Source organism: Frankia sp. R82 (assembly GCF_023716925.1).
Taxonomy (GTDB): domain Bacteria; phylum Actinomycetota; class Actinomycetes; order Frankiales; family Frankiaceae; genus Frankia.
Map to the genome: position 1 here is coordinate 1 of NZ_JAMQQG010000282.1, position 54971 is coordinate 54971.

Annotated in this window: 51 protein-coding genes, 1 tRNA gene and 1 pseudogene; 30 read left to right on the forward strand and 23 right to left on the reverse strand. The window is 71.6% G+C overall.

The annotated features are described in order from the left end of the window. Positions 1-1271 (forward strand): hypothetical protein (locus ND747_RS20720; RefSeq protein ID WP_251735565.1); only part of this gene is annotated, 1271 nt, incomplete at its 5' end. A gap of 122 nt (positions 1272-1393) precedes the next feature. Further along, the gene (locus tag ND747_RS20725; RefSeq protein WP_251735644.1) at positions 1394-1975 is read left to right on the forward strand and encodes a hypothetical protein; all 582 of its coding nucleotides are present in this window, start codon (positions 1394-1396) and stop codon (positions 1973-1975) included. Here ND747_RS20725 and ND747_RS20730 read toward each other — a convergent pair. The 10 genes from ND747_RS20730 to ND747_RS20775 all read right to left on the reverse strand — a co-directional run bounded on the left by ND747_RS20730 (position 1953) and on the right by ND747_RS20775 (position 12596). Next, the gene (locus ND747_RS20730) at positions 1953-3119 is read right to left on the reverse strand and encodes an MSMEG_0565 family glycosyltransferase (RefSeq protein WP_251735567.1); all 1167 of its coding nucleotides are present in this window, start codon (positions 3117-3119) and stop codon (positions 1953-1955) included. The two genes, ND747_RS20725 and ND747_RS20730, sit on opposite strands and share 23 nt — an antisense overlap. Then, positions 3116-3970, reverse strand: coding sequence for a carbon-nitrogen hydrolase family protein (locus tag ND747_RS20735; RefSeq protein WP_251735569.1), 855 nt, complete (start codon positions 3968-3970; stop codon positions 3116-3118). Before ND747_RS20735 ends, ND747_RS20730 begins: the two co-directional genes overlap by 4 nt. Continuing rightward, on the reverse strand, positions 3967-5349 hold the full coding sequence (locus tag ND747_RS20740) for an MSMEG_0569 family flavin-dependent oxidoreductase (RefSeq protein ID WP_251735571.1): 1383 nt from the start codon (positions 5347-5349) through the stop codon (positions 3967-3969). Before ND747_RS20740 ends, ND747_RS20735 begins: the two co-directional genes overlap by 4 nt. Then, entirely contained in the window at positions 5346-6239 is an 894-nt protein-coding gene (locus ND747_RS20745) for a carbon-nitrogen hydrolase family protein (RefSeq protein ID WP_251735572.1), read from the reverse strand. The genes ND747_RS20740 and ND747_RS20745 overlap by 4 nt, the downstream gene beginning before the upstream one ends. Continuing rightward, a complete protein-coding gene (locus ND747_RS20750; RefSeq protein WP_251735574.1) occupies positions 6236-7723 on the reverse strand; it encodes an MSMEG_0567/sll0787 family protein in 1488 nt (495 codons plus the stop codon). Before ND747_RS20750 ends, ND747_RS20745 begins: the two co-directional genes overlap by 4 nt. Then, on the reverse strand, positions 7723-8781 hold the full coding sequence (locus ND747_RS20755) for an MSMEG_0568 family radical SAM protein (RefSeq protein WP_251735576.1): 1059 nt from the start codon (positions 8779-8781) through the stop codon (positions 7723-7725). Before ND747_RS20755 ends, ND747_RS20750 begins: the two co-directional genes overlap by 1 nt. Positions 8782-8784: 3 nt before the next feature. Beyond that, positions 8785-9306, reverse strand: a complete 522-nt coding sequence (locus ND747_RS20760; protein ID WP_248824211.1) for an MSMEG_0572/Sll0783 family nitrogen starvation response protein — start codon at positions 9304-9306, stop codon at positions 8785-8787. 107 nt (positions 9307-9413) lie between these two features. Beyond that, positions 9414-10247 carry an amidohydrolase family protein gene (locus ND747_RS20765; protein ID WP_251735578.1) on the reverse strand — a complete coding sequence of 278 codons (834 nt, stop codon included), beginning with the start codon at positions 10245-10247 and terminating at the stop codon, positions 9414-9416. 176 nt (positions 10248-10423) lie between these two features. Then, positions 10424-11239, reverse strand: coding sequence for a DUF2127 domain-containing protein (locus tag ND747_RS20770; protein ID WP_251735579.1), 816 nt, complete (start codon positions 11237-11239; stop codon positions 10424-10426). 43 nt (positions 11240-11282) lie between these two features. Next, positions 11283-12596 (reverse strand): MFS transporter, encoded by a 1314-nt coding sequence (locus ND747_RS20775; protein ID WP_285900866.1) that lies wholly within the window; start codon positions 12594-12596, stop codon positions 11283-11285. On the opposite strand from ND747_RS20775, the gene ND747_RS20780 reads away from it, so the two are divergent. Together ND747_RS20780 and ND747_RS20785 are read left to right on the forward strand one after the other, a co-directional pair. Then, entirely contained in the window at positions 12514-13284 is a 771-nt protein-coding gene (locus ND747_RS20780) for an ABATE domain-containing protein (RefSeq protein ID WP_251735582.1), read from the forward strand. The two genes, ND747_RS20775 and ND747_RS20780, sit on opposite strands and share 83 nt — an antisense overlap. Positions 13285-13380: 96 nt before the next feature. Beyond that, positions 13381-14130: a class I SAM-dependent methyltransferase gene (locus ND747_RS20785; RefSeq protein ID WP_251735584.1), complete on the forward strand. Its 750-nt coding sequence runs from the start codon at positions 13381-13383 to the stop codon at positions 14128-14130. Between the two features lie 8 nt (positions 14131-14138). Here ND747_RS20785 and ND747_RS20790 read toward each other — a convergent pair whose 3' ends face one another. After that, a complete protein-coding gene (locus ND747_RS20790; protein ID WP_251735586.1) occupies positions 14139-14765 on the reverse strand; it encodes a helix-turn-helix domain-containing protein in 627 nt (208 codons plus the stop codon). Positions 14766-15044: 279 nt separating this feature from the next. Between ND747_RS20790 and ND747_RS20795 the strand changes: the two genes are divergently transcribed. Continuing rightward, on the forward strand, positions 15045-15839 hold the full coding sequence (locus ND747_RS20795) for an SDR family NAD(P)-dependent oxidoreductase (RefSeq protein WP_251735587.1): 795 nt from the start codon (positions 15045-15047) through the stop codon (positions 15837-15839). A 77-nt stretch (positions 15840-15916) separates the two neighbouring features. Here the strand turns inward: ND747_RS20795 and ND747_RS20800 are convergent, their stop codons facing one another. The 3 genes from ND747_RS20800 to ND747_RS20810 are packed head-to-tail and all read right to left on the reverse strand — an operon-like array spanning position 15917 to position 17170. Then, entirely contained in the window at positions 15917-16141 is a 225-nt protein-coding gene (locus ND747_RS20800) for a hypothetical protein (protein ID WP_251735589.1), read from the reverse strand. Between the two features lie 59 nt (positions 16142-16200). Then, the gene (locus ND747_RS20805) at positions 16201-16470 is read right to left on the reverse strand and encodes an anti-sigma factor (RefSeq protein WP_251735591.1); all 270 of its coding nucleotides are present in this window, start codon (positions 16468-16470) and stop codon (positions 16201-16203) included. 10 nt (positions 16471-16480) lie between these two features. After that, positions 16481-17170: a sigma-70 family RNA polymerase sigma factor gene (locus ND747_RS20810; RefSeq protein WP_251735592.1), complete on the reverse strand. Its 690-nt coding sequence runs from the start codon at positions 17168-17170 to the stop codon at positions 16481-16483. A gap of 343 nt (positions 17171-17513) precedes the next feature. Between ND747_RS20810 and ND747_RS20815 the strand changes: the two genes are divergently transcribed. Both ND747_RS20815 and ND747_RS20820 read left to right on the forward strand, forming a co-directional pair. Further along, a complete protein-coding gene (locus ND747_RS20815) occupies positions 17514-18350 on the forward strand; it encodes a GNAT family N-acetyltransferase (protein WP_251735594.1) in 837 nt (278 codons plus the stop codon). Next, positions 18347-18961, forward strand: coding sequence for a GNAT family N-acetyltransferase (locus ND747_RS20820; RefSeq protein ID WP_251735596.1), 615 nt, complete (start codon positions 18347-18349; stop codon positions 18959-18961). The genes ND747_RS20815 and ND747_RS20820 overlap by 4 nt, the downstream gene beginning before the upstream one ends. Positions 18962-18969: 8 nt before the next feature. Here ND747_RS20820 and ND747_RS20825 read toward each other — a convergent pair whose 3' ends face one another. Together ND747_RS20825 and ND747_RS20830 are read right to left on the reverse strand one after the other, a co-directional pair. Beyond that, complete coding sequence (locus ND747_RS20825) at positions 18970-19794, reverse strand: VCBS repeat-containing protein (protein WP_251735598.1); 825 nt, start codon at positions 19792-19794, stop codon at positions 18970-18972. Between the two features lie 53 nt (positions 19795-19847). Continuing rightward, positions 19848-20600, reverse strand: a complete 753-nt coding sequence (locus ND747_RS20830) for a GPP34 family phosphoprotein (protein ID WP_251735600.1) — start codon at positions 20598-20600, stop codon at positions 19848-19850. 353 nt (positions 20601-20953) lie between these two features. On the opposite strand from ND747_RS20830, the gene ND747_RS20835 reads away from it, so the two are divergent. Then, complete coding sequence (locus tag ND747_RS20835) at positions 20954-24352, forward strand: ATP-binding protein (protein ID WP_251735601.1); 3399 nt, start codon at positions 20954-20956, stop codon at positions 24350-24352. 13 nt (positions 24353-24365) lie between these two features. Here the strand turns inward: ND747_RS20835 and ND747_RS20840 are convergent, their stop codons facing one another. Continuing rightward, entirely contained in the window at positions 24366-24653 is a 288-nt protein-coding gene (locus tag ND747_RS20840; protein ID WP_251735603.1) for a putative quinol monooxygenase, read from the reverse strand. An 888-nt stretch (positions 24654-25541) separates the two neighbouring features. Beyond that, the gene (locus ND747_RS20845) at positions 25542-26381 is read right to left on the reverse strand and encodes a class I SAM-dependent methyltransferase (RefSeq protein WP_251735604.1); all 840 of its coding nucleotides are present in this window, start codon (positions 26379-26381) and stop codon (positions 25542-25544) included. 314 nt (positions 26382-26695) lie between these two features. Here ND747_RS20845 and ND747_RS20850 point away from each other — a divergent pair, with 314 nt between their 5' ends. Together ND747_RS20850 and ND747_RS30195 are read left to right on the forward strand one after the other, a co-directional pair. Continuing rightward, a complete protein-coding gene (locus ND747_RS20850; RefSeq protein WP_308204667.1) occupies positions 26696-27502 on the forward strand; it encodes an SDR family oxidoreductase in 807 nt (268 codons plus the stop codon). A 276-nt stretch (positions 27503-27778) separates the two neighbouring features. After that, on the forward strand, positions 27779-28189 hold the full coding sequence (locus ND747_RS30195; protein WP_374216285.1) for a hypothetical protein: 411 nt from the start codon (positions 27779-27781) through the stop codon (positions 28187-28189). Positions 28190-28557: 368 nt separating this feature from the next. Here ND747_RS30195 and ND747_RS30200 read toward each other — a convergent pair. Next, a pseudogene (locus ND747_RS30200) lies at positions 28558-29412 on the reverse strand (HupE/UreJ family protein); the annotation flags it as partial. Between the two features lie 226 nt (positions 29413-29638). Beyond that, positions 29639-30832 (reverse strand): DUF3500 domain-containing protein, encoded by a 1194-nt coding sequence (locus ND747_RS20860; RefSeq protein WP_251735607.1) that lies wholly within the window; start codon positions 30830-30832, stop codon positions 29639-29641. A 354-nt stretch (positions 30833-31186) separates the two neighbouring features. Between ND747_RS20860 and ND747_RS20865 the strand changes: the two genes are divergently transcribed. Then, on the forward strand, positions 31187-32032 hold the full coding sequence (locus ND747_RS20865; RefSeq protein WP_251735609.1) for a DUF692 domain-containing protein: 846 nt from the start codon (positions 31187-31189) through the stop codon (positions 32030-32032). A gap of 183 nt (positions 32033-32215) precedes the next feature. Then, positions 32216-32839, forward strand: coding sequence for a hypothetical protein (locus ND747_RS20870; RefSeq protein ID WP_251735610.1), 624 nt, complete (start codon positions 32216-32218; stop codon positions 32837-32839). A 525-nt stretch (positions 32840-33364) separates the two neighbouring features. On the opposite strand, the gene ND747_RS20875 is transcribed toward ND747_RS20870, so the two are convergent. Then, positions 33365-34339: an alpha/beta hydrolase gene (locus ND747_RS20875; RefSeq protein ID WP_251735612.1), complete on the reverse strand. Its 975-nt coding sequence runs from the start codon at positions 34337-34339 to the stop codon at positions 33365-33367. A gap of 717 nt (positions 34340-35056) precedes the next feature. On the opposite strand from ND747_RS20875, the gene ND747_RS20880 reads away from it, so the two are divergent. The 8 genes from ND747_RS20880 (at position 35057) to ND747_RS20915 (ending at position 42908) form a co-directional block, all read left to right on the forward strand. Next, positions 35057-36781, forward strand: coding sequence for an amidohydrolase family protein (locus tag ND747_RS20880; protein WP_251735613.1), 1725 nt, complete (start codon positions 35057-35059; stop codon positions 36779-36781). Between the two features lie 47 nt (positions 36782-36828). After that, positions 36829-37227: a VOC family protein gene (locus tag ND747_RS20885; RefSeq protein WP_251735615.1), complete on the forward strand. Its 399-nt coding sequence runs from the start codon at positions 36829-36831 to the stop codon at positions 37225-37227. A 1259-nt stretch (positions 37228-38486) separates the two neighbouring features. After that, on the forward strand, positions 38487-39011 hold the full coding sequence (locus ND747_RS20890; RefSeq protein WP_251735617.1) for an RNA polymerase sigma factor: 525 nt from the start codon (positions 38487-38489) through the stop codon (positions 39009-39011). Then, the gene (locus tag ND747_RS20895) at positions 39008-40051 is read left to right on the forward strand and encodes a hypothetical protein (RefSeq protein ID WP_251735619.1); all 1044 of its coding nucleotides are present in this window, start codon (positions 39008-39010) and stop codon (positions 40049-40051) included. The genes ND747_RS20890 and ND747_RS20895 overlap by 4 nt, the downstream gene beginning before the upstream one ends. 32 nt (positions 40052-40083) lie before the next feature. Then, positions 40084-40734 carry a hypothetical protein gene (locus ND747_RS20900; RefSeq protein WP_251735620.1) on the forward strand — a complete coding sequence of 217 codons (651 nt, stop codon included), beginning with the start codon at positions 40084-40086 and terminating at the stop codon, positions 40732-40734. Next, the gene (locus ND747_RS20905) at positions 40731-41534 is read left to right on the forward strand and encodes a hypothetical protein (RefSeq protein ID WP_251735622.1); all 804 of its coding nucleotides are present in this window, start codon (positions 40731-40733) and stop codon (positions 41532-41534) included. The genes ND747_RS20900 and ND747_RS20905 overlap by 4 nt, the downstream gene beginning before the upstream one ends. Positions 41535-41595: 61 nt before the next feature. Beyond that, positions 41596-42516, forward strand: a complete 921-nt coding sequence (locus ND747_RS20910) for an ABC transporter ATP-binding protein (RefSeq protein ID WP_251735624.1) — start codon at positions 41596-41598, stop codon at positions 42514-42516. After that, complete coding sequence (locus ND747_RS20915; protein WP_251735626.1) at positions 42516-42908, forward strand: hypothetical protein; 393 nt, start codon at positions 42516-42518, stop codon at positions 42906-42908. The genes ND747_RS20910 and ND747_RS20915 overlap by 1 nt, the downstream gene beginning before the upstream one ends. 325 nt (positions 42909-43233) lie before the next feature. Here the strand turns inward: ND747_RS20915 and ND747_RS20920 are convergent, their stop codons facing one another. Continuing rightward, positions 43234-43773, reverse strand: coding sequence for a putative immunity protein (locus ND747_RS20920; RefSeq protein WP_251735627.1), 540 nt, complete (start codon positions 43771-43773; stop codon positions 43234-43236). A gap of 153 nt (positions 43774-43926) precedes the next feature. Here ND747_RS20920 and ND747_RS20925 point away from each other — a divergent pair, with 153 nt between their 5' ends. From ND747_RS20925 to ND747_RS30205, 3 genes are all read left to right on the forward strand, one after another. Next, positions 43927-44778, forward strand: a complete 852-nt coding sequence (locus ND747_RS20925; RefSeq protein WP_251735629.1) for a class I SAM-dependent methyltransferase — start codon at positions 43927-43929, stop codon at positions 44776-44778. Between the two features lie 108 nt (positions 44779-44886). Continuing rightward, the gene (locus tag ND747_RS20930) at positions 44887-45540 is read left to right on the forward strand and encodes a class I SAM-dependent methyltransferase (RefSeq protein ID WP_251735631.1); all 654 of its coding nucleotides are present in this window, start codon (positions 44887-44889) and stop codon (positions 45538-45540) included. A gap of 57 nt (positions 45541-45597) precedes the next feature. After that, a complete protein-coding gene (locus ND747_RS30205; protein WP_374216286.1) occupies positions 45598-46173 on the forward strand; it encodes a putative immunity protein in 576 nt (191 codons plus the stop codon). 593 nt (positions 46174-46766) lie between these two features. Here ND747_RS30205 and ND747_RS20935 read toward each other — a convergent pair. Beyond that, positions 46767-46838 (reverse strand) — tRNA-Arg (locus tag ND747_RS20935). 75 nt (positions 46839-46913) lie between these two features. On the opposite strand from ND747_RS20935, the gene ND747_RS20940 reads away from it, so the two are divergent. From ND747_RS20940 to ND747_RS20970, 7 genes are all read left to right on the forward strand, one after another. Then, positions 46914-47300: a response regulator gene (locus tag ND747_RS20940; RefSeq protein WP_251735633.1), complete on the forward strand. Its 387-nt coding sequence runs from the start codon at positions 46914-46916 to the stop codon at positions 47298-47300. A 64-nt stretch (positions 47301-47364) separates the two neighbouring features. Beyond that, on the forward strand, positions 47365-49023 hold the full coding sequence (gene argS / locus ND747_RS20945) for an arginine--tRNA ligase (RefSeq protein WP_251735635.1): 1659 nt from the start codon (positions 47365-47367) through the stop codon (positions 49021-49023). An 81-nt stretch (positions 49024-49104) separates the two neighbouring features. Continuing rightward, positions 49105-50550: a diaminopimelate decarboxylase gene (lysA, locus tag ND747_RS20950; protein ID WP_251735637.1), complete on the forward strand. Its 1446-nt coding sequence runs from the start codon at positions 49105-49107 to the stop codon at positions 50548-50550. Then, positions 50547-51830 (forward strand): homoserine dehydrogenase, encoded by a 1284-nt coding sequence (locus ND747_RS20955; RefSeq protein ID WP_251735638.1) that lies wholly within the window; start codon positions 50547-50549, stop codon positions 51828-51830. The genes lysA and ND747_RS20955 overlap by 4 nt, the downstream gene beginning before the upstream one ends. A gap of 68 nt (positions 51831-51898) precedes the next feature. Then, a complete protein-coding gene (gene thrC / locus ND747_RS20960) occupies positions 51899-52987 on the forward strand; it encodes a threonine synthase (RefSeq protein WP_251735647.1) in 1089 nt (362 codons plus the stop codon). Continuing rightward, positions 52984-54027, forward strand: a complete 1044-nt coding sequence (locus ND747_RS20965; RefSeq protein WP_251735640.1) for a homoserine kinase — start codon at positions 52984-52986, stop codon at positions 54025-54027. The genes thrC and ND747_RS20965 overlap by 4 nt, the downstream gene beginning before the upstream one ends. A 487-nt stretch (positions 54028-54514) precedes the next feature. Further along, a partial coding sequence (locus tag ND747_RS20970; protein ID WP_251735642.1) for a Rho termination factor N-terminal domain-containing protein occupies positions 54515-54971 on the forward strand: 457 nt, incomplete at its 3' end.

Below are 54971 nucleotides of genomic sequence, written 5' to 3' on the forward strand. Positions count from 1 at the left end.
GGCCCCGGCCGGCCGGGGCCACGGCGGGATCGGAGGGCGGACTCAAGGGGGGATCGGAAGGCGATGCCCACGGTGACGCCCATGGCGACGCCTCCGGCTGGGACGCCGTCCGCCTGGCACACGAATGGCTGCTCACCGAACCGCCGCAGATCATGGAGCTCACCGCCGGCCGGCATGTGGGCGCGGCGCTGGCGGAGCGGGTCGAAGGACGGGTCGTGCAGTTGCGCCGGCTCGACGACCACGTCGGCGGGCGGGACCTGGTCGGCCTGGTCGAGCGGGAACTGGTCGCCACCGCCACGATGCTGCGCGAGGCGGTGTACGACGCCGCCGTGGGACGCCGGCTGCTGGCCTCGGTCGCTCAGCTCTGCCAGCTCACCGGTTGGATCGCCGCGGATGCGGGCCGAGGGGCCACCGCGCGCCGTGTCCTGTCCGGCGGAATCCGGGTGGCGCATGCCAGCGGTGATGTGGCACTGGCCGCGAACCTGATCTCCACCCAGTCCTACCACCTGGTCAACCAGGGGGACGTCCGCCGCGGGGTGCTGCTCGCCCAGACGGCCTGCGCCGGCGTCGGCCGGGCCACGCCGCCGGCGGCGCAGGCCCTGCTGGCCGACCGGCTGGCCTGGGCCTATGCCCGCGCCGGTGACCGGCCCGCCTGCGAGCGCACGCTGGCCCAGGTCGAGCGGCTCTACGACCACGCCGACCGCGCGCCCCGCCCCGACTGGGCCTACTGGCTGGACGAACGTGAGATCGACGTGATGGCCGGCCGTTGTTGGACGCAGCTGTCGCGCCCCGATCGCGCCGAGGCCCGGCTGCGGGCGGGCCTCGCCGGCTACGATCCGCTGCGCGCCCGGGAGGTCGCCCTTTACGAGACCTGGCTCGCCGAGGTCAACCTGCTGCGCGGCGACGTCGAGCAGGCCTGCGAACGGGCCATCCGCATCGCCCTGCTGGACGCCCGGGTCAACTCGGCGCGCACCTCCGATCGTCTCCGGATGCTCGCCGGCCGCCTCGCCGGCTACCGTTCCGTCCCCGCCGTGCGGGAGTTCACCGACGTCCTCCAGGCCCTGGCCAGCGTCACCCCCGCCGGCCCGGCACCGTCGGCAGCGCCCCCGCCCGGTGCACCACCCGCGGCCGGACCCGTACCGCCCTCCGGCGCCCCACCGCCCCGAGCTTCCCGGCCCCGAGCTCCCCAGCCCCGAGCCGCACCGCCTGCTGGACGCCCGCCCGGGTCCCCGGCCCGGAGGACGGCGGCCGAAAACCGCACCAGCACCTGAACCGAGGTCACCGCCGAACCGTGAGGGAAGGTGCGGCGGTCCCTGCCCGGGACGCCTGCAGATGACACGGTGGTTGACTGTGCGCGCACGGTAGCGTGCAGCGCACCCGGATCGGAGGCATGGTGGGACCGACGGAGGTCAACGGGCTGCCCGCGCACGTTCTGCTGGTGCACGTGGTCGTCATTCTGGTGCCGCTGGCCGCGCTGCTGGTGGTGCTGGCCGCGCTCTGGCCGGCCGCGCGTCGCCGGCTGGGGCTGATCACGCCACTGGTCGCCCTGGTGGCCCTGATCAGCGTGCCGGTCACCACGCACGCGGGGGAGTGGCTCGAGGAGCGGGTGTCCTCCGACGAGCTGGTACGCCGGCACGCCGAGCTCGGTGACGAGCTGCTGCCCTGGGTGATCGGGCTGTTCGTGCTGGCCCTGGCCGGCTGGCTGTGGGCGGCCTACTCCAGCGGCGGCTGGCCGTTCGGTACCCGCTCGGGCCCCCCGTCGACGCGCGTCCCGGCTGGCGCCGGCGCGCAGCCAGCCGGGACCGGTGCGGGATCTGCCGCCACCGGGACCAGGGCGGGGCCTGCGGTGGTGGTCGTGCTCGCCGTGCTCAGCGTCGCCGTCTCGGTGGGATCGGTCGTGCAGATCTACCGGATCGGCGACAGCGGCGCGAAGGCCGTCTGGGACGGCGGTTTCAGCGAGTCCCCCCGCTCCTAGCCGGGCTGGCCAGACGGCGGTAGAGGTCGAGGTGGGCGCGGGCGGCGGCGGCCCAGGTGTAGCGGGTGGCGAGGGTGCGGCCGGCGGCGGTGAGCGCCGGGTCGCGGTGGGCGGCGGCGGCGAGCAGGGCGACGGCCAGGTCGGCGGGGTTGCCGGCGTAGCGGACCGTGGGCCCGAGGACCTCGCGCAGCACCGGCAGGTCACGCGCCACCACCGGCACCCCGGCGGCCAGCGCCTCCAGGGCCGCAAGGCCGAAGCCCTCCTTCGTCGACGCGAAGGCGAACACCTCGGCCGCCGCGACCAGGGACGGCAGTGCATCGTGGTCGACCGGGCCGAGGATCCGCGGGGTGACCCCGAGCCGGGCGGCGGTGGAAAGCACCTCGGCGCGGTAGTCGCGGTAGTCGAACAGGGTCTCCCCGCCGGCGATGACGAGGGCGAGGTCCGGGCGGACGGCGCGCACCCGCGCCATCGCCTCGACCAGGTCGGCGGTGCCCTTGCGCGGCTCGATGCCACCGACGGCGAGCACGTACGGTCCGAGCTCGTCCGTCCAGGCCCGACGGGCCGGCCGATCGTCGGCCGCGGCGAGGAACCGGTCGGCGTCCACCCCGTTGGGGATCACCGTCGGACGGATTCCCCAGCCGTGCGCCACCTCGGCGGCCACCGCCGCGGAGACGCACACATGTGCGGTGGGGCCGACGACCGCGCGTTCGTGACAGGCAGCGAGCTGCGGGGTGGTGAACGTGTCGAGATGGTGGATGGTGCGGATGCACCCGCCGGGAGTGGCGGCGTCGAGGACGGCGTTCGCACTGATGCAGTCCTGCGCGTGCACCACGTCATAGCCACCGGCAGCCCGCGGGCCGGCGCCGGCCGGATGGGCGCGCAGCGCGGCGGCGAGCACGGCGATGGAGCGGACGATCCGCGCGCCGACCGGTTCGTCCGCGACGTCGGGAAACGGGACGGCCCGCACGACCACCCGCGGGTCGAGCGGGCGGAAGAAGCCGCCGTCCCCGCCGCGGGCCAGCGTCCACACGTCGACGGCGGCGCCGAGGTCGACGAGTGCCTCGGCCAGTGCCAGGGTGTGCACGACTCCGCCGCGGGGGCGGGTCGAATACGTCAGCAGCGCGATCCGCGTCGGCTCGTTCACTGTGGCTCGCTCATGCGGCCGGCAGCCGGGGCGTACAGGTCGGGGCGGCGTTCGGCGAGGTGGTGCAGGACGAGACGGGCGCGGTCGATCTCGGCGTCGACGTCCAGTTCGGCGACGGCGAGGCCACCCTTGGCCCAGGTGCGGGCGAGGATGTCGCCGCCGGGGCCGACCACCTTGGCCTGACCGAAGAAGTTCAGGCCGCCCATCGTGCCGGTCTGGTTCGACGACAGCCAGACGATCTGGTTCTCCGCGGCCCGGGCGCAGTCGTACAGGTCGAACAGGCGGGCCTGCCGGTCGGCGGTGAGCCGTTCGGCGCGCCGGGTGAGGCTCGCGGGCCAGGCGGACAGGCAGGCGACAACGCGCGCGCCGTCGAGCGCCAGGGTGCGGGCGGCCTCGGGGAACGTCTTGTCGTAGTCGATGAGCATGCCGATCCGGCCGAGCGGGGTGTCGAAGGCGGCGATGCGCTCGCCGGCGGCGTACACGAGGGCCTCACCCGGCGGCTGGTGCACCTTGCGGTAGTGGCCGAGCACCCCGTCGCCGTGGACGCACACCGCAGAGTTCCATCGGCGGTCACCCGCGAGTTCGGTGAAGCCGACGCAGACCAGCAGGTCACCGGCCATCGCCGCGACCCGCCGTAGCTGTGGGCCGGCGGCGTCCACCGCGGGTGGCAGCGCGTCCGGGTCGGGGGAGCGCAGGTCGGCGAGATAGCCGCCGAGGGCACCGCCGGGCAGGACGACCATCGCCGCATCGGCCCGGCGCGCCGCGTCGATGATCGAACTGATCCGGTCCAGCGATCGGTCGAGGTCCCGGCCGAAGTGGGCGCCCGCGGCGGCGAGACGCAGCACCGTCATCGACACCCCGCCTGTGCCGCCCCCCGGACCGGTTCCACCGGTTGCGCCGACCCGCCGGACCGGTGCCGGGCGCCGATGCGTTCGGCCAGGTGGGCCGCGTCCTGGGCGAGGCCGGCGAACCGGCCCGAACCCCAGGTGTGCAGCCAGGGCAGGCCGAGGAAGTACAGCCCGGGCACGGCGGTGACGCCGCGCAGGTGCTGCGGGTGGCCGGCGCCGTCGAACACGCCGGCGTGCAGCCAGCGGTAGTCCCGGGTGAACCCGGTCGCCCAGATCACGGCGGCGATGTCGTCGACGCCGAGCTGCGGCCCGGTGGACGACGGCGGATGCCACACCGGGACGTACCGGCTCGGGCCGACTGTCACGTCCAGGCCATGGGTGGCGATGTGCGTGTCGATCAGGCCGTTGATGCCGTTGTAGACCTCGTCGGCGGCGTCCAGGTTGGCCGGCAGGTCGGCGGCGAACCGGAACCGCCCAGCGGTGAGGTCGACGAGGCGGCCGTGCAGGATCATGCCGTCGCGGGCGAAGGCGCGCAGGTCGATGTCGCGCCCGCCGTCGCGTCCGGTGACGTAGTGGTTGGTGCGGTCCTGGGAGCGTTGCGCCAGCGGCCGGTCGGTGACGGGTTTGGCGTAGTGGCCGGTGTCGTGCATCCAGGCGATGACGTCCCGGCCGCGGTAGCGGCGGGCGAACCGCGGTGCGTTGCCGACGGCCAGGTGCACCTGGCGGCCGGCCAGGTGCAGGTCCTCGGCGATCTGCGCGCCGGACTGGCCGGTGCCGACGACCAGCACCGGCCCGGCGGGCAGCGCGTCCGGGTTGGTGTAGGTGGACGAGTGCAGCTGGGCGAGCCCGGCCGGGAGCCGTTCGGCCAGCCGGGGGATCGCCGGCACGTGGTAGCCGCCGGTGGCCACGACCACCTGATCGGCCACGATCTCCGACCCGGTGTCGGCATCGGTGGCGGGAGTGGCGGGGGTGGCGGTGCTGGCGGGGGTGGCGGTGTTGGCGGGGGTAGCGGTGTGCAGGATGAAGCCGCCGGCGGGGTCCTCGGCGCCGGGGCCGTCCCCGCGGGGGCGCAGCGAGGTGACGGCGGTGTGTTCGCGCACGGGTGGGGTGAAGCTCGCGCGGTAGCCGTCCAGCCACGCGAGGATCTGCGCGCGGACCATGAAGCCGTCCGGGTCGGGGCCGGCGTAGCCGTAGCCGGGCAGCTGGCACTGCCAGTTCGGGGTGACCAGGCAGAAGCTGTCCCAGCGGGCGTCGCGCCAGGTGTGCAGCGCGGTGTCGCGTTCCAACACGGCGTGCTCGATGTCCGCGGCGACCAGGTGCCAGCTCAGGGCAAGGCCGGCCTGGCCGCCACCGACGATGACGACCGGAAGATGTTCGCTCACGGCTGGATCCGTCCCGCGGCGCCGGCCGGGTAGGTGTCGGGGCGCCGGTCGCGTAGGTGGAACATGCTGGCCCGGGCGGCCGAGAGCATGTCGGTCAGGTCGACGGTGGCGTAGGCGACGCCGGGGGCGGTGCCGGTAGTGGCCAGGATGTCGCCGCCGGCGTCGACGACCTTGGCGCTGGCCACGAAGCGCAGGGAGCCGAACGTGCCCGCCTGGTTGGCCGACACCCACAGCACCTGGTTCTCCAGCGCCCGGGCCCGGTCGAACAGGTCGAAGCGGCGGGTCCATCGGTCCTGGGCGAGGTCGGGAGTGGCGAACGTGCGCGCGGCCGGCCACGCCGACAGGCACGCGACGATCTGCGCGCCGTCGACGGCCAGCGCGCGCGCCGCCTCCGGGAAGGCCTTGTCGTAGCAGATCAGCATGCCCAGGCGCCCCACCGGCGTGTCGAACGCGGCGAAACGGTCGCCGGCCCGGTACGATATGCCCTCGCCGAGCGGTTGGTGCACCTTGCGGTGGACGCCGAGCACCCCGTCGCCGTTGACGGCGACCGCGGTGTTGTACCGGGCCGCTCCATCGGACTCGCACAGGCCGGCGGCGACGACCATGTCCCCGGCCAGCGCGGCGAGCCGGCGCAGCTCCGGCCCGTCGAGATCCAGCGCGGGTGGCAGCGCGGACGACTCGCCCCCGGAGCCGGCCTTGGCGCCAGGACCAGAGGCAGGGCCAGGGCGCTCGGTGTCGAGGGCGGTCAGGTAGCCGCCGAGGGCGGCCTCGGGCAGCACGACCAGGCTCGCGCCGCGGTCCCGCGCGGCGTCGAGCAGGGCTTCGATGCGGGCGAACGCCGCGGACAGGTCACGTCCGAACTCGGCGGCCACCGCCGCAACCGTGATCATGGATTTCCTCCTGCGGGGCGCACCGGACGGACCGGATGCACCGGGCGCACCGGATGGATCGGACGCCCCGGGCCGGCCGGGCCGAGGCCGGTGACGGCGCCGGGCACACCCTCGGTGACGTCACCGTCGGGCCAGCGCAGCGCCACCCCGGAGCCGGCGACCAGGGCGCCGCAGACGGCGCTGATCGCCGGTCCGGCAGCGGCGACGCCACGGCCGGGCTCGTCGGCGGTGAGCATGGCGAAACCGGGAAAGCAGGACAGCCAGTCGGCCAGGCCCACCCCGGCGGGACGCGGCACGGCGGCCACGTCCAGCACCGCGGCGCAGCCGCTGGCCTCGGCGAGCATGCCGAGGGTGCCGACGATGCCGGCCATGCTGACATCCTTCGCCGCGGCGGGGCCGGTGCGGGCGACGACGCTGGTCATCGCGGCCAGCTCCGCGGCCCGTCGGGTGCTGCTGGAGTCCCACTGGCGGCCGGTGTGCCCGCGCCGCCAGCCGCCACCGAGGTCGGCGGTCAGCGTCACGGCCTGGCCGGGTCGCCCACCGCCGGCCGGCACCGGGCGCGACGTCCGCCCCAGCGCCGTCACCGACAGCGCCGCCGGCACACCGAACTGGGTGTGCCCGCCGAGGACGGGCAGCCGGTAGGCGGCGGAGGCGGCCCGCAGCCCGGACAGCACCCGGGCGGCGAAGGAGGCATCCCGGGCGCCGAGCGCGTCGAGCAGCCCGACGGGTTCGGCCCCCATCGCCGCAAGATCGCCGGCGTTGACCAGCACCCCGCACCAGCCGGCCCATTCCGGGTCCCGCTCGACCAGCGACGGCACGATCGCGTCACAGGCGGCCACGAGATCACTGCCCGGCACGGGTGCGCCGTCGTCGCCGACAAACCCGTCCCCACCGGGACGCAGCTCACCGAGCAGCCCGCCCAGCGGCGCCTTCACCGCGGCCGCCTGCCGGGCGAGCCGGTCCACCGGCCAGCGCATCAGCACATGGGACCGGCCGGCGACGACCTGCGCTCGGATGGGCCGCCAGCCGAGCCGGGCGAACATCCGCGCCGGAGCCGGCTGCACGGTCGCCTCGAACCGCAGCACCCCGGCCTGCTCGGCGTGCGCGCAGGCCGCGCGTACCAGGGCCGCGCCCACCCCGGACGCCCGCCGCCGCGCCGACCGGTCCACCGCCAGCCGGCTGCCGCGCCACCAGCCCAGATCGGCGTCGTCGGTGACATCGCCGTTACCGGTGACGCAGTGCAGGCGGACGCCGCCGAGCAGGAAACCGTCGCCGTCATGGGCGAGCAGGACGACCGTGCGCGGGTCGTCGTCGGCGTCGTCATGGTCGTTGCCGGTGAACAGGCCCTGCTCGGTGACGAACACGTCGTGGCGCAGCCGCCGGTAGGCGGCCAGCGCCCGCGGGTCGTCCGCGGTGTCGATCGTCCACGCCCGGCGCCGGGTGTCCGGCGCCGGCACGCCGAGCAGGACGTCTCCCAGCGACATCACGCACCTGCCGAGCGCAGGGCGCTGCACGCCCCGCAGGCCGCACAGCCGGCCCGCTGGTCGGCGCCGGTCATCCCGGCCGCGCGCAGCAGGGCGGCGACCCGGCTGGTCACGTCGGCGACGACGGCCGCGGAGGGGGTGAGCGCCCCGTCCACGTCGACGGCGAGGGTGCCGGCGATCGGCCGCAGCGGCACGACGAACGGGTAGACGCCGAGCTCGACGAGTTCGGCCGCGCCGGCGACCAGCTCGTCCGGGTCCTCGCCGAGACCGATGATCAGATAGGTGGAGACCTGGTTGCGGCCGAACACCCGCACCGCCTCTCGCCAGGCCGCCCGGTACTCGGCCAGCGGCACGGACCCCTTGCCCGGCATCCAGCGCCGGCGCACCTCGTCGTCGAGGGACTCGACGTGGATGCCGATGCTGACCGCGCCGGCCTCGCGCAGCTCACCGAGCACGGCGAGATCCCCCGGCGGCTCGCACTGCACCTGGACCGCGAGCCCCGGCACCGCGGCGAGCACCGCCCGCACGCAACGGGTCAGGTGCCGGGCACCGCGGTCCCGTCCGCTGGACGTTCCGGTGGTCATCACCATGTGTCGGATCCCGTCCAGGCGCACCGCCGCCTCGGCGACCTCGGCGAGCTGTGCCGGGGTCTTCACCGCGGTCGTCGCCCCGGCGCGCAGCGACTCCTCGATCGCGCAGAACCGGCAGCGCTGGTCCTCGGCGTAGCGGATGCAGGTCTGCACGACGGTGGTGGCCAGCACGTCCGCGCCGTGCAGCCGGGCGATCTGGTGGTAGGCGACGCCCTCGGCGGTGCGCAGGTCGTAGAACGCCGGCCGGCGCACCGCCTCGACGTCGAGGCCGAGATCGGCCCCGTCGAGCAGCAGCCGACCCTCGCTCACCCGGTAGCGGCTGGTCGCCACGATCGGCAGCGCGGTGCCGACCCCGTCGAGCAGGACATGGCCGTCGTCGGAGGGCCCGGCGCCACCCGTGCGCCGCACGGGTGCGTCCAGGGCCACCCCGCGGACCGCGAGCTCACTTCTCAGCGCGGTGCTCGTCATCGTTCACACCATGTAGGTGGAGTTGATGATGGCACCCTTGCGCGCGTAGTGGATCACGGCGTCCTGGACGTCGAGCGGGTGCGCGGGAATGACGCCGGCGATGAGGTCCTCCTCGCGGGCGCCGTGCAGTGCGAGGCCGAATCGGCAGCAGTAGACCGTGCCGCCCTCCTTGATGAACGTCTCCAGCGCCAGGTTGATGTTCGTCTCGCCGGGGAAGGCCGCGTCGCCGGTCGTCGGGAAACCACGGTTCGCGACGCAGTTGATCGCGCCGGGTCCGTAGAAGTAGATGGCCGACTCGAAACCCTTGCGCAGCGCACGGGTGGCCTGCAGAACGGCGACGAAACTCACCGACGACTCGTGCGCGATTCCGTGGACGAGCGTGAAGTACGACTCGCCGTTCTCGGCCTGGTAGTCGGGGAAAATCTTGGTGGAGCCGTAGATGTTGCTGCCCTTGGGCAGGGAGGGGTGCGGAATCTCCGCCAGGCTGCGGGCGATGTTCTCGGCAATCGTGTCGTCCAGGGACATCCTTGCTGCTCCTTGCTGGGAGACGGGGCCGCGCACGACGGGATGGCGCGCCGAACAGATGGTGTGGTGCCGGGTACTGCGGTGGGGGGACGGTCGGGGTTCGGAGGTCAGTCGTAGAGGGCGGCGAAGTTCTCGCCGAACACATGCCGGGACAGCTCACCGTCGCCCACCGCGGCCGTCATGCGGGCGTACTCGCCGGTCTGGTCGCCCCACGGTTCGTCGGAGGCGAACAACAGCCGGTCGTGCCCGATGCCGCGGCGGTCTATCTCCGCGGCAAGCCAGCGCGGTGCGAATCCGATCGCCCAGCTCAGGTCCGTGTAGACCCGCTTCCCGGCGGCGATCCAGTCGAAGAACCGGCCACCGGCGAGCTTGATGTGACCACTCATTCCACCCCCGAAATGCACCAGGTGGATCTTCGCCTCGTCGCCGTACCGGTCGACGAGCTGGCCGACCCGGTCGATGTCGCTGGCCGCGCCGGGCGAGGTGTGGACGTGCACGGTCAGGTCGTGCGCGACCGCGGCGGCGAAGATCTGGTCCAGCTGGGCGAGGCAGCCGGCATCGTCGACGCTGCCCCCGAGCAGGAAGGTGGTCTTGAGCGCCCGCACGCCGTGCTCGCCGGCCAGGGCGAGAGCGCGGGCGGTGAGTTCCGCGTCCCGGGGCAGGGGCGAGACGTACAGGCCGGCCCGGATCCGGTCGTCGCGTGCGGCGGCGTCCAGCACCAGGTCGTTGAGGGCGAAGGTGTGGGTGACGTCGGGCACCCCGTAGTTCGGGATCACCAGGGCACGGGCGGTGCCCTCCCGGTCGAGGTCGGCGATGAGCTCGTCGATCGTCGCCCGGGCGCTGATGTCGGGGTGCACGGCCGGACCCCCGTAGAACGGGAACGCCGGAAGCACACCAAGGTGTCGGTGCGCATCGGCGAGGCCGGTGGAGAACATGTCCATCAGTACACGGTTGCGGTATGTCGGATCGATGAACGTCGGAACATGTTCGCGTTTCGCGCGGATCGGCCCTCCTGGGCTGGGACGGGACGGTCTCGGCCGACTTCCGGTTGCCGGGCTCCCTGTCCACCAGGGGAGATCCCACGCCGTCCGCCGGATGGCGCACTGTATCGTCCCGGCTAGTGCCGTACGTGTACATCCGGCGGAAATGCATCCTGACCATCGGCCGAAACATGCCTGACCTGCGCCGCGTCCTCGACCTCGAGCAGGGACTCGGCGTGTCGTCCCGCCTCGAACGCCGCCGCCCCGCCGCGCACCCCGAACAGCCGCTTGCTGGCGATCAGATAGGCGACCGCGGCGACGTTGACGACCAGCGCCCCGATCCGCAGCACCGTGATGCGCTCGGTCAGTTCGTAGATCTCCAGCGGTAGGAATGCCGACGTGGCGACGACCGCGAAGTACTCGCCCCAGCGCTTGAGCAGCCACAACCCGACCGCCTCGACGATCTGCACCGCCGCATAACCGAACAGCAGGCACGCCACGAGCAGCAGCGTCTTTGGCTGCGTGTGGATGAGATGGCGCAGATGTTCGATGGTCGGCGAATGGTCGAGGTCGAGATGCAGCACATCCGCCAAGGGCCGGGCGGCGGGCACCGCCCGGTCGAACAGTTGCTGGACCTGCCCCTCCGAACGGCGAAACCGCAGGATGGCGTACCCGATCAGCACCATGAGCAGCGCCCGGACGAACCGTTCCGCCGCGAGCAGCCGCAGGACGGTGGCGTCGCGCAGTGCCCGTCCGCGCAGCAGCAGGGGCGCGTCCTGGGCTGGGCCGGCGAGCTTCGGCGGGCCCGGTACGAAGTCCCCGCACCGTAGGCACCGCCAGCTCTGGCCGGCCGGCGTCACCGCCGTCAGCCGCGCGGCGAGCTCCGGCTCGTCCGGCCGGTAGGTGACGTGTCCCTTGCGGGCACACGCCCGCAGCTCCCAGTCCACCCGCATCCCCTTCAACCCGGCCGTCAGCGTCGGCCGTCAGCTCCGGTCGTCAACCCCGATCGGCGACGCCGACGGTCACCGAGTCTGGCAGCTTCGCCGACCCGTCGAGCGGCGCCTGGCGCTCACCCGACACCTCGGGGCGATGCGGCGGCGGCGGTTCGGCGATGGCCGAGCGTCCGGCCGTGACGGCGTGCACGCCGGCGGCCAGCAGGGCGAGGGCAGCCGACCCGGCGATCAGCAGGCAGACACCGGTCCAGCCCAGCAGGTCGTACACCGTGACGCCGAGCCACGAGCCGATGCTGGCGCCAAAGAAGACACAGCTCATATAGGCGGTGTTGAGCCGCGACCGCATCGCCGGTGCGAGCGCGAACACTCGGGACTGGTTGGCCACCTGCCCGGACTGGACGGCGACGTCGAGCAGGAGCATCCCGGCCGTCAGCCCGACCAGCCCGAGCGCACCGCCAAGGCAACCGGTCAGCAGCAGGGCGGCCGCGGCGAGACTTCCGCCCATCGCGGCGACGCTGACGACATCCGGTCCGCGCCGGTCGACCAGCCGCCCGGCCCGCGGAGTGACCACCATGCTCGCCGCCCCGACCAGCGCGATCACCCCGACGGCCACCGCCCTGACGCCATAGGCGGAGCTGGTGACATACAGGGTGAGGCTGGTCCACGCGGCACTGAACCCGGCCAGTGCGAGGCCCTGGAACAGGCAGGACCGGCGCAGGGCCGGCTCGGCGCGCAGCAGCAGGGGAGCGGCGGCGACCAGGGCCGGGTAACGCTGCCGGGAGGCCGGCTGGGCCGTCGGCAGGACGCCGGTCAGCACGACGGCCAGCACCAGCATCAGCGCTGCCGCCACCAGGTACGGCGCCCGCCACCCCAGCCACGTCCCGAGCGCCCCGCCGAACGTCCGGGCCAGCAGGATCCCGCCGATCAGGCCGGAGAGCAGCGTCCCGGTGACCGCACCCCGACGCGCCTCGGGCACGAGCCCGACCGACGTCGCGATGATGATCTGCGGGACGACTGTCGTCACCCCGACCACCGCACTGGCCGCAACCAGCACCGGCAGGCTCGGTGCGGTGCCCGCCACCAGCAGCCCCGCCGAAACGATGCCCAGCAGCGTGCAGACGAGCCGGCGGGTGGCGATCCGGTCGCCGAGCGGTACCAGCAGGAAGATCCCGGCGGCGTAGCCGGCCTGGTTTGCGGTCACCACCCGGGTCGCCTGGGCGTCCGAGACGTGCAGACCGTCAGCGATGAGCGGGCTGATCGCCTGCGGAAAGTAGATGTTCGCCACCCCCACACCGCAGGACAGCGCCAATAGGAAGATCGTTCTGGGCGACGGTGTGCTGTCCGGCCTGCCCGCCATGCGGCCTCCCTGGATCGAGAACCAGTCATACTGGTTCTCAAGGTACCAGTTAGACTGGTTCGCCGAGGCGTATCGTCGGGACATGGCCTCCGCCTCCGTCGGGCACGCCTTTCGGTCCGGGTCGGGCCGCCTGTGCCTCGACTTCATCCGCACGCTGCGCCACCGCGGCACCTCCACCCAGGTCGAGGAGCTGCCCGACGCCGCCGCCGTGGCGGCCTGGCTCGACCGGTTCGGCCCATGGTCGGCGCTTCCCGGCCCCCGGCCGGTGCTGGACGGGCGGGCGGCCCAGGCCCGCGAGCTGCGCGAGGCCATCCACCAGCTGATCGTGGTCGGCCGCGGTTCGGGCGGTTCCGCGCAACCCCCGGCCATCCCTGGCCGCCCCCCGTCCGCGCGGGAGATCGTCAACGCGGTGGCGGCCTGGCCGGTGCCGGCGCCCCGGCTGGACGACACCCTGGGCCTTTCCTGGCATGCGGACGACCCGGTGGCCGCGACCCTCGCCCTGATCGCCCGGGACGCCCTCGACCTGGTCGCCTCGCCCGCGCTCGCCCGGGTGCACGAGTGCGCCGGCCCCGACTGCCGCGCCCTGTTCCTTGACAGCTCCCGGCCGGGGCAGCGCCGCTGGTGCTCGATGAACACCTGTGGCAACAAGGCCAAGAAGGAAAACCTGCGCACCGCCCGTCCCCGGTAGGACGGCGCCGCGGACAGGGCTCATCTTGCCATTTCAGCAAGCTTTCTTGCCGCCCTGGTCGTTCGGACGGCACGCTGCCGGTGGAGGTGGTCAACCATGAACGAGGCAGCGGCTCACGGCGACACGGCGGGTCACGGGAACCATGCGGATCACGGAGACCAGCGCAGTTCCGGCCGGCACTGGATTCACGACGTCGATCCCGCAACTGATCCCACCGAGCTGTGGGAACGGTTCTACGCCGAGGGTGAGCCGTGGAGCGGCCGAGCCAACCCGGCCCTCGTCGACGAACTGGCCGAGCGCCCCATCGTGGTCCGCCCGGCCGGGTCCATCCCGTCCGGCACCGCGCTGGATCTTGGCTGCGGCACCGGGGGTGACGCGATCTGGCTGGCCGGTCAGGGCTGGCAGGTCGATGCGGTCGACATCTCCCCGACCGCACTGGCGCGCGGGGCCGCCGCGGCGCAGGCGCTTGGCCTCGGCGAACGGATTTGCTGGTCCTGCCACAACCTCGACACCGACGTCCCCGCCGGCAGCTGGGACCTGGTCACCACGGCCTACCTGCACTCGCCGGTCCGGCTGGACCGCGAGCAGATCCTGCGCCGGGCCGCGGCGGCGGTGGCCGCGGGCGGCACTCTGATCATCATCGGCCACCTGGGCGCGCCGTCCTGGATGACCGAGCCGCCGGCACACCTCGACCTGCCCACCCCCGAGGAGATCGTCGCCTCCCTCGACCTGGCCGGCTGGACCGTCGTCGCGGCCCGCGCCGTGGTCGTCCCCAGCGTGGCGTCCCCCGAGGGTGTGCCCGGCACCCGCACCGACAGCGTCGTGCGGCTGCAGCGCACCGGCTGATCCGGGTCTCAGCCGCGCTGGCCGGCGGTGGACGTCGAGCGGGAGCGGGAGCGGGCGCGGATGTGGACGCGTTCACCCTGCGGGCCGAAGATGCTGAGAATCTCGACGGGATGCTCGTCGGCGCCGCCGAACCAGTGCGGTACCCGGGTGTCGAACTCGGCGGCCTCACCCGGGCCGAGCACGAAATCATGCTCGGCGAGAACGATCCGCAGCCGGCCACTGAGCACGAACAGCCACTCGTAGCCCTCGTGGCTCCTCTGGTCCGGCTCGCGCCGCTGGCTTCCGGCGGGAAGGATCATTTTGAACGTCTGGATCCCGCCGGGCCGGCGCGACAGCGGAATCGCCGTGATGCCACCGAAGGAGATCGGCGTGCCGTGCACGCGGGGATCGCCGGTGGGTGGGGAGCCCACGAGCTCGTCGAGGGGCACCCCGTAGGCGCGGGCCAGCGGTAGCAGCAGCTCCAGGGTGGCCTTGCGCTGCCCCGACTCGAGTCGCGACAACGTGCTGGTGGAGATGCCGGTGGTCGCCGACAGGGCCGCCAGTGTCGTCTCCCGCTCCTGCCGCAGTCGCCGCAGCCGTGGCCCGACGGCCGCCAGCGCCGTCTCCAGTTCGCCGTCGTGCGCCTCGCGTGCCATTCCAGCAACCTATGCGCAACACGGGCGGTGCGTCGCGCACCGCCCGCTGCGCACCGGCCGTTGGTGACCGCCCGGCTGGCTCAGGTACCGCGTTCGCGGTGCGGCGCTGCCCAGAAATGTTTCTTAGAGCACATAGGCGAACGCCTGGAGTGGTATTTCTGTCACCCTTCCCTTTCATGTGCTCGCTTTACGTGTCCATCGGTCGCGTGGTAGTCGCTGCGGTGGACGAGCTCGAGCGGCGCACGGATCGACGAGAGATCGACGTTCGGGGGCATCTCAGTGGATCTTCATCTGGAGGGTAAGGCTGCGCTGGTCACGGGCGGATCGCGGGGCATCGGCCGCGCCATCGCCCGGCGGCTGGCCGCGGAAGGAGCTCGGGTCGCCCTCTGCGGACGCGACCCGGAGACGCTCGCTCGCACCGCCCGCGACCTGGCGGCCGAGGGGCCGGACGGCGCCAGCGCCGACGTGTTCACCTGCGTGGCCGACGTGACCCAGCCCGGCGAGGTCGAGCGCTTCGTCGACACCGCGGCCGGCGCGTTCGGCCGGGTCGACCTGCTGGTCGCTAACGTCGGCGGCATCGTCGGCGGCGGCCTGCTCGAGTCCACCGCGCAGGACTGGGCGCAGACCTTCGAGCTCAACGCCGGCCATGCCGTGCGCGCGCTGCGCAGCGCCGTCCCACATCTGACGGCGAGCGGCGGCGGCTCGGTGGTCATCATCTCGTCGGTCGCCGCGGTGAAACCGGCCCCGTTGGCCCAGTACGGTGCGGCCAAGGCCGCGGAGGTCTACCTCGCCGCCGCCTTTGCGCGGGAGCTGGCCCCGGTGAAGGTGCGGGTCAACGCGGTCAGCCCGGGCTCCATTCTCTTTCCCGGCGGGGCCTGGGAAACCTACTCCGAGCAGGATCCGGACGGTTTCGCCGAGTTCGTCCGCCGGGATTTCCCCGCCGGTCGGCTCGGCACCGACGACGAGGTCGCCGACGTCGTCACCTTCCTGCTGTCGGAACGCGCCGCCTGGATCAACGGTGCCGACATCACCGTCGACGGCGCCCAGGGCCGCCCCACCGCCTTCGGCTACTGATCACGTCCGGGTGCCAGGAGTCAGCGGTCTCAGGAGTCAGCGGTCTCAGGAGTCAGGGGTCTCAGGAGTCAGGGGTCTCAGGAATCGGGGAGGAGGGCGAGCCACGGCACCGCGCTGCGGGCGGCGGCGAGGGTCTCGGTCTCGCTCGGGTACTCCAGGCCGGAGAAGTACAGGACCGGCGTCCAGACACCCATGTCCTCCGGATCGCGGCGGAACTCCTCGAAACCGAACGTCCCGTCAGGGCGGCGAAAGATGTCGACACAGCGATCGGCCTCAGCAGTCTGCAGGCTGGCAAGTACCACCCAGGATCGATCGAGTCGCGCGGACATTGCTGGATGGTAGTGCCGCCCGCCGGCTGCGTTCAGGCCGGCGGTGCGGTGCCGTTCTTCCATCCGCGGAACGCGGTGAGCAGGGTTTCGCGCAGGTCGGGTGCCAGATCGTCCGCAGCCAGTGCGCCGGTGAGTCGTATGGTCTGACGCATCTGTTCCACGTAGGTGTCGCAGCCGTCGCACAGGTCAAGATGATCGGTGAAACGGCGCCGGGTGTCCGGGTCGAGGGCGTCGTCGAGATAGGCGGTGACGAGCTCGACGAGCTCGTTGCAGTCGATGTCCAGGCCGTGGGTCAAGAACATGCCTCCGTCCTCATGCCGGTTCCTCGTGGATGTAGTCCTCCAGCGCCTGGCGGATGCGAGCTCGTCCGCGGTGCAGCAGCACGCGCTGGTTGCCCGGTTCGAGGTCGAGGATCGCGCAGACCTCGGCCGCGTCAAGGCCCTGGACGTCACGCAGGTGCACGACCGCGCGCTGGCCGGGTGGCAGGGCGTCGAGGGCGGCGCGCAGCCGGGTGCGGATCTCGTGGGACAGCAGGGCGTTCTCGGGCAGCTCCCACGGCTGCGGCACAGCCGTCCAGTGGCCTGACCACGGCGTGCCCGGCGGATGGAACCGGCCCGGATCGACCGTCGGGCCGGCCTGCGCCTGCGGCCCGGCCTGATCGGTGGGAAAGGCACTGCTGAACGGGACACTGCGGCGTTCCCGCGCGCCCCGAGTGCGGGCGATGTTGAGCAGGATGCCGAACACCCAGGTCCGCAGGCTGGATCGGCCCTCGAACCGGTCCAGCCCGGTGAGCACGGCCAACCACGTCTCCTGCACGACCTCCTCGGCCACGGTCCGGCCGGGTACCCGACCCGCCGCCACGGCGAGCATCGACGGAGTCAACCGCCCGACCAGCTCCGCGAACGCCTGCTCATCCCCGCCCCGCAGCGCCCGCACCAGATCGGCCTCATCGGACGTGGTGGTCGACGCCGACCCGGTGCACCTCGGTTGCCGAGCCTCCACACCGACACCATAGGCAGTTTTCCTGGATCAGGGGTTGCCACGGTATGAGGTGCGAGGCGCGGTCGCTGGCACGGCGGAGATCGGGCTGAGCGACCACGGTTCGTGGGATGACTCCGGGCCTGGCAGCGACAGAGCCGCACCGCGCACGGATGATGGTCGGGTGGTGTCGGCCACCCGACAGCAGATCGGCGAAGACGATCGGGGCCCGCGCGTAACAGCGGGCCGGTTCAGCGCACTCACCGGTATGACCACTGTTCGCCACAGCCCACTGCCGGTCGGTCCGCGCTCCGGGCAGCTCCCGGGCTCGCCGTCGGCGCCGCAGCCAGGTGTCGAAAGATCGCCGTTGTTCTGCGACCCTGCCCTCGCCGCCCGCATCGAGCGGGCCGAGGCGCAACTGATCATTGAGAGCAATGTCGCCGCCCACGACCGTCGACGGGGCGACCCGCCGGGGTTCGCGATCCCCGTGGCGGGCGGGGTGGCGAGCTTCGCCGAGGACGGGTCGCCGCTCAACAAGGTCGCCGGGCTCGGATTCGACGGCGTGCCGGAGCCGGCCGAGCTGGCCGAGATCGAGCGGGCGTTCGCTGACCTCGGCACGCCGGTGCAGGCCGAGGTCGCCACGCTCGCCGACCCTGCGATCGCCCTCCTGCTGACCGGACGGGGCTACCGGCTCGTCTCGTTCGAGAACGTGCTCGGACGTGCGCTGCCCGGCGACCACGGCCCGGTCACCCCGGCCGGGATCGAGATCAGGCCCAGCGGGCAGGACGAGATCGACCGATGGCTCGAGGTCATGGCGGACGGCGTCGCCGTCGCGGACACCGACGGGGTCCCCTCGCACGAGGGTTTCACCCGGGAGGTCCTCCTCGGGGCCATGCGTGATCTCGCCACGGCGGGCGGGGTCAGACGGTATGGCGCCTGGCACGACGGGGAGTTCGCCGGCGGTGCCAGCCTGCGGATCTCGGCCGGCATCGCGCAGTTCGGCGGGGCGGCGACCGTGCCGGCACACCGTCGCCGCGGTATCCAGTCCGCGCTGCTCGCGGCCCGGCTCGCCGACGCCGCCGCGGCCGGCTGCGAGGTCGCCGTGATCACCACCCAGCCGGGTTCGACCTCCCAGCGCAACGCCCAACGTCGCGGATTCGACCTGCTCTACACCCGAGCCATCCTCGTCCTGGAGACAGCATGACCGACCCCTGCCAGCGGCCCGGCCTGGCCGGCAGCTGGACGCGGCCCGCCGGCCAGGCCGGGCCGAACATCCAGCTGTACGAAGGGGACCGGCGTGAGCTGCGGGCCCTGTTCGAGCTGGCCGAGGACTCCGCCGTCCAGCTTGCCGCCTACCTGTCACTCGGCCGGGTGCTGGTGGCTCGGATCGGCGCGGACCCGGTGGGACATCTCCAGGTAGTTCCGACCGTCCACCCCGTCCACCCCGTCCACCCCGTCCACCCCGACCGGTCCGGTCCGTCCGAGGGGCGAACGCCCGAGATCAGGAACATGGCGGTGCTGACGGCGTACCAAGGCCGGGGTGTCGGCCGGGCCCTGATCTCGGCGCTGGTCGATCTGCTCGTCGGCGAGGGGGCGACGTCCCTGCTGGTCGCGACCGGGGCGGCGGACGTCGGCAACCTGCGTTTCTACCAGCGGTGCGGCTTCCGGTTCCGGTCCGTCGAGCGCGACGCCTTCACCGTGGCCACCGGGTATCCGCCGGGCCTCGTCGTCGACGGTATCGAGCTGCGGGACCGCGTCTGGCTGGATCTGGACCTGCCGGCCCGGCCGCCGCGCACGGGCCACCGGGCCGGGTGAGAAAAAGATCATTCGCCCAGGCGCACGGAGCCGCAGCCGGGCCTGCCCGAGACGGCGTCGTTGTCCTGTACCAGCGCGTCGAGGCGGGTCGGCGGGACGGTCGTGCTGCGCAGGCGCACGAGACGGGCACCGTCGAACCGGTAGTACGTCCGGGTCAGGGCATAGACGTTCGCAGCGGTGCTTGGTCCGCTCGCGAGGGAGAGGGCGGCATCCGGGAACGTCGAGGGCCGACACGACCAGGACTGGACCGATCCGGTCGATCCGCCGTACGCCAGGGCTGCCTGACTGCCGTCGAGGGTGACCAGACGCAGGCGACCGTCGACGTACCGGAACAGGGTCGAGACCTCGAAGCTGGCTCCTCGGTCGGCCTGGACGAAGACCTCGGCATGGCCGTCCCGGTCGGCATCGGCGGCGCCCAGCACGCGCACGCTCGAGGGTTCGCCGACCCGGAAGCCGACGCTGTCCGATCCGCCGCCGGAGTAACGCGCCAGCAGCCGGGCTCCGGTGACGCTCAGCATGTCGGGTCGGCCGTCACCGTCGACGTCACCGTCGATCGCAGGTCGGTTCACCGGCGGCGATCCGTGCGGGGTGGTCCCTCCTCCCGCCCCCAACGTTCCCCGGCCGGCGCCGCTGCCAGGCGATCGGTGCGGAGTGGTCGCCCCGTCCGGGACGGCGACCGGCCCGGCGGACGTGGCGAGGGTCGCCGGCCTGGGCCCGACGGTGGCCACCGCCGTGGATGACGCGGAACCGGCGGAGCAGCCTGCGCTGAGGAGGATGCCGGCGATGACCGTGGTGGGGGCAAGCCGGCGGGTGATCATGGGAAGGGAGAGCACCTCGAGGAACTCCTCGCAGAGTCGTGGCGGGACACAGTCCTGGCGGGAGGCGGTCAGGACTGGGTGACGTCCATGAAGATCTGGACGACATCCCAGGCGTCCGGTTCGACGATCTTCTGGACGGTTCGGGCGATCGGTACCTGCTTCGTCCTCGCATCGAGCCGCTCCCGGGTGTGGGCCCGGGTTCCGCGGTCCGGGGCAAGCACCTTGACCAGCCCGGCCGCGCCGACGAGGGCCAGCAGGACGGCAGTGCGGTCGTCCACCGTGGTGTCCACGGCAAGGGCGGCGCGGGCCCGTGCGACGACGGCATCCCGAAGGTCGGTCCGCAGCACCGGGTGCCGGGCGACCGGGACGAACAACACCTGGTCGCGGCGCCGGCCGAGCAGTCCACCGGCCACCATGTGATCCACCAGACGAGATCGCATCCCGTCGAACTTCTCGTCGAGCCGGCGCAGCCGGGTGGTGCTGCGTCGTCCCCGGACGGTGCCGAGGCGCTGGTGCACCTCGGCGAGCAGGGGGTGCGGAGGCGGGCCGCCGATCGGCACCAGCCGTCCACGTTCGACCGTCGCGTGCCCCGAGAGGGCCAGCTCCGCGACGAACGCACCGCACAGGGCGACGGAAACCGTGTCCCTGGACGTGCCGAGCGCAGTTCCGCGCTGCGGATCCAGCGCCAGCAGCAGCAGCTCCTCGGCCAGCAGCAGACGGTCGCCGGCGGTACCGCCGTGATCCATCCAGGGTGGGGTGACGCCCGTCGTGATGCGGTCAGCCCCGGCTCCGGGTGGCGACTGCCAGGATTCGCTACTCATCGTCACTCCTGCTCGGCTGGTTGGCCTTCGCCTCCATGGCGTGACGCGGCCGTTCCCGCGTTGTGCCCTGTCCCGGCAGGACCGGCCTGCGACGGTGGGAGGGGGACCTCGGCAGGGGATCGCCGACCGGAACCCTGGTGGTCACCTGCCTGCCGAGGCGTCCCGAGCCGACCTGGGACAGACCGCAGCCGTTTGCTGCCAGGGCATGCCGAGGGCACGACCGCGGCACATCCGCGGCACGACCTCGCCTGGTGACGTCGGCTGGATGACAGTTCTGCGGGGATGGCGGCACGGCTGCCGCGGGTTGACACCGACATGTCGGTGGGCGAGTTCGACAGACGTGTGCACTCACGGTGACGGTCGACGTTGTGCGGGTCGGGAGCGAGCCCGAGGCCGGGATTGCGCCTGCAGCCGGGTCCGAGGCCGGGCTCGGGGTCGAGGCGCGGGTGCCGCGTGGCCTGCGGCGGTTCGTCGGCCGGGAGCGCGAACTGGCGATCCTGACCCGGGCCGCGGAGCTTGCGGCGGGTGGGCGTCGCCAGCTGGTCGTGGTGTCGGGCGAGGGCGGGATCGGCAAGACCCGGTTGTGCGAACAGGCCGCGGAGCAGGCCGAACAGCGCGGGTTGCGGGTGGTGTGGGGATACTGCTGGCCCTACGGCGGAGCTCCGCCGCTGTGGCCGTGGTCGGCGGTCCTCACCGAGATCGTCGGTGATCAGGGGGCGCGGCTGCTGGTCGACGATGACGGCAGCGCGACGGTCGACCGGGAGCGGTTCGCCCGCTTCCGCGCGGTCGCGGACCTGCTGGCCCATGGCATCGACGGGACACCGACCATGGTGGTCATCGACGATCTGCAGGCCGCCGACGAGGGCACGTTGCTGCTGACCCGTTTCGTTGTGCGAGCGCTCGGCCGGGCCCCGTTGCTGGTCGTGCTGGCCCGGCGGCCGGGTGGGTGGCCCGGAGCACCGGCCCACGGCGTCGACGCAGGTGGGGAGACCGGGGGAGCGGTCGAGGAACCCGGTGGTTCGGAGCGGGCCCGGTTGTTCGCCGATCTTGAGGGGGATGCGGTCGTCCTCCCGCTGCGCCGCTTCGACCTTGCCGACACGGCCGCCTTCCTGCGCGCCCACAGCCTGGGTGGCCACGGCCTGGGCAGCCAGAGCACCGAGGACGCGGACGGTACCGAGGAGGCCTCGGACGGCCGGCGGCTGGCGCGGACGGTGCTGCGGGTGACCGGGGGCAGTCCGTTGCTGCTGGGTCGGGCTGTGGCGCGGGACTCCGTCCGGCCGGGCCTGGCCGCAGTGGAGTGGATGATCGGCGGGGCGGTGGCCGAACTGTCCGCGGCGAGCCGGCACCTGCTGGGGCTGTGCGCCGTGCTCGGTCCCGGTGCCTGGGCCGGGGACGTCGCGGCACTGGCCGGGCAGCCTGTGCCGGCGGTGCTCGAGGCGCTCACCGAGGCCCGGCGCGCCGGGCTGGTCGAGCCGGCGGGCCTGGACCGGTTCGCCTTCGGCCACGACCTGGTCCGCCAGGCTGCCGAGCGGATGCTCACCGCAGCCGAGCGGCTCGACGCCCATGCCGGGGCCGCCGCACTGCTGGGCGGACGGCGAGGCAGCGAGCCTGAGCTGCGCCCCGAGGTGTTGCTGCGCCGGGCCCACCACGCCCTGGCGGCTGCCCCGCGTTCGGGGATCGACGCGGCCCTCGCGGTCGAGGCCGCTCGGGCGGCGGTCCGGATGGCCCGGGCCGCCTGCGACCATCGGCAGGCCCTCGCCCTGTTGGAGTCGGCGGTCGCCGTGGCCGACACCCACCCGCAGCTGGCCGGACGCGCCGAACTACTGGTGGAACGCGCCGAGGCGCTGCTGGCCCTTGGGCGGCTGGCCCCCGCCCGGGCCGCCTTCGCCGAGGCGGCAGCGCAGGTCGACGGCCAGCAGAACCCGCAGTTGTACGCCCGGGTGGCGCTGGGCTCGGGCGGCAGCTGGCTTAACGAGCAGCGTGACCCGCTGGACCGTCGTCGGATGCTGGCGATGGCGCGCGACGCCCTCGCGGGTCTGGCGTCCGAGGAAAACGCCGTGCTCCGGTCGTTGCTGGCCGTGCGGCTGGCCGCGGAGGCCGTCCACGACGGCGGTTCGCCGGACGCCGTGCAGGTCGCGTTGACCGAGGTCCGCCGCACCGGCAACAGCAGGGCACTGGCCCAGGCACTGTCGCTGGCCCACCACAGCATGCTCGGCCCCGAGCATGTCCACACCCGGCTGACTCTGGCCGAGGAGATGCTCGCCGTCGCCTCTGCCGCCGGCGAGGAGGCTCTCGCGCTGGTCGCACTGATGTGGCGGACCGTCGATCTGCATCATCTCGGCGATCCCCAGGCCGATCACTGCTGGGCGCAGCTGCGGGAACGGGCCGAGGCGCAGGGCAACGACAGCGTCCTGCACATCGCCGCCGCGATGACGGTGATGCGGCTCATCCGGGCCGGGCGTCTCGACGAGGCGGAGGCCGCCGCGCGGGAGTGCCTTGACCTGGGTCGCCGGGTTGGTGACCTGGACGCCGCCGCGTACTATGCCACCCAGATCGCGAGCCTGCGCTGGTTGCAGGACCGACACGCCGACCTGCTCGACCTGCCCGCCGCGGTCACGACGATCCCTGACCTGCCCGCCGCGGACTTCGCTTTCGCCGCCGCGACCGCGGCGATGGCCGCCAGGGCCGGGCGGGTGGACGACGCCCGGGTGGTGCTGGCCCGGCTCGTCGGGCCAGGCCTGGGGAGTCTTCCCAGCTCCTGCACCTGGCTTGCCGGCATGACCGCGCTCGCGGAGGCCGCCGCCCTGACCGGCGACCAGGCCGTCGCGGACGAGGCCTACCGGATGCTCCTCCCGTTCGCGGACCTGCCGGTGATGCCGTCACTGGCGGTTGCCTGCCTCGGATCCGTCGAACGGGCGCTGGGGACGGTCGCCCGCCACCGGGGTGATCCGGACCGGGCGGTCGTGCACCATGAACGCGCCCTGAGCGCCAACCTGGCGTTCGGAAACCGGCCCGCCGCGGCGATCGCCCGGGCCGATCTTGCGGATGCGCTGGAGGCGCGGGCGACCGCGGGTGATCGTCGCCGGGCCGGCGCCCTGTGGACGCAGGCGCACGCCGATGCGGTGGCGATGGGCCTGACGGTTCGCGCCGACCAGTGGGCGGCCCGGCTGACCGCCTGCGTCTCGGGTGCCCTCGCGGTCCTGTCCCACGAGCCGGGCGGCTGGACGATCCGCGCGGACGGCCGCAGCCACACCCTGCCCGACCTGCAGGGGCTGCGTTACCTGGCAGTGCTGCTGGAGCGGCCGGGCCAGGACGTCACCGTGCTGGAGCTGCGCGGGGCGGCGCTGCTCGAGGCGGGCCACCAGGAGACGGCCGACCGCCAGGCACTCGACGCCTACCGCCGCCGGCTGCGGGAACTCGACGAGGCCCTCGAGGACGCGCAGACGGATGCCGAGTCGGCCCCCGCTCCCGCCTCCGGCCTCGACCGCATCCGCCGGCTGCGGTCGGAACGGGAGACGCTGCGTGATCATCTGGCCCGCGTCTCGGGTCTCGGCGGACGAAGCCGGACCTTCGCCTCGTCCCAGGAACGGGCCCGGACCGCCGTGCGCAAAGCCGTCACCCGCGCGATCGACGCGATCGACGGGGGCTCACCCGGCCTCGCCGCCGAGCTGCGGACCGCCGTCACCACCGGTCTGACCTGCCGGTACACCCCAGATCCAGAACACGGCCGGCAATGGACCGTGCGCCACTGAGCGCCGGGGATCCTCAGGTGAGGCTACGGCTGCCGGCGACGTCGTACTCCACCACCGAGGCGGACAGCATCGCGGCACCCTGATCGTCACTCGGGCCGCTGCCGCGGAACGCCTCGACGTCGGCCTGCGTCTCCCAGCGCTCGAAGACGTTGATACGGCCCGGGTCCACCAGGTCGGCGGTGATCGAGAAATCCAGGCACCCGGGTGCACTGCGCGCCTGCTCCACCACCCGCACGCAACCCGCGAGATAGCCCTCCCGCTGGTCCGACGCCACCACCAGATGCCCCGCGACAATCACCATCCGCTGCTCCCATCCTCGTCCCCGATGCGGCCCATCCTCACGGCCGGTCCTGGCCGCCACCGGGCACGGCCCCTACACCCGGCGGTCCGGGTTCCCACGCGCAAAGCCGTGGTCGCAGGTTGCCACCGACAGTGACCGTAGAAGGTGAAATAGTTTTTGCCACGAAACTTACCCAGCTAAATGTCACCAATTGGCACTTGTTCGCAATGGGTCACCCGCCTCGACTATCTCTTCAGATCGGCTCGTGGTGATCCGTACACGAGCGCACCCGAAGCGCGCCGGGAGTGTCCTGTGCGTGACTTTTCCTGTCCTTGGCGTGAGGATGGTCGCCCGATGCCAACCGGTGGTGACTGTGGCTCGCCCGCAGTGGGGTAAGTCGCTCCGACGTCGGCGCTCCGCTCTTTCGTCGGCCAAAAAATCCATTCTATGGGATGGATGTGACACCCTTGCGCACCGTCACTGGACCCGTTTTTCATGGCCTTGACATTCGCGGTGAGCGAGTACCGAAGTCCGACCCAAGAGGTTCCGGCGCGGTCCTTACCCTGAGTGCATGTCATGCATAAGTGATAGAGTACTTGCCTCGTTTTTCGGTGACGGCCCCAGGCGGTTACCGGTTTTGTGGAGAGTTACACGGAGAGCTATATTTTAGCTGGAAATTCAGATACGCCGAGTAGTCGTTACCAATAATCAATATTTAACTGGCTAAGTTCTGCGGGAAAGACATGCCGCCCTTTTTTGCTGACGATCGGTAACGGCCGGCCACCGGGCCACCGGTGGCGAGGCAAGGCGACCCCAAGACCGTGCAACGGGCCGCGGCCCGTGCCTGGCGATGCGGGCGGCACGGGCGATGCGGGCGATGCGGGCGATGCGGTGCGGCGGTCAGCGCGGTCAGGCGATGGTAGCTTCGAACGTCCACACGCGGGACTGCCCAGTGGGCGACTGGCCGACCTGGTAGTCGGCATGGACGGTGCTGGTGGTGAAGCCGGCGTCGCGCAGCAGGGTGGCGAACTCGGCCAGGTCGTACCGCTGCAGCGTGAAGGGCTCCAGCTCGGTGCGGACGAGCACGCCGTCGCGCCAGAGTTCATAACGGCACCAGCTGGTCTGGCAGCGGTCGCCCGTATCCACGCCCGGATGGCAGGTGAGGGTGATCAGGTCCTCGCCGTGCCACCAGTGGCGTGTCGGCTCGGGCCCGGTCGGGGATGCGAGCGGTTCGATGTCGACCAGGAGCCGCCCGTGCGCGGCCAGACTTTCGCGGATGTGCCGCAGGGCGCGCAGGGCCTGCTCCCGGCCGGTGACCAGCGCGAAGGATCCGGCCGGGATGATGATCGCCGCGAACGCGGCCGGCTCGCGGTAGGTCGTCAGGTCCGCCTCGAACAGGACCGGGTCCAGCCCATGGGTGACGCAGTTGTCCCGGCAGAGGGCCAGCATGTGCGGGGACGTGTCATAACCACGCACCTGTAGCCCGCTGCGCAGCAACGGGACGAGGATCCGCCCGGTACCCACCGCCGGCTCGAGGATCTCACCGGTGGTGCCGGCAAGCCGCTCCCGGTAGAACTCGACGTCGCCGAACGAGCTGCCGATCGGCTTGTCCAGCTGGTAGACCAGCGAACACAGCCGCCCGTACCGCAGCACCTGCCCGACCATCAGACCCTCCCCGTCCTTGTCGCCCTGCACCGTCTGCCCGGCGAGCACCGTCTGCCCGGCGAGCACCGTCTGCCCGGCGAGCACCGGCCAGTGCGGCCTCCACCCTTGCGGGTGGCCGGCCATCGGACAAGTGGGGGTATTCGCGCATGCCAGGCGAATGGCAAGCCTGGGCCCGGAGTCGGTGACCTGCTAGCGTCAAGTTCGATGTCGACTTCAGCTCGACTCGCGACGGGATGCGGCCGGAACGACCAGGACCAGAGGTGCGCGGATGATGCCCAGCCCGTTGCGTGGCCGGCTATCGGCACGCGTCGGTCGGTTCGCCCGTCCACTGCCGTCGGATTGTTTATCCAGCTTTCTGGCGAGAGGACGCGCATAACATGATTTCCACAGGTGCTCCGGTGACCAGGGCCGGCGGTGACCCGATGCGGGTCGTGGTCGTGGGTGCATCGACCGGTCTCGGTCGCTGTCTCGGTATTGATTTCGCGAAGCGCGGGCACCAGGTTGCTCTGCTCGCCCGCCGGGAGAAACTCGTCGTCGAGGCGGCTGCCGAGGCGGGGTCGGGAGCATTCCCCGTCGTCTGTGACGTCACGGACGAGGCGTCCTGCCGTCAGGCCGTCGAAGAGTCGTTACGAACTCTCGGTGGGATCGACGCGGTCGTGTACTCCGCTGGCATCGGCATCCTGCAGCCCATCGCGGAACTCGACGCGCAGACCTGGGCCCGTGCTTTCGCCACCAACGTGATCGGGGCGTCCGTCTTCACCGCGGCGGCACTGCCGGCGCTGCGGGAAAGCCACGGCACGGTGGCCTATTTCTCGTCGGTGAGCGCGTCGGTCGGCGCACCCTGGCCGGGCCTTGCCTCCTACACCGTCACGAAGGCCGCGCTCGACAAGCTGGTCGCTGCCTGGCGTGCCGAGCACCGCGACGTCGGCTTCACCCAGGTGACCGTGGGTGACTGCGCCGGGGGAGAGGGCATCGGGACCTCCCAGCTCACGGCCGACTGGGACCCGCAGCTCGCGGCCGAGTACTACCCGCTCTGGACGGCCAGGGCGCTCATGTCGGACTGCCTGATGGATGTCGAGGACTTCGTTCCCGTCATCGAGTCCGTCCTGCGCTGCGGAGCAAGCGCCGCCATTCCCACCATCACCGTGACCCCGCGACCGCTGGTCGCTGACGCGCCGTCGCCCGCCGGGCTGCAGCCCGCCTGAGCCAGGGTGCCCGGCGGCGCAGGAACGCCGGGTACGGGCAGCCCCGCTCCGACGTCGATCTCCTCGAGGGTGTGATCCTCGGGCCCGGCCGTTCGACGTCCTGGGCGGGGCTTCCCTGCGTATACCGATCCTGCCCAGCCATCAGACAGCCTGCGTGGTGGATCGGTGCGGGTTCACCGTGGTAGAGACGGGAGACAAGCAAAGGCGTGAGCCGGCTGGCCCGCGTTCTTCGGATTTCTCAGCGTGCAGTCGCGCTCGATCGCCAAGGGAGCTTCCATGGGGTTTCGAACAAAGCAGCGCCGGAGTTCACGGGCGCGGAATGCCACCCGCATCACCGCGGGCGCCGCGATGCTGGTCGCCGGCACCGGCCACCTGTCCTTCGCCCGGGAGACCTTTCAGGCCCAGGTCCCCGACTGGGTCCCCCTGGACAAGGACACCACCGTGCTCGCCTCCGGTGTCGTCGAGATCGCCCTGGGCGCGGCCCTGATCGGCCTGCCCCGCCAGCGTCAGTCCGTCGGGGCGATTCTTGCGGCCTTCCTGGTGGCCGTGTTCCCCGGCAACATCAGCCAGTACACCGGCCACCGTGACGGCTTCGGCCTCGACACGGACCGCAAACGTGCCGCCCGTCTGCTGTTCCAACCCCTGCTGGTGGCCGTCGCCTGGTGGTCGACCCGGGAGACCGCCTGACAGGTCGACGGCCTCCCGGACGGTGCTGTGGCCAGGCGGGTGCCGGTGGCCGAACTTGCTCCTGGTTCGTCCCGGGTCACCGCGGCGGCGGGTTTTCCGGTCAGGTGTCCGGCCCGTCGGGCCAGCTCACAGAGGACTGCGACCACGGCGAGCCCGGCTGCCAGGATGAGCGGATGCTCGACGAGGAGCTCGCCGACCGGTTCGAGCGGATCACCGGGCATCAGACCGGACCGTTGCGCGAACCAGGCCGCCGCGAGGACCGCCCCGAGCAGCGCGACCGCGATCCGCAGCACCGGGTGGACGACGGTACGACTGATCAAGATCAGTGACGGCATCACCAGGGCCACGACGACCAGCTGGGTGATCTCGATGCCGAGGTTGAACCCGAGCAGGGTCGTGAGCAGACTCCCGCGGCCGAGGTCGAGCGCGCCCAGCAGCGCGGCGAACGCCAATCCGTGCAGCAGGCCGAACGTGACAGCGATCAGTACCTCGCCCCGGCGTACCAGGGGACGCACGGCGTGGACGGCCGAGACCAGGACGGACAGGGCGATACCGCTCTCGACGAGGCGGGCGGGCAGCCGCACCCAGCCCAGCGCGCCAAGCGCCAGGGTGATGGAGTGGCCGACGGCAAACGCCGTGACCACGTGCAGGACGCGCCAGCCCGCGCGCCCGAGATCCGGCCGGCTCGCCCACCGACGCTCCACGGCGGCCAGGGGGGCGGGCAGCAGCAGCATGAGCAGGAACAGCAGGTGATCACTGCCCCCGCTGATGTGCTCGACACCGAGGTGGACCGCGGACACGAAGCCCTGGCTCCCGGACGCCGGAGCCGCCGTCGTCGAGGCTGTGCTCGTCGAGGTTGTGCTCGTCGACGGCAGGGCCGCGATCGGCACCGACTGGGTCTGCCAGGACAGCATCGCCACCGTGGTGTACCGGCCCGTGCTCCCGTACCGGGCCGAGACGAACACCCGGTGCGAGACGAGCCTGTCCACGACGGCGTCGTAGTGGAGCACGAAGTCCCCCACCGGGCCCGAGCCGGGCGTCAGGGTGGCGTCGAGGACGAGGTTGTCCGCACCGTCGATCGACGTGACCCGGCCGCCGGCGACGCGGGTCACCCACGTCCGGCCGGTCGAGTCCGTCGCCGACAGGTCGCCCTGCACATAGGCCCGCAGCGCGGACACCGTCGCGGCGTCGAGCACGTCGGCCGCGGTGAACGGCCTGTCCATCGCGATGCCGAGCTGGTCCAGGGGCAGGTCGACGGTCGCGGTGACGGTGCGTTCGCCGACGTCCAGCCGGACCACCGAGGTACTGAGCGGATGCGCCGAGGCCCCCGGTGCGAACGCGAGGATCGCGCCGAGCACGACACAGACCACGACCACGGGGCCGGCGAGGAAACCCGGGACCTGCCGGAGGCAGGTCAGCACGAGGCCCGCCCCCGGTCGTGGCAGCTGGTCACGCACTTGGGTTGGTGCTGCCGTAGTCGTCGTTCTTGTCCCGGTAAACGCCGTGATAGTGGACGTTCGGGGTGCTCCGGCTGCGGGTGTTGACGAGCTCGATCCACACCCGTGGCCCGTCGATACGCAGGTAGGTGCTCTCGCCGTCGACGGTGTCGCTGTTGGCGAACGCGACGCGGGTCTGGCTGAGCTGGGCCGTGTAGGTCTTCATCAGCGAAGCGGCGACGTCGGGGGAGGCGTCGCCGACCCAGGCTCTGATCGCGTCGAGGACGAGGCTCTGCTGCTGCGCGGAAAGGTCGGCCACGGCCACGCCCTGGGTCGCGGGGAACTTCCCGCTGTCCACGCCCGGGCCCATCAGGATGTCGTCGATGGTGCCGGACAGTTTGGCCTTCGCCTCCTGGTCGTCAGTGAGAGAGTCGAAGACGTCGAACAGCGTGCCGGCCTTCTCCTTCATCGGCTCCACGGCGGTGTTGCCGATCGTGAAGGACTTCGGCTCGGTGCCGGTGAAGTCCGGTGTGATGCTGGCGGTGGTGCCCTTGTAGGTGTAATTACGGGCCAGGTGGTGGCCGCCGAACTGGACCATGAACGAGCCGGTTGTCGAGGGTTTGCCGTAGATCGCGATGTAGTAGTCGGAGTCGGAGCCGAAGCTGTCGGTGCCGGAAGCGCTGTTTGCCCTGAGCCAGTCATCGGCCTGCTGGATCGTCTGCACCTGGGCGTAGCCCGCCGGGCTCAGCATGGTTTTCACCAGGGCCATCGCGGCGGCCTTGGCGTCGTCGTCGAGGTCGGAGAGCGCGACGCCCTTGCGTGGCACCTGCTGGGCCGGATAGTTCGACCAGGTCTGGCGGGACACGTTGTCGGTGAAGGCGTAGTTGACCTTTCCTGCGGTGCTCGTGTCCAGGGTGGCGAGAAACGCGGTGGCCGCGGTCACGACGGCGGTGGTGTTCGCGCCCGAGGCGTTCGCGCCGTCGGTGTCGAGGTCGACGGCGGTGAAGGTCTGCAGACCACCGCCTGCCCCACCGCCGCCCGGGCCGCCGCCGGCAAACCCGCTCGACGAGCTCGAGGGGGCAGCGGCCGAGGCCGAGGCCGTGGACGAGCTGGTGTCGGCATCGGAGTCGCTGCTACAGGCCGTGACCGTGGAAAACAGTGCTGCCGCTGCGATCGGCGCGACAATGGTGCGGCGAATCTTGGTCAAGGATCTGTCCGTTCCGTGGTGAGGAAGTCCGACATTCACCGGACAGGCTGCCGGGTATGTCCGGAACAGTGTCCGATCCGGCTGTGGGTCCGCTGTGGCTTTGCTATGGGTCTTCCGGGTGTCGAAGTGGCCGGACCCGCGCGGTCTCCGTCCGGCGTTTCGGCAGATGTGCCGCCCCGGCGCTGTCCCGGTCTGCGCCGAGCGGGACGGAACCACGATGCACCGGGCGGTATCGGTGGCCTCGCGACCGAGGTTTTCGTCGACTCGTTGATGGCGGCCGGTTTGTCGGGTGGTGGGCGACCAGAACACGACAGCAGGAGGACAAAGCGGCGAGTGCCCTGTGACGATCGTGGTGTGACGGGGGTGAGCGGGTTCGGGGTGGGGTGGCGACCGGAACTCGCCGCACTGCTCGCCAGGCGTATCGGGCTCGGGTTCGTCGAGGTGATCGCGGAGAACATCGGGCTCGACGGGCGCGCCCTTTCAGCGCCGGGGCCGGGGCCGGTCGAGGTGGGCGTGCCGGTGGTGGTGCACGGGATCGGACTGTCGCTCGGCGGGGCGGAGAGTCCCGACCCGGCCAGGCTGCGTCGGCTGGCGGATGTTGCCGGGGTTGTGGGTGCGCCGCTGGTCAGCGAGCATGTCGCGTTCGTACGCGCGGATGGGTATGAGGCAGGCCAGCTACTGCCGGTTCCCTATACCCGTGACGCGCTGGATGTGCTGGTGGCCAACGTCAGGATTGCCTGTGCCGAGCTGCCGGTTCCGCTGGCGTTGGAGAATCCGGCCGCTTTGCTGCGCTGGCCGGACGACGACCTGGCCCCCGCCGATTTTCTTGTCGAGTTGACGGAGCGGACCGAGGCGCTGCTGCTTGTCGATGTCTCGAACTTCCACGGCGACACGGTCAACCACGGTCTTGATCCGGCTGCGGCGTTCGACCGGCTGCCGTGGGAAAGAGTCGCCTATCTGCATGTCGCTGGTGGGGTGATACGCGAGGGCCGGTATCACGACACCCATCTACATCCGGTCGGGCCGCGGCAGCTGGAGCTGTTGGCTGATGCTGTAGGGCGGTTTCCGCCGGGCCGGGCCGCCTATCTCCTCGAACGCGATGGCTGCTATCCCCCGGCCGCGGAGTTCCACGCTGAGTGTGACCGTGTCCAGGGCGCCGCGGCCAGCGCAGAAAGGCAGCTGCCATGCCAACATCGGTGAAGATCGTGCTGCTGGTCGGCTGCCTGCTGCTCGCAGCGGTGTTCCTTCTGGCGAGAAGGCTCTCCAGCCGCCTCTTCGTCGGCCGGTGGCGTAACGGGGGGCGTCCTGGTGGTTCCCGTTCCGGCGGGTGCGGCGGCGGCGACATCGGCGGCTACGGCGGTGGGTCCGACAGCGGTGGTCACGGTGGCGGATGCGGGGGAGGAGGCCATGGTGGCGGATGCGGCGGGGGCGGCGGATGCGGCGGAGGTGGCGGATGCGGGGGAGGAGGCCATGGCGGCGGATGCGGCGGAGGCGGCGGGGGTGGGGGATGCGGCGGGGGTGGCGGATGCGGCGGAGGTTCCTGACCAGGCCGGCCGCCGGGTCGGCCTGGCTGTGCCGGTGGATCTGGAGCCGGTGCGGGCGCGGCTGGCCGCCGGGCAGTCCGCGTTGCTCGCGGCGTTGGTCGCCGGTGGTGCCGATCCGGAGGGTTTCGACCAGGATGCGTTGGCAGCGACCCGGTACGCGCTGCTCGACAAACGCAGGGCCCGGGTCGCACATCGCTGGCCGACGCTGGCGGCCGAGCCGGAATTCACCGCCAGATTCCTGTCCTGGGCTGCTGGCCGGCCTCCCGCCGGCGCCCACGCCGACGGCTTGGGTTTCGGGGACGCGTACCGCGATGAGCTGTCCGAGGACGCCCGGGTCGAGCTGCTGCGCGCCCGCTGCGCGCGGCGCCGGCTGGCAGTACTGGCCGACCGCACCGCCAACGGTGCGCTGCTCGCGCTACGCGCCCCCGGCCTGGGAATCGTCATCCTGCGCACCCCGCGATGAGCCCTGCCAGCCGGTTGGACCTGCATGTGCGCGCCGCGCTGGCGGAGTTCGGATGGCTCGGGTGCGGCGGCGCCGGCCCGGATCCCGGACGCATGGCACCTGCCGCACTACGCTGACCACTTCGTGGATGACGCGACGGATGCTCCTTGCATGCGGGTACGTCGCCCTGTCCTGAGGCGTGAACACAACAGTGCCCCGTCCGGTGCGGCGTGAGCAAGGGCGGTGACGGCCGCGGCGACCCATCCGGGGTTGGCCTCGAGGAAAGGGGCGATGTCGTCGATCGGTACCTCGACCCGGCTCAGCCCGGGTGGGGCGACCGGCCCGCCGGCGGGTGGTGCGACGGCGGGCCGCTGCACTGTTCGTCGTACCCGGCATTGTCCAGCCCGTGGGATCCCCCACCGGCCCATCCGCCCGTGCAGGCCGAGACATGACCGCGGGAACAGCTATCTCACACCGTCACCGGTTCCAGGAGGCTCGCAGTGCCGTCACCAGCGGTGGCCCGCTCTCAGCGATCCTGTTCACCGGTCAGGCCGCCCAGTAGGTGTCGAGGAAGCGGCGGACGTCGCCGTCGACCTCGGCGTCCTCGGGCGCGTAGCCGAGGAAGCCTCCGTGGCCCGCGGCCTCCATGACGTGCAGCTCGGCGGTGATGCCCGCGTTGCGCAGCGCCCGGTGCATGCGAACGGCGTTCGACAGGAACAGGTCGCGGGTGCCGGAGGTCAGCAGAGTGGGCGGGAAACCCTTGCTGAAGTCGCCGAACAGCGGGGAGAGGTACGGGTCAGCGAGATCGTGGCCCTGGGCGTACAGCAGGTTGGCGGCCATGAGGCTGCCCGGAAGGACGGCGCAGAGGCCGGCGTTGGTCTGGAACGTGTCACCGGACTCGGTGAGGTCGAGCTCGGGGGTGTTGAGGACGGCGGCGACTGGCAGCGGCAGTCCTTCGTCACGGGCCCGCAGCAGGACGGCCGCCGCGAGATTGGCGCCGGCGGAACCGCCCCCGATGATGATCTGCTCGGGGCGGTGCTCCTTGAGTAGCGCCCGGTAGACGGTGAGGCCGTCGTCCAGAGCCGCGGGGTACGGGTGGTCGGGGGGCATCCGGTAGTCGACGGCCCAGACGCGCGCGGCGACCCGGGTCGCGGTGCGCGCGGACATCGGCCCGCCGACCGGACCGCCACCGACGGTCATGCCGCCGCCGTGAAAGTCCAGGTAGACATGGTCCTCGCGGGCGCCGGGCGGCGTGGCCACGTAGACGGTGACGCCGTCCACGTCGGTCTGCTCGACCGTCAGCGCCGGGTCGACCGGCCAGCTCGCCGCCATCGCGGCGAGGCCCTCGTTCCCGGCGGCGATCAGCGCTTTCCAGCCGGCCACATCCTCAAGCGCCGGGGACGGCGTGGGCTCCGGCCGCGGCATGGCGAGCACCGCCCGTGCCTCGGGACTGACCGACGCCGGGACGGGAATGTCCCGTGCGGGCAGGTGTAGCGGCGGCACGTTCTCGACGGTGGTCATCACGGTCCTCCTGCTGATGTGGCCGGAGACAACCCCTGATCGGGAAAGGGTGTCGTTCCTGCCGGCAAGCGTCCTGCTACCCCACGAGATCATGCGCGAGTTCGGACATTCGTGCAACTGCGTCCGATCCGTCGCTGGGCTCGCCGGCGGCCAGGGCCCGGGCGTCGCAGGCGAAGGACGCGGCTACCGGCGGAGTTCTCATCGGCCCCCGTCGCGTCAGGAGGGGCAGGGGGATGCGCTGGGGGCGGGTTCGGAGGATCGGGTGCGGTGGGGGGAGCGAGGCGGCGCTCATCGATGACGCGACCGCCGAAGGACTTAGCGTAGCTTTTCAGTAACATTTCGTGTTTCCGGTTGACGTGCTTCCTTGTTGACGTCGACTTTGAGGTTCGTTTAACCTCCCCAATGTCATGTGACAGGCGACACGCGGGCGGGCGGTGTGTTGATGTCCGAGCTCGACTCACGCCCCGTCGGTCACACTCGGCCGCCGCTCGACCGAGTCGCTGTGCCCGCGACCGTGCGAGCAGGAGCTGATCTGCATCGTGCGGGGGGACCGGCGACGCCCATCAAGATCATCTCCCGGGTTCGGCTCGACAGCAGTCTCGACCACGCAGGAGCGCACGCGTCATCGCCGTTCCTGTCTTCCTCCACGGGCGCGGACGCACTCGACGGGCGCCGAGGTTGAACGACGTTACGCGCCCCCGACGACAGGAGAGTCGCATGGAAGTGCAGTTCCTCATCAGAAACGGAATGATCGTGGATGGCACCGGCGCTCCCGCCTACCGCGGTGACGTGCGGGTACGGCACGGCCGGATCGCCCAGATCGCGCCGTCGCTGGAGACGGATGGGCGCGAGCGCGTCGTCGATGCCTCCGGTTGCTATGTGACGCCTGGTTTCATCGAGCAGCACAACCACTGGGACGCGGGCGTCTGGTGGGCGCCGATGCTGGAGCCGCTCAGCGGCTACGGCGTCACGACCTCGATCAACGGTAACTGCGGCTTCTCGCTCGCCCCCGCGCACCCGGACCCGGCCGTCCGGGAAGAGATGATTGACATCTTCAACTATTTCGAGGACATCCCCGCGGAGCCGCAACGCGATGTCCTCGCCTGGGACTGGCGCACGTGGAGCGAGTACCGCACCTCCATGGAGCGCAGGGTGACGCCGGCGCTGAACTTCGGCGTCTTCTGCGGTCATATCGCGCTGCGGCTGGCCGTCCTGGGTCTCGACGCATGGAACCGGGCCGCGACCGCGGCGGAGGCCGCCGAGATGGCGGCGCTGCTTGACGACGCGCTGGCGGCCGGCGCCATGGGCCTGTCGACCAACTTCTTCGACTACGACCGGCGCGAGCGGCCGCTGCCGAGCCAGCTCGCGGACGACGCCGAGCTGCGCGCGCTGCTGGAGGTGCTCGGGCGGTACCCGGGCGCCACGTTCGAGGTCATCACCGACATCTTCATGCGGAACACCGCGGCGGCCACCGTCGAGCGCCTCGGCGCGATCGCCGCCGAGACCAACGTCCGCATGCAGTGGGTCGGCGTTCCCGCCTTCAAGTACCAGGCGCCGATCAGGCCCGAGCTGGACGCGCTGCACGAGCGCTTCAAGGCGGAGGGCCGCGACTTCTGGACCGGATTCCACCACGTCTCGCCGACCTCGATGATGAACTTCGTCTCGAGCCTGGTGTTCAGCCAGAACGGGAACCCGGTCTGGCAGGAGCTGGTGAACGCCCAGGGTGAGGAGGCGAAGCTGAAGCTGCTCGACGACCCGGACTGGCGCGACCGGGCGCGCGAGTCCTGGAACAACCAGCTGCCGCATTCCTACCTCAACGACCCCAGCGCACTGATCTTCCGGGAGAGCGAGACGGGATACACCCCGACCGGGATCACCCTGGCCGACTACATGGCCTCGACCGGGATCGCCCACCCCTCCGACGCGCTGGCGCAGTACCTGCTGACGAACGGGGTCGGCTCCCTGATTCTGAAGCGCTCCCTGGAGGTGGACGAGGAGGTCGTCCTGCGTCTGCTGAAGGACCCGCGGTCGGTCGGCAACATCTCCGACGCCGGCGCCCACGGCAAGCTGTTCTGCGGTGCCGGTGACAACGTGCTTCTGCTGACGGACTATGTGCGCGACCGCGGGGTGCTCACGATCGAGGAGGCCATCCACGTCCTCACCGGAAAGGTGGCGAACTTCCTCGGCCTGCGAGAGCGCGGTGAGCTGAAGGTCGGCAACCACGCCGATCTCACCGTCTTCGACCTGAGCGAGATCGAGCGCCGGCCGGAGGAGAAGGTGTGGGATGTTCCGGACGGCAAGGGCGGGCGCACCTACCGTTACACCCGAGCCGCCGCGCCGACCCGCCTGACGCTGGTCAACGGCGTGCCGACATTCGACCACGGCGCGCCGACAGGACGCTTCCCCGGGCAGTTCATCGCTCCCGGCGCGGCCGTCGAATAGGGCGCCACCCGGACGGTACCTGCTACCTGGAGCGCGAGGAGAACGAGATGACGGTGGGACCCGGCGCGAAGTTCGCTTTCATGAAGGTCGTGGTGGCTGATCTCGCGGCGGCGACCACCTTCTACCGCGCCGTGTGCGGGTACGAACAGTCCGACTCGGTGAAGGCCGACATGGCCGGTCGGCCCATCGAGGAGATCGTCCTGCGTCGGCCGGGCGGCCCTCTCGAGCTGGTTGTCCTCACCTATCTCGATGGCCCGGCCGCCGCCGCGAACGGCGCGGTCATCGCGTTCGACACGGACGACCTCGACGCCTTCCAGACACGCGTGCTGGCGGCCGGCGGCACGATCGTCCAGGCGATCGAGTGGCTCGAGATCGGCCCCAACCGGATGCGGATCGCGTTCTTCGCGGACCCCGAGGGCAACCTCCTCGAGGTCATGGAACGCTGACGCGGCGCGCGCCGCCGAGCCAGCTGAGAATTTCAAGCACCGCTTGGAGGATCCGCTCCGTCGACGGCCTCCGGGCCGGCCGCGGCGTCTGCGGCCAGTCCGCCCAACGACCGGAGCCGCCACCGGCCGCCTGCGTCCTCGACGAGCGTTTTCCACTCCTGCCTGGTGGAGCGTAGCCACAGTCCGTGGTCCATCCCGTAGCGACATGTGCCGGGCATGGACCCGCTCGTCCCCGGACAGCCGTACCATCCCGGCCGGCGCCAACCGCCGCGTCGCGCAGGTGGTCTTGTCGGACCCGGTCAGCCTTACGGGCCCGGCCTCCTACCTGCTACGCAGGCGTGCGGGCTGCCAGGATCGTGTCCCGAACCGCGTGGGAAGGTCTGTCCGATGGTCGGCCTGATCGGTCCCTCGGCCGTCGCCGCCAGTGCCTTGCCGGCCGGCCGAGCCAGGTCCACGGGTGTGAACTGCGCGGTGGCGCTTCGTGGAGCAGGGCTGCCGCCTGCGGCAGAGCCAGGCGGGTGCTGGGATCAGATCGTCGACCGCGACGACCGCCTGCTGGGCGTAGCCGCCCGATCCGCCGTGCTCACCGGTATGGGCGACGACCCGCCGGCCGATCCAGCTCGCCTCGGTGTCCGGGCCGTCCGAGGCCACCGTGCCGGCGACGCCGTTGCCCCGGATATAAGGGGCCTGGCCGGGACGAACGCGGCGGCCAGGCCGGAGCCGGACGCCACCACATTGATCACCGCCCGGCGAGCAGGTCGGGGACCTCGGCCGACACCAAGACGTCGGGACCGCCGAACTGCGCGACTCGGATGACCTGCATGTGCGCTCCCTTTGGCCTCCTCATGACTGGCGTGGGTGAAGGTGATGTGAAGTCAAGGAACAGGGCGGTAGGTACACGGCGCCTCGGACCTGACCGCCGTGTTCGGCCTGGCGTGGCAGTAGATGATCATCGGGTCGATGTCGGCGTCCCATGCAGAAGGGTCTCCGACCGGTAGCGTCCAGCGCCAACCGCGGACTGGCCAACCATCGCAGCGAGTGGCCATCTATCCGCGAACCCCACAGCCCGCCGGGATCCGTGCGATAGATCATCCGGTGCGCGTCCCGGCCTGCCGTTTGACGAGCTACCCGCCAGTACGGGCCGACGCAGGTCAGCGGCCTCCTGCTGGCCCCGCCTGAGAATCCTGTCCGTGCGATGTCCGTGAACCGGTGCGATGGAATCTGCTACTTACTGGGCGGTGCAGTCTGACGAGGCCCTGATGGTCGCGCTGGCGGAGGGTGATGCCGGCGCGGTCCGCGTGCTGTACGAGCGGCATGCTCCGGCCATGCTCCGGCTGCTGCGCCGGCTGACCCCGAGCGCTCAGACGGCGGAGGAGCTTCTCCAGGAGGCGTGGATCGCGGTGTGGCAGTCTGCCAGTAGTTTCCGGGGTGACGCGTCCGTGCGGGCATGGCTGCTGGGGGTGACCCGCCGGCAGGCGCACAACCGTCTGCGCCGGGGCATGGTCGTCGAGGTCGACCTCGACGCGGCCGAGTTGGTGGCTGACCAGGCGGTCGATGTCGAGAACGAGGTGCTCGCCACCGCCTCCCATGGGGCGATCATGAATGCGATCGACGCGCTCCCGCACCATCTGCGTGAGGTTGTGATGCTGGCTTTGGTCGAGGAACTGCCGTACCGCGACATCGCGGCGATCGTCGATGTGCCTGTCGGCACTGTGAAGAGCCGCATGTCCCACGCCCGGGCACGGTTGTGTCGCAGTCTCGCCGAGCTGGGAATCCAGCGATGACGCCGGACGACGGCACGGCGGCCGGCACGTCCTCGGCGCATCTGGGTGAGGACGAGGTGTTCGCCCTGGCTCGGCTGACCGGGGCGGCCGTGGGGTCCGGGGAGGAACGGCTCATCGCGGGGCGGCTGCCGGGGCAGGTCGGTCATCTGCTCGGTTGTGGCAGCTGCCAGGTACGGGTGAGCGCGGTGCGGAAGCTGACGTCGGCAGCGCGGGCTGCGGACCAGACCCGGATCGGGCCCATGGCGGTGCCTGCCTTCGATGCCCTGCTGGCAGGGCGACTGCTGCCACACTCGGCTGGCATCGATCCCGCCGTGCCAACGCAGGCGGCGGCAGTGCCGCCGCCTGCCGGGATCGCCGTTCCTGCTGCACCGCAATCGCCCCTGGCCGGGCGGCGTCCAGACCTGCGCACGGCGGCGGGACTCGCCGCCGGGATCGTGTGGCGGCAGGCCCGGCTGGTTCCGAGGTCGCTCTCCGTACTCGTCTGCTGCGGTCTCGCCCTGGCAGTGCTGGCAGCTCGTGCTGTGCCGGACCCGCATTGGGGGGAGGCGCTGTTTGTCGCCGTGGTGGTGCTCACCGTGGCAGTCAGCGCGCTGTGCACCTGCGGCTGGACGCATGACCCGCGCCGCGAGCTGATGTTCGCCCTGCCGGTGTCACCGGCTGCGGTGCTCACCGCACGGTTGGTGTTGGTGCTGGCCGTGGACCTGGCACTGGCTGTGGCCGCGACCGTGACGCTGACACTAACCGGTGGCACCGCCGCGGTCGGGGTCCTCGTCGGCGCCTGGCTCGGTCCGTCGTTGCTGGCCGCCGCGATCTGCGTGGTGGTCGCGGTCTGGTTGTCGTCGTGGGCCGGTGGTCTCGCCGGGATTGTGGCGTGGGGCGTTGGCTCGGTCGCCACACTGCCTCGCGCCTCGTCTGCCGGGCCCGGGCTCGCCGGCCGGTTGTGGTCGACGTCCGCGGTGACACTGGGCGCCGCGCTGCTTCTTCTCGCGGTCGCGGTGCGCCTGACGGCGAACGCAGAAAGAAATCTCGACGGAACGTGAACCGCCTGGCGCAGGCACGCTACGTACTAGACATGGCGAAGGAATCAGGAGTCCAGGCGGTCTGGCTCCACGAGGCGCGGCGATGTCGACCATCGACCCTGGCTCTGCCGCTGCTCTCGGCAGCGATGATCGTCGGCGTGTCCGCGGCCCTTTCCGCCTCGACCAGCACCTCGCCCCGGGACGTCGGCATCGGCATGGTCCGCCTGACGGCCGACCTGTTTCCCGTCACGGCAGGGCTCGCCGCCTGCGTGGCGGTTGGTGGCGAGCGGCTCGTTGAGCTGCATGGTTCGTTGCCGACCCCCTACCCGAGGACTGTTCTGCGCCGGCTGTTGCTCGTCGGTCTGGCCACGCTGGTCGGCGCGATCGGGGTGGTGGTGGTGCTCGGTCTGGGCGGGCACTGGCGCAGTCCGGCCAGCGGCGCGCTTGCGCCGGTGGTGCCGATGGCGCCCGCGATCTACCTTGGCGGCGTGGCGGTCTGGGCGCAGGCGATATTGCGTTCTACCGCCGCCGCCTCCACCACTGTGGTCGCGGCATGGCTCGCCCAGCTGGCAGTCCTCGACCGATGGGTGACGGTCTGGCAGATCAACCGGCCGCTGCTGATCAGTATCGGGGTCGGCCTGACCGTGACCGGCCTGCGGCGGTTCGCCGATGGTGAGGCGATGCTTGTCCGGAGCGACTGGTGAACACGCCAGCGGTCCTCGAACGGTCGCCCGTTCTGGCGACGGCGACCTACGAGTTCCGGATGGCCGTCCGCGGGCGAGTCCTCTGGATCTGCCTTCTGCCGCTGCTTGGGCTCGCCAGCCTGCTCGTGCTGACCTCGCCGCGGGCCTCCGGGCTGACCTCGGCGTCGGCCAAGGTCGGTGTCTGGGCCGTCCTGATCAACGTATTGGCGACGGCCGGCATCGGTGTGGCCATGGCGGACCGGGTGGGCCGGGTGCGCCAGCTCGGCCTGGCCGACCTGATGGCCGCCATGCCGGTGACCTACACCCAACGGCTCGCCGGCACCATCGCCGGCGCGATGGCCGCCGCGCTCACGCCGGTCGCTGCGCTCATGCTGACCGTCGGGATCGTGGTGGGCGTCCTCGACGCCGATCCGGCGGCACCGTTGTGGGCGGTCCTCGCGTTCTGCACGGTCATCGTGCCGGGCACCGCGGCCCTGTCGACCTTCGCCACGGCGCTTGGCAGCGTGGTCCCGCTCGCGGCGGCGCGAGTCGTCGTCGTGCTGGTGTGGCTCTGGGCGACGCTGTTCAGCACACGAATCGTGCCACTGCCCACAGTGACCGGCACGGTGCTGTCACCGCTCGGCGACTATGTGGCGGTCGGCTGGTTGCACGCGGAGCGGATCTGGGCTGGCCGGGGCCGGCCGGCGCTGGTGAGTCCGCAGGCCAGCGGCATGTCCGCCGCGGTCAGCCTGACCCTGCTTCTGATCATCACATGCGTCCTGTTCGCGGCGACCAGGATCCTGGCAGCCCGCCGATCCTGAGTGCCGGGCCCGCGCCCTGGCGCTGCCGCGCCCGTCTGACCGAAGCGAAAGCCTGGCAGATATGCGAGTAGAAGTGCAGGACCTCACCAAGAGCTATCGGAAAGGGGTACGGGCGCTTGACGGTCTGAACCTGGAACTGGCCGGCGGGATGGTAGGCCTGCTCGGCGCGAACGGCGCGGGCAAGACCACCCTCATCCGCATCCTCGCCGGGATCATCCGGCCCACCTCCGGATCGGTCCGCGTCGCCGGGCATGATCTCTCCCGCGCCGCCGACCGGATGGCGGTGAAACGCCTGCTGGGCTATCTCCCGCAGCACCTCGATCTCTACCCCGACCTGTCGGCCCGCGAGTTCCTCGACTACATCGGCCTGCTCAAGGGCATCGACAGCCGGTCGAAACGGGTAAGGCACGTTGACCTGCTCCTCGAACAGGTCGGGCTGGCGGAGGTGGCCGACCGGCGGACCGGGGGCTATTCCGGCGGGATGAAGCGCCGAGTCGGGATCGCGCAGGCGTTGCTCGGCGAACCGCAGGTCATCATCGTCGACGAGCCGACGGCCGGCCTGGATCCCGAGGAACGGATGCGGTTCCGGGCGCTTCTCGCCGGCCTCGGCGGAGACCGGACGATCATCCTGTCGACGCACATCATCGATGACGTGGCGCAGACCTGCTCGCAGGTCGCCGTCCTCAACCGGGGCCGGCTGGTACGCCACGGCAACACCGGCGATCTTGTCGCGGTGGCCCGGGGCCGCACATACGTCACCGATCCCGCGGCCGGAGCGCCCACCGGCGACGTCGCCGTCGTCTCCGCACAGAACGCCGCAGGAGGGATCCGTTACCGGATCGTCACCGATCAGCCGCCGGTAGGTGCGACTCCCGTCGAGCCGACGCTCGAAGACGGCTACGTCGCCCTGCTGCGCACCCGGCAGGACCCTGCCACTGGCGCCGATCTCATCCCCGCCGAACCCCGCGCGAAGGAGCACTGATGCCTCGACCGCCTCGATTCGCCGTCGCGTCCGCGCTGCTGGCGACGTTGACCGCTGTCCTGCTCGCGGGATGCGGTACGGCGACGCCGGGCAACGACTCCGGCCGCACGGCCGTCCCGCTGCCGCCGGCTACCGGGACCAGCCAGCCGATCGCCGAGAAGAACCTGGTCTACCTGTGGCCCTTCACGGTCGATCACGGGATGATCGAATGCCGGGGCAAGAACCAGACGGTGTTCGTCTCGCCGGACGGGAAGGCCTACGCACTCAACCGGGAGGCGACGCAGGCCGGCTTCCCCGACGTCGACCCGCTGCGTCGCGACGGGACAGGCGGCGCCAAGGTAAGCCTCGGCGCAATCAGGAGCCACGCACTCGCACTCTGCCCGCCCGCATGATCCCACACCTTGTGGCTCGGGCTCATGGGATACCGGGTGAGCCAATTCCGACCCCCGGCCAGCCTCATAGGGAAAAATTTCGAGGGCTCTCGCCGGGAGTGAAGATCAGGGCCGGTCCACCCTGGTCCTTGGAGCCACTCGGGGTGCAGGGCTGGGTGATCAGGATCCGGCCGGTCAGTCGGATGTGGTTGAGCGGTTGCCGCTGGCTTTGATTCACACGGCCCGGGGCCCGGGCCACCAGCCGCCAGGTGTCTCTCGGTAGTCGCTGGCGGGGAGAACCGCCCTGATCCTGTTTTTCCGTCTCCGTAGTGGCGTGTCTTGCTGGTCAGCGGCGAAGGGCTGCATCGAGCTGGTGGCGGAGCATGTCCAGTCGACTGCGACCAGGGCGGTAAACCGGCATCTGCCTTAGGATTCTGCGCACTGCCGGTGGGGCATGTTCGATCGCCCATCGGATCTCGGTGTCACCGATGCTGGCGTCGTCGTCGGCGGCGAGTTCACCCGCCCGCGCTGCCTGTATCGCCGGCCCGAGGGCGTGTTTTGCCTGGTGGGGGGTGGCCAGCGGGTGGATGTACGGGGTTGCTGCCGCGTAGCCCGCGGCGCGGGCGGCGGCGGTGGCAGCCGGATCGGCGACGTCCCGTGCGGCGGCGAGGGCAGCGAAGGCAAGGGAGCGCAGCGGCCCCCTCCGCAGCTGTCCGCACGCGTAGGAGCGGATGCCCTCGATGGCCTCGCGCGGGCGGGTGTCGGCGGGAGCCTCCTGTTCGAACAGCGGCAGCACCCGCTCGGCGCAGTTGGCAGCCCAGGCGCCGAGAAGCCGACGGTCTTCCTCGCTGATGGTCACCTGGTTCACCGGCACATCCTCGTTCACCCGCACATCCTGCCGGTTCTGACGCTCCCCGTTGCTGCCAGCCGCATCTCTGGCTGCGCCGGCTTCACCCGATGGGCCACCACGTCCCACGTGCCGGGTGCCCCACCCCGCCAGGACCGTGGGGCCACCCGGCGCTCTGACAGAGTGGGCACCATGGTCACCGAACTCGCCGTCGACGCGTCGAACGCCACCCAGCTCGCCAGCTGGGACGGCGAGGGAGGCGCTTTCTGGGCCGCCCACGCCGATCGCTTCGATGAGGGGGTCGCCGCCTACCGTGACCGGCTTCTGGCCGCGGCCGCGATCGACGAGACGGCCACCGTGCTCGATGTCGGCTGCGGGAACGGACGGATGGCCCTGGACGCCGCCCGCCGCGCCACGGCCGGATCTGTCCTGGGCGTGGACCTGTCCACGCAGATGCTCGGCCTGGCCCGTCGGCGTGCCGAACACGAGCACGTCACGAACGTGACCTTCGAGCAGGCCGACGCGCAGATCCACCCCTTTCTGTCCGAAACCTTCGACGTCGCCATCAGCCGGCACGGGTCGATGTTCTTCGGTGATCCCGTCGCCGCCTTCACCAACCTCGCGCGCGCCCTGCGCCCCGGTGGGCGCCTCGTCCTGCTGACCTGGCAGCCGTTCGAGCGCAACGAATGGCTCCAGGCCTTCTTCACCTGCCTGGCCGCCGGCCGGGAGATACCCGTCCCACCGTCGGACGCACCGAGCCCGTTCGCCCTCAGCGACCCCGACCGGATCCGGTCGCTCCTGCACGCGGCCGGGTTCTACGACGTCCAGGTGGAGGGCCTGACCGAACCCATGTACTTCGGCCCCGACCCCGACGACGCCTTCCGGTTCGTCTGCGCCCAGCACGCCGGACTGGTACGCGACCTCGACCCCGACGCCACAAGCCGCGCACTCGACGACCTGCGCACCAACCTGGCCGAGCACCACACCGAACGAGGCGTCCGGTACAACTCGGCCACCTGGCTCATCCAGGCCCACCGTGACTGAAGCACCTCGGAACACGACCCAGACCACGTCACTGAGAGTGACTGTTAATCGTGACTGCTCAACCACACCTGGCCAGCCCAGGCGCGCCCACACCTAGGATGATCGCCCATGGCCGAGTCTGACCCGAACCATCTGGTGACCGTCGCGGCGGCGTATGACGGCGTGGCCGAGGTATATGCGGAACTGTTCGCCGACGTGCTCGACCGTCAGCCGCTGGAGCGTGCGCTGCTGTCCGCGTTCGCCGACCTCACCCGCCCCCTGCCCGGCCCGGTCGCCGACCTCGGCTGCGGGCCCGGCTACGCAACGGCCCACCTGCACCGCGCGAGGTTGGACGTGTTCGGTGTGGACCTCTCACCGGAGATGATCGCCATCGCCCGACGCGCACACCCACAGCTGCGTTTCGACGTGGGCACGATGACCGCGCTGGACCTGCCCGACGCCGTCCTGAGCGGTGCGCTGTGCCGCTACTCACTCATCCACACCCCACCCCCCGACGTCCCCGCCATCCTCACCGAGATCCACCGCGTCCTCGCGCCCGGTGGCCACCTGCTGCTCGGCTTTCTGGCCACCGACGAGCCCGCGACCGCGGTACACGCCTACGACCACCGGGTCACCGGCGCCTACCGCTGGCCACCCGACCACCTCGCCGACCTGGCCTGGCAGGCAGGATTGGTCGAGGTCGCCCAGCTGGTGCGAGCGCCGACGGACGAAGAACGAGGCCGGCAGGCACAGCTGCTGGCCCGCCGCCCACAGCAGACATAAGCCACCACCGGATTCCGCCCATATCGGTTCCGGATCCATCCCCCGTACGGTGAAACCGTGATCCTTCCCAAGGACCGTGACCCCCGGTTCATCACCATCCGCCGCGGGGGAACACTTACGGACTCCGACCATCGGCTCCTGGGTCTGTGGGCGGCCGCATGCGCCGAGCACGTTCTGTACCTCTTCGAATCGGTGCAGCCCTCGGACCCTCGGCCCCGCCACGCGATCGGGCAGATCCGGGCCTGGTCACGAGGCGAGATCGCGATGTCCCAGTCCCGCTCTGCGGGCGGCCATGCCATGGCTGCGGCCAGAGTGCTGAGCGGAGCAGCTCGTCACGCAGCGTTTGCCGCCGGCCAGGCCGGGGCGGTCGCACATGTCGCCGCACATGAGCTTGGCGCCGCTGCCTACGCAATCAAGGCTGCGCGGGCGGCGGCCTCCGCAGACGAGACCGAGGCCGCCGGACGGCTTGAGTGCCGTTGGCAGCGTGAACAGCTCCCGGACGCGATTCGCGCACTACAAGGAGTGCTCTCGACGTCGCCGGTGCTGATGGCCGACCAGACGGAGTCCGTGGACTTCTTCGGGTCCGGCACTCCTGATCGACATCACAAAATGTCGCGGCGATGTGGAAGATGATGCGAGCCTTACGAGATGGAATTTCCGTGGCGGCTGGTGATGTCGTTGGCGTGGGACGCCTGTCAGGCGGTCTCGCCGGCCGTCGAGTGCGAGAGCAGCATCGACGCGCTGATTGACGAACTGTGCCCCCTGCTCGGGATTGATGGCACCGCGGCGAGCAGTCATTCGACTACGCAGGTACGGGCGGACAATCAGCAGTCGACGGCCGTGGATCGCCGGTTCCCTCGTGAATCGTGAGCTGGTGCCGACAATCCAGACCCGATGACGCCAGGAGTCGGCGCAGCGCGACCACGGCGCCGACGTTTCCCACTTCGGCAGCTGACCCATTCGCACAGGGCCTGCGATGCACCCACAACGACCTGGAGGTGGAATGCGCCGCCGCACCGCCGAGAGCCGAAGACACCGCTGGCAGGCCCCACCAGACCGTCCTGGCGGCCAAGCCCGACAACCGCTGGAGAAACCACCGGGCGAAGGAAACCGAAGGCCCCAGCCCGCCACCGGAACTCGGGGGGCTCGGGGGGCTAGGCCCCCCGGCCAACATGACGCAGACGACAAGGTGCCGCAAAGCCGGCACGGGAAACCCCAGAGTCGCGTGCCCCCGGCAGGATTCGAACCTGCGCCCCCGCCTCCGGAGGGCGGTGCTCTATCCCCTGAGCTACGGGGGCTCGGGGCTGACGGAGCTAACGCTACCAGGTGGGAACCCGAAGTCGCGCGCCCGGGTGGGCCGTAAGCTGCCGAGTGTGTACGCCGCCGCCCCCAGGGTCCTCGTTGTCGACGACGACGCGGTGATCCGTCAGCTTGTGGTCGTCAACCTCGAGTTGGAAGGTTTCGAGGTGCACACCGCCGCCGACGGTGTCGACGCGTTGGAGATGGTGCGCGAGGTCGCCCCACATGTGATCACTCTGGACATCATGATGCCCCGGATGGACGGCTGGGATGTGGCCGCCCAGCTGCGGGAGAACCCGGCCACGGCCGGGATCAAGCTGATCATGCTGACGGCGCGGGCGCAGGAGGCCGACGTCCGGCGTGGTTCGCGCCTCGGCGTGGACTACTACCTGACCAAGCCGTTCGATCCGGACGAGCTGATCACCGTCGTCCAGAAGCTCGCCGAGGGCCAGTCGGTCTGACCCGCGAACGCCGCGGTGATGTCGCGGCGGTCGTCTTGTCGCAGTGCGCCGATAGCATCGCGGCATGACCCCCGCCGATCTCGCCGATGCCATCGTTGCGGCCATTGGCCGCGCGGTCGCCGACGGCGACCTGGACGTGCCGGTGCCGACCACTGTCACGGTGGAGCGATCGAAGAACCCCGAGCACGGTGACTACGCCTCGCCGGCGGCCCTGCAGCTGGCGAAGGCGGCCCGCCGTCCACCGCGGGCGGTCGCCGAGGTGCTGGCCGCCCGGCTGGCCGCGACCGACGGTGTCGCCCGGGTTGACATCGCCGGGCCGGGGTTCCTGAACATCACGCTGGCCGGGGCGGCGCTGGGCGAGGTGGCCCGCCGGGTGGTGCGGGCGGGTGCGACCTACGGCCATGCGATCAAGCCGCGGGATGTGCGGATCAACCTGGAGTTCGTCAGCGCGAACCCGACCGGGCCGGTCACGCTCGCCTCGGCGCGCTGGGCGGCGGTGGGGGACGCGCTGGTGCGGATCCTGACCGCGGCCGGGTACGCGGTGGGCGGGGAGTACTACGTCAACGACGCCGGGGTGCAGATCAGCCGGTTCGCGGCGTCGGTGCTGGCGGCGGCCGCGGGGCGGGAGATCCCGGCCGACGGCTACCACGGGGCGTACGTGGCGGAGATCGCGACCGCCGTGCTGGCCGAGCGGCCGGATCTGCTGGAGCTGCCGGCCGACGAGGCGCTGGCCGTCGCCGCCCGTCATGGTCTCACGCTGATGCTGGGCGAGATCCGCTCGACGCTGGAGGGCTTCGGCGTCCACTTCGACACGTGGGCGTCGGAGAAGGCACTGCACGACGCGGGTGGGCTGACCCGTGCCGTGGACGAGCTGCGGGCCCAGGGGCACGTCTTCGACGCGGACGGCGCGGTCTGGCTGCGCACGACCGACTTCGGCGACGACAAGGACCGTGTGCTGGTCAAGAGCGACGGTCAGGGGACGTACTTCTGCGCCGACGCCGCCTACTACCGCGACAAGCGGGGGCGTGGCTATGACCAGCTGATCTACCTGCTCGGCGCCGACCATCACGGCTACATCGGCCGGCTGCGGGCGATCTCCGCCTGCTTCGGCGACGACCCGGACGTCAACCTCGAGGTCATCATCGGGCAGCTGGTGTCGCTGACCCGCGGCGGCGAGCCGGTGAAGATGTCCAAGCGCGCCGGGACGTTTCTCACCCTGCACGACCTGGTGGACGCGGTCGGGGTCGACGCGGCCCGCTACTCGCTGGTGCGCCAGTCGCACGACTCGGCGATCGAGCTCGACCTCGACCTGATCGCCCGGCAGACCAGCGACAACCCGGTGTTCTACGTGCAGTACGCGCACGCCCGGATCAGCTCGCTGCTGCGCGGCGCGGAGGCGCTCGGTCTGACGCTGTCGCCCGAGGGGGCGGACGTGGCGCTGCTGACCCATCCACGGGAGGTCGACCTGCTGCGGGCGCTGGGAGAGTTCCCCCGGGTCGTCGAGTCGGCGGCGAGCCTGCGCGGGCCGCACCGGATCGCCCGCTACCTCGAGGAACTCGCCGGGGTGTACCACCGGTTCTACGACGCCTGCCGGGTACTGCCCCAGGGGGACGAGCCGGCCGGTCCGCTGACGGACGCCCGGCTGCTGCTGGCCGCGGCGACGCAGCTGGTGCTGTCCAACGGCCTCGCGCTGCTCGGCGTGAGTGCTCCCGATCGGATGTGAGACACGTGCGGTACCGCGGTACGGGCGGGTGGCAGGCACGGTGTGGGTTCAGGCAGGCACAGTGAGGCTGGCGGAGACGAGATGAGTGAGACCGAACCGACCGCGGTGACGGGGCTGGAGGAGAACCTCTGGCCGGCCACGGCCCGCCTCGACGCGGGCGGAGTGCTGTCCATCGGCGGGATGCGGGTGGATGCGCTCGCCGCCGAGTTCGGCACGCCGGCGTTCGTCCTGGACGAGGCCGACTTCCGGGCCCGGGCCGCGGCCTGGCGCCGGGCGTTCGCCGAATGTGACGTTTATTACGCCGGGAAGGCGTTCCTGTGTCGCACGTTCGCCCGCTGGGTCGACGAGGAGGGCCTGCGCCTGGACGTGTGCACCGGCGGGGAGCTGGCCGTGGCCCGCTCGGTCGGTTTCCCGGCCGAGCGGCTGCTGTTCCACGGCAACAACAAGTCGGTCGGTGAGCTGCAGGCTGCGGTCCAGTACGGGGTCGGGCGGATCGCCGTCGACAGCTTCGTCGAGATCGAGCGCCTCGCCGCGGTCGCCGCCGCCGCGGGAGTGCGCCAGCGGGTGCTCGTCCGGGTCACCCCAGGAGTTGAGGCACACACCCACAGCTATGTGTCGACCGGGCAGGAGGACCAGAAGTTCGGGTTCTCCCTCGCCGGTGGCGCGGCGGCACAGGCGGTGGCCGCCGTGCTCGCCGAGGACAGTCTCGAGCTGGTCGGGCTGCACGCCCACATCGGCTCGCAGATCTTCGACACGGCCGGTTTCGGTCTGGCCGCCCACCGCATGGTCGGTCTGCTCGCGCGGATCCGCGACGACCACGGCGTCGAACTGCCCGAACTCGACCTCGGCGGCGGCCTCGGCATCGCCTACACCAGCGAGGACGCCCCGCTCGGCGTCGACGAGCTGGCCGAGCGGCTGATCGCGCTGGTGGGCAAGGAATGCGCCGCGGCGGGGCTGCCCGTGCCGCGCCTGGGCGTCGAACCCGGGCGTGCCCTGGTCGGGTCGACGACGGTGACGCTCTACGCGGTCGGCACCGTCAAGGAACTCCCGGGCCTGCGCACCTTCGTGAGCGTGGACGGCGGCATGAGCGACAACATCCGCACCTCGCTCTACGACGCCCGTTACACCGCGCGGCTGGTCTCCCGGGCCGGTGCCTCCACCGCGCACGTCGTCACACTGGTCGGGCGGCACTGCGAATCCGGCGACGTCGTCGCCCACGACGTGTCGCTGCCGGACGACGTCCGTCCCGGCGATCTCGTCGCGGTGCCGGCCAGCGGCGCCTACCACCGCTCGATGGCCAGCAACTACAACCACGTGGCCCGCCCGCCGGTCATCGCCGTGCGCGACGGGTCCGCGCGGGTGATCGTCCGTCGGGAGACCGAGGACGATCTGCTCCGCCTTGACGCCGACCCGGCCGATCTCGGGGGAGCGGCCGATCCCGCGAGACCAGCGCGCCCGGGTGTCCGGGCCGGTTCCGCGGAACCGGCGAACCCGCAGGGGTCGACCGGCGCGCAGGTGGCGCGATGAACCTGGCGCTGCTCGGCTGTGGCGTGGTCGGCACCGAGATCGTCCGGTTGCTGCGCACCAGCGCGGACGACCTGGCCGCCCGGGTCGGGGAGCCGCTGCGCCTGGTCGGCATCGCGGTGCGCCGGCCCGAGCGGGTCCGCGACGCCGCGATCGACCCGGCGCTGCTCACCGGCGACGCCGCCGCCCTGATCGTCCGCGACGACGTCGACCTGGTCATCGAGGTCGTCGGCGGGATCGACCCGGCCCGGGACTGGCTGCTCGCGGCCCTGAACGCCGGCAAACCGGTCGTGACGGCGAACAAGGCGCTGCTCGCCTCGCACGGCGCGATGCTGCACGACGCGGCCGCCGCCGCCGGCACCGACCTCTACTACGAGGCGGCGGTCGGCGGCGCGATCCCGCTGATCCGCCCGCTGCGCGAGAGCCTCGCCGGGGATCGGGTCCGCCGGGTGCTCGGCATCGTCAACGGCACCACCAACTTCGTGCTTACCCGGATGGACGAGACCGGCGCGTCGTTCGCCGAGGCGCTCGCCGAGGCCGGGGCGCTCGGGTACGCCGAAGCCGATCCGTCCGCCGACATCGACGGTTACGACGCCGCCGCCAAGGCCGCCATCATGGCCCAGCTGGCCTTCCATACCCGGGTGACGATCGACGACGTGTATCGGGAAGGCATCGGCGAGGTGACCGCCGCCGACATCGCCAGCGCCCGGGAACTCGGCTGCGTGGTCAAGGCGCTGGCCGTCGCGGAACGCTCGGCGCAGTCCGAGGGGATCAGCGTCCGCGTCCATCCGGCGATGATTGCGCGCAGCCATCCGCTGGCCGGGGTGCGCGAGGCGTTCAACGCCGTGTTCGTCGAGGCGGAGGCCGCCGGGCAGCTGATGTTCTACGGCCAGGGTGCCGGCGGCGCGCCGACGGCGTCCGCCGTGCTCGGTGACGTGGTCGCGGTCGCCCGCAACCGCATCGCCGGACGGCAGGGGCCGGGTGAGTCGTCCTACGCCGCGCTGCCTGTGCTGCCGATGGGCCGTACCGTGACGAGGTACCACGTGAACCTCGATGTCACCGACAAGACCGGCGTGCTGGCGGCGGTCGCCGGTGCCTTCGCGCGTCACGATGTGTCCATCCGAAGTGTCCGTCAGGAGGGCCGCGGCGATGACGCGAGCCTGGTCCTGGTGACGCACGCGGCGCCCGACGCGGCGCTGTCCGCCACGGTCGAGGAGCTGCGCGGCCTCGCCGAGGTGCGGGCGGTGTCCGGGGTGCTGCGGGTCGAGGGAGGTGAGCCGTGACCACGTCGTCCACGGTCGATGTGTCGTCCACCACAGTGCAGGCGCCCCAGGTCGGGGCGGTCGCGGAGGTGCGCTCGCCCTCGGCGGTGCAGCCGGGCTACCGGCCGTGGCGGGGGCTCATCGAGGAGTACCGCGACCGGCTGCCGGTGGACGCCGACACGCCGGTGATCACCCTGCTCGAGGGCGGTACTCCCTTGGTGCCGGCCACGCATCTGTCCGAGCTGACCGGATGTGAGGTTCATCTCAAGGTCGAAGGGGCCAATCCGACCGGTTCCTTCAAGGACCGGGGGATGACGGTGGCGATCAGCCGCGCCGTCGGAGCCGGCTCGCAGGCGGTCATCTGCGCGTCCACCGGCAACACCTCGGCCTCCGCCGCCGCCTATGCCGCCCGCGCCGGGATCACCTGCGCGGTGCTCGTCCCCAGCGGCAAGATCGCGCTGGGCAAGCTGGCACAGGCACTGGTCCACGGTGCGCGGTTGCTGCAGCTCGACGGCTCGTTCGACGACTGCCTGCGGGTCGCCCGGGAACTCGCCGACACCTCGCCGGTCACCCTGGTCAACTCGGTCAACCCGTTCCGGATCGAAGGGCAGAAGACCGCCTCCTTCGAGATCGTGGCGGCGCTCGGGCGGGCCCCCGACGTGCACTGCCTGCCGGTCGGCAACGCCGGCAACATCACCGCCTACTGGCGGGGGTACACCGAGCAGGACGCGCTGACCGGCTCCGGCCGGCCCCGGATGTGCGGTTTCCAGGCCGCCGGTGCCGCGCCGATCGTGCGCGGCGAGGTGGTGGCCGCGCCGCAGACGATCGCGACGGCCATCCGGATCGGCAATCCCGCATCCTGGGCGCAGGCCGTCGACGCCCGCGACACCTCCGGCGGTCTCATCGACGCCGTCAACGACCGGCAGATCCTGGCCGCCTACCGGCTGCTCGCGCACCGGGAGGGCGTGTTCGTCGAGCCGTCCAGTGCGGCGAGTGTCGCCGGCCTGCTCATGGCGCGCGCGGACGGCCGGATCGAGGCCGGCTCGCGGATCGTGTGCACGGTCACCGGTAACGGCCTGAAGGACCCGGACTGGGCCATCAGCGGGGCGGCCCGCCCGGAGACGATCCGTCCCACGGTCGCCGGCGCCGCCGAGGCGCTCGGCCTGACCCTCTCGTGACGGCTCCCGCCACGGGCGCCGGCGCATCCGGGCGGGTACGGGTACGGGTGCCGGCGACCAGCGCGAATCTGGGGCCCGGCTTCGACTCCTTCGGGCTCGCCCTCGGCCTGTACGACGAGGTCGAGGTGGAGCTGACAGCAAGCGGTCTGAGCGTGGACGTCGCCGGGGCGGACAGCGTCGCCCAGGACGAGAGTCACCTCGTGGTCCGGGCGATCCGGGCGACCTTCGACGTCCTCGGTCGCCCCCAACCGGGCCTTGCGCTGCGCTGCGTCAACCGGATCCCGCACGGCCGGGGTCTTGGCTCCTCGGCCGCGGCGATCGTCGCCGGCATCATGGCCGCCGCCGCGTTGGGCGATGCCGACGATCCGGCGGTCCGTTCCGCCCCGCCGTCCTCGTCCAACGGGGCCGCCTCATCCGGTGCGGCTGGTGCGGCTGGTGGGGCTGGTGGGGCTGGTGGGGCTGGTGGGGCCGGGTGGATGCTGCGGCTGGCGGACGAGCTCGAGGGGCATCCGGACAACGTCGCCGCGGCGCTCGTCGGCGGTTTCACCGTGGCCTGGTCGGACCAGCACGGCGCGGACTGTCTGCGGGTGGAGCCGTTCGAGCAGCTGCGGCCGGTGGTGTTCGTCCCGGCCCTGCGCCAGTCGACCGAACAGTCGCGCGGTGCGCTGCCGGAGCGGGTCCCGCTGGCCGACGCGGCCCGCACCCTGGGCCGGGCGGCGCTGTTGGCGCTGGTCCTGTCGGCGGGCGAACCGGCGGCTGCCGACGCGCGGGCGAGGGTTCTGCTGCGGGCCACCGAGGACTTCCTGCACCAGCCGTACCGGCTACCCGCATCCGGGGGGACCGGGGAACTGGTCGGCCGGCTGCGGGCGATGGGCCTCGCGGCGACGCTGTCCGGTTCCGGGCCGTCGGTGCTGGCGCTGGCCGTCGGCGGACAGCAGGCGGCGCTGGCCGCCGGCGCCGTGACCGGCGAGTTCACGGTGCTGCCGTTGAGTGTCGACCGGGGCGGCGCACAGGTCCTCGCGGTGGACCGCAGCCGATGATCATATATTGTGGTTGGTGTCCGTACGAGTGTCCGGTTGCTCGGACGACCCGTCGGGCGCGGTTCTGAGTCCCGTCGGGAAGTCCTGACGCCTCAAGGTTGTTGCCCAGGTGTCCGCGGCTGGATAGTCTGGTGACTGCACCCGCTGCCACCGCGGCGCGTGCTCGCTCCCGCAGTGTCGCTCTGGCACCGGGTCGGTCGGGTACTGGATCTGTCCAGTACCGGGTCGTTCCGGCTCGGCCAGATGGACCGTGGTTCGGGACTCCGGTGTTTCGGCCTCGTCGTCGTTGCCTCGGCTCCACACCGGCACACCTGGGCGGGATTGGCGAGTTCGCTCGCGGCAGACGGCCGCTGGCGCCGTAGACGGGCGCGTCTTTCGCCCATCCGGTGCTTTACATCCCCTTCACCCGGCATCTGTGCAGGCGAAGAAGGTTCACACGCTACGCCCGGCTCGTCTGTCGAGCCAGTTCCTTCAGGGAAGGAAAACCTTGAGCGACACCACCAACGTGCTGCCATCGAGCGCACGTGAGTCTGCGGCGTCGGCGACGCCTGCATCGCTTCACGAGAGCGGGCCGGCGGCCGCCACCTCGTCCGCAGACACCCTCACCACCGCGTCCGTTCTCGCTGCCGACAGCGGCAGCGAGCGGGCCGCCAACGGGGATGCGGCGGCCGCCGCGGCTGCCGCGGCGAGCGTGACTCGCCGACGCCGTCAGGGCACCGGTCTGTCCGCGATGCTGCTCCCGGAACTGCAGGCCATGGCCCAGTCCATGGGGATCCAGGGAGTCGGCCGACTGCGCAAGGGCCAGCTCATCGCCGCGATCCAGAACCTCCAGAACGAGAGCTCGGGCGGTTCGGCCGCACCCGCGTCCGCCGGTGCGCAGCCGGTGGCCACGCCGTCCACCGGCGGTTCCGCGCCGGCCAGCACTGCCGACTTCCCTACCGGCC

What these genes read in the sequence shown, in the direction of transcription:
- ND747_RS20735 (WP_251735569.1), bottom strand. Translation starts at nt 3,970, where the DNA reads ATGACGGTGCTGCGTCTCGCCGCCGCGGGCGCCCACTTCGGCCGGGAC.
- ND747_RS20745 (WP_251735572.1), bottom strand. Translation starts at nt 6,239, where the DNA reads ATGATCACGGTTGCGGCGGTGGCCGCCGAGTTCGGACGTGACCTGTCC.
- ND747_RS20750 (WP_251735574.1), bottom strand. Translation starts at nt 7,723, where the DNA reads ATGTCGCTGGGAGACGTCCTGCTCGGCGTGCCGGCGCCGGACACCCGG.
- ND747_RS20755 (WP_251735576.1), bottom strand. Translation starts at nt 8,781, where the DNA reads ATGACGAGCACCGCGCTGAGAAGTGAGCTCGCGGTCCGCGGGGTGGCC.
- ND747_RS20760 (WP_248824211.1), bottom strand. Translation starts at nt 9,306, where the DNA reads ATGTCCCTGGACGACACGATTGCCGAGAACATCGCCCGCAGCCTGGCG.
- ND747_RS20765 (WP_251735578.1), bottom strand. Translation starts at nt 10,247, where the DNA reads ATGGACATGTTCTCCACCGGCCTCGCCGATGCGCACCGACACCTTGGT.
- ND747_RS20770 (WP_251735579.1), bottom strand. Translation starts at nt 11,239, where the DNA reads ATGCGGGTGGACTGGGAGCTGCGGGCGTGTGCCCGCAAGGGACACGTC.
- ND747_RS20780 (WP_251735582.1), top strand. Translation starts at nt 12,514, where the DNA reads ATGTTCGCCACCCCCACACCGCAGGACAGCGCCAATAGGAAGATCGTT.
- ND747_RS20775 (WP_285900866.1), bottom strand. Translation starts at nt 12,596, where the DNA reads ATGGCGGGCAGGCCGGACAGCACACCGTCGCCCAGAACGATCTTCCTA.
- ND747_RS20785 (WP_251735584.1), top strand. Translation starts at nt 13,381, where the DNA reads ATGAACGAGGCAGCGGCTCACGGCGACACGGCGGGTCACGGGAACCAT.
- ND747_RS20790 (WP_251735586.1), bottom strand. Translation starts at nt 14,765, where the DNA reads ATGGCACGCGAGGCGCACGACGGCGAACTGGAGACGGCGCTGGCGGCC.
- ND747_RS20805 (WP_251735591.1), bottom strand. Translation starts at nt 16,470, where the DNA reads ATGTTCTTGACCCACGGCCTGGACATCGACTGCAACGAGCTCGTCGAG.
- ND747_RS20820 (WP_251735596.1), top strand. Translation starts at nt 18,347, where the DNA reads ATGACCGACCCCTGCCAGCGGCCCGGCCTGGCCGGCAGCTGGACGCGG.
- ND747_RS20830 (WP_251735600.1), bottom strand. Translation starts at nt 20,600, where the DNA reads ATGAGTAGCGAATCCTGGCAGTCGCCACCCGGAGCCGGGGCTGACCGC.
- ND747_RS20840 (WP_251735603.1), bottom strand. Translation starts at nt 24,653, where the DNA reads ATGGTGATTGTCGCGGGGCATCTGGTGGTGGCGTCGGACCAGCGGGAG.
- ND747_RS30195 (WP_374216285.1), top strand. Translation starts at nt 27,779, where the DNA reads ATGGGGTTTCGAACAAAGCAGCGCCGGAGTTCACGGGCGCGGAATGCC.
- ND747_RS20875 (WP_251735612.1), bottom strand. Translation starts at nt 34,339, where the DNA reads ATGACCACCGTCGAGAACGTGCCGCCGCTACACCTGCCCGCACGGGAC.
- ND747_RS20880 (WP_251735613.1), top strand. Translation starts at nt 35,057, where the DNA reads ATGGAAGTGCAGTTCCTCATCAGAAACGGAATGATCGTGGATGGCACC.
- ND747_RS20885 (WP_251735615.1), top strand. Translation starts at nt 36,829, where the DNA reads ATGACGGTGGGACCCGGCGCGAAGTTCGCTTTCATGAAGGTCGTGGTG.
- ND747_RS20890 (WP_251735617.1), top strand. Translation starts at nt 38,487, where the DNA reads ATGGTCGCGCTGGCGGAGGGTGATGCCGGCGCGGTCCGCGTGCTGTAC.
- ND747_RS20895 (WP_251735619.1), top strand. Translation starts at nt 39,008, where the DNA reads ATGACGCCGGACGACGGCACGGCGGCCGGCACGTCCTCGGCGCATCTG.
- ND747_RS20900 (WP_251735620.1), top strand. Translation starts at nt 40,084, where the DNA reads ATGGCGAAGGAATCAGGAGTCCAGGCGGTCTGGCTCCACGAGGCGCGG.
- ND747_RS20910 (WP_251735624.1), top strand. Translation starts at nt 41,596, where the DNA reads ATGCGAGTAGAAGTGCAGGACCTCACCAAGAGCTATCGGAAAGGGGTA.
- ND747_RS20915 (WP_251735626.1), top strand. Translation starts at nt 42,516, where the DNA reads ATGCCTCGACCGCCTCGATTCGCCGTCGCGTCCGCGCTGCTGGCGACG.
- ND747_RS20925 (WP_251735629.1), top strand. Translation starts at nt 43,927, where the DNA reads ATGGTCACCGAACTCGCCGTCGACGCGTCGAACGCCACCCAGCTCGCC.
- ND747_RS20930 (WP_251735631.1), top strand. Translation starts at nt 44,887, where the DNA reads ATGGCCGAGTCTGACCCGAACCATCTGGTGACCGTCGCGGCGGCGTAT.
- argS (WP_251735635.1), top strand. Translation starts at nt 47,365, where the DNA reads ATGACCCCCGCCGATCTCGCCGATGCCATCGTTGCGGCCATTGGCCGC.
- lysA (WP_251735637.1), top strand. Translation starts at nt 49,105, where the DNA reads ATGAGTGAGACCGAACCGACCGCGGTGACGGGGCTGGAGGAGAACCTC.
- ND747_RS20955 (WP_251735638.1), top strand. Translation starts at nt 50,547, where the DNA reads ATGAACCTGGCGCTGCTCGGCTGTGGCGTGGTCGGCACCGAGATCGTC.